We start from the raw sequence: 55,155 nt of genomic DNA on the forward strand, positions 1-55,155 counted from the left end.
GCTGCTGCTCGGCACCGAGCGGGCCGTCACCAGCGACCGTTACCTCAAGCGCGCGCTGTGCGGGCTCGTGGAGCGCAAGCACGCGGCGCCCGGCCACGATCTGGCGTCCTGGCTGATCGCGCACCCGGCCGGCCTGTCGGAGGAGGAGGTCGGCCACCACCTGCGGCTGGTGCTCGTCGCGGCGAACGAGGCGACCACCAACCTCATCGTGAACACCCTGCGGGTCTTCGTCCACCCCGCCTTCCGCGGGCCGCTGCTCGGCGGGCGGATGACGCCGCACGCCGCGGTGGAACAGGTGCTGTGGGACGAGCCGCCGATCGCGGTGTGCCCCGGCGGCTTCGCCCTTCAGGACGTGGAGCTGGGCGGGCGGCACATCCGCCGGGGCGACCTCTTACTCCTCGGTCTGGCCGCGGCCAACGCGGACCCGGAGATCCGGCCCGCGCCCGGCGCCCCGATGCACGGCAACCGCTCGCACCTGGCGTTCACCAGCGGCCCCCACGAATGCCCGGGGCAGGAGATCGGCCGGGCCATCTGCGTGACGGCCGTCGAGGTGCTGCTCGCCCGGCTGCCCGGCCTCCGGCCCGCCGCCGGCCCCGAGGAGCTGACCTGGTCGGCATCGACCTGGTCGCGCCACCTGGACGCGCTGCCCGTCGCGTTCACCCCCCGCCGCCCGGCCGCGGCGGAGCCGGAACGGGCGGGCGGCCCGCCGCCGCGGCCGGTGCGCCAGCCCGCGTGGGGGCAGGCGGCCGGGCCCGCCGCCCCGGGGGCCGGTTCCGCCGCAGGCCCCGTCGCCGCGGGCGGCCGGGTCGGGCGACGGGCCCCGGCCGTCCGCGCGGTGCTGGCCCGGCTACGGGGCCGGTGAGCCGGTCCGGCGCGCCGCCTCGCCGCCCGGCAGGTCCGCGCCGCCGGACGCGTACCGCGAAGAGGCCGCGCCCCACCGCTGGTTGGCGGCCCTCCCAGGAACGCCCCCGGTCCCCCACCCCATAGCGTCAGTCGGACGATTAGACTCGGTGGCGTGCCTCAGCTACGTATCGCCCTCAACCAGATCGATTCCTCCGTCGGGGACCTGGCCGCGAACGCGGACGCCGTGCTGCGCTGGACCGGGCACGCCGTGGAGCGCGGCGCGCACCTGGTGGCGTTCCCCGAGATGATGCTGACCGGCTATCCGGTGGAGGACCTGGCGCTGCGCGCCTCGTTCGTGTCCGCGAGCCGGGAGGCGCTCGACGGGCTCGCCGTGCGGCTGGCCGAGGCCGGTCTGGGCGAGGTGCCGGTCGTGCTCGGCTACCTGGACCGCTCCGCCGAGGAGGTCAGGGTCAACGCGGGGCTGCCGGCCGGCGCCCCGCAGAACGCGGCGGCCGTGCTGCACCGCGGCGAGGTGGTGCTGACGTTCGCCAAGCACCACCTGCCGAACTACGGGGTGTTCGACGAGTTCCGGTACTTCGTGCCCGGCGCGACCCTGCCCGTGCTCCGGGTGCACGGCGTCGACGTGGCGCTGGCCATCTGCGAGGACCTGTGGCAGGACGGCGGCCGGGTGCCGGCCGCGCGCGCCGCGGGGGCCGGGCTGCTGCTCACGATCAACGCCTCCCCCTACGAGGTGCACAAGGACGACACGCGCCTCGGCCTGGTGCGCAGGCGGGCGCAGGAGGCCGGGTGCGCGCTGGCGTACCTGGCGATGGTCGGCGGGCAGGACGAGCTGGTCTTCGACGGCGACTCGATCGTCGTGGACCGGGACGGCTCGGTGCTGGCCCGCGGACCGCAGTTCGCCGAGGAGTGCCTCCTGCTCGACCTCGACCTGCCCGCCGCGGCGGCGGAGCCGCCGTCCGGGCCGGTCGCCGACGGGCTGCGCATCGACCACCTGACGCTGTCGTCCGAGTCCGAGCCCCTGGCGCCCGGCCAGGTGCGGTACCCGGGGGGCGAGGCGGAGCGCCTGGGTGACACGGAGGAGATGTACCAGGCGCTGGTCACCGGGGTGCGGGCCTATACACGGAAGAACGGCTTCCGTTCGGTGCTGATCGGCCTGTCAGGCGGCATCGACTCGGCGCTGTGCGCGGCCATCGCCTGCGACGCGCTGGGGCCCGCGAACGTGTACGGCCTGTCGATGCCCTCGCGGTACTCCTCGGAGCACTCGCGGGACGACGCGGTGGAGCTGGCCCGCCGCACCGGCCTCGACCTGCGGACCGTTCCGGTGGGGGCGATGTTCGACGCCTACATGTCGGCGGTGGAGCTGACGGGGCTCGCCGAGGAGAACCTCCAGTCGCGGCTGCGCGGCACCCTGCTGATGGCCGTGTCCAACCAGGAGGGGCACATCGTGCTGGCCCCCGGCAACAAGAGCGAGCTGGCGGTGGGCTACTCCACGCTGTACGGGGATTCGGTGGGCGCGTACGCGCCGATCAAGGACGTCTACAAGACGGGCGTCTACCAGCTGGCGCGGTGGCGGAACGAGGCCGCCGCGCGGCGCGGCGAGACGCCGCCCATCCCGGAGAGCTCGATCACCAAGCCGCCGAGCGCGGAGCTGCGGCCCGGCCAGGTCGACACGGACTCCCTGCCGGACTACGACCAGCTGGACCGGGTGCTCGAAAGTTACGTGGACCGGGACCTGGGGCGTGCGGAGATCATCGCGGCCGGCTTCCCCGAGGAGCTGGTCACGCGCGTGCTGCGGCTGGTGGACGCCGCCGAGTACAAGCGGCGGCAGTACCCGCCGGGCACGAAGATCTCACCGAAGGTCTTCGGGAAGGACCGCAGGCTGCCGATCACCAGCGGCTGGCGGGAGTAGCGGGGCGGCCGGGCCCGTTCACAGGCCGGGCGCGCCCCACACGGGGAACCAGCGGGTGAGGTCCTTCTCCACGCGCAGATCGTTCTCCAGCAGGGCGCGGATCTGGAGTTCCAGGCCGTTGTCGCGGCGCTCGGACTGGCCGGGCACGGGCGCGAACGGGTAGAACGTGCCGCGCTTGTACAGGTAGACCAGGGCAAGCGGGCGCTGCTGGCCGCGGTCGTCGGGTGCGGTGGTGAAGCCGGTGATCGAGCACAGCAGCTGAGGGCCGAAACCGGCGTCCTGAAGGCTGGTGTTGACGGCGTGCAGGTCGTTGACCAGGCCGCCGATGTCCTCCGGCGGGTGGCGGGCCAGCAGCCAGGTGTAGCCGTAGGAGTCCTGGCTGAACTCGACGGGGATACCGCCGGTGGCGGTGTCGGCGTCGAGCAGCTCCCGCACCTCCTGCCTGACGCGGGTGAACGCGCCGCCCTCGACGCTGGCGAAGCAGACGGAGCCGCGCCCGGTCGGGGTGAGCCCGGCGGCGGCCTGGAGGGTGACGGCGGCGGAGGGGATGGCGAAGAGCTGGTCGAGGTCGGGCCTGGCGGGCTTGCGGCGGCCGAGGATCATGTCGAGGAAGCCCATGGCCGCGTCACCCGCCGAGCTGGTTGGACAGCTTCGCCAGCCGGTCGAGGCGCTGTTCCAGGGTCGGGTGGGAGGAGAACAGCCGGCTCAGGGTCGCCCCGGGGGACAGCGCGGGGGCGAAGAAGAAAGCGTTGAACGGCTCGGCCTGGCGCAGGTCGCGGGTGGGGATGCGGGACATCTGTCCCGAGACCTTGGTGAGGGCCGAGGCCAGGGCGGAGGGGCGGCCGGTGAGCAGCGCGCCGGTGCGGTCCGCGGACAGCTCGCGGTAGCGGGAGAGCAGCCGGGTGAGCAGGAAGCTGATCACGTAGACCACGGCGCTGATCAGCGGGATCAGCAGGAGGAGCACGTTCTGGTTGTTGCGGCCGCCGCGGCCGAAGAGGCCCGTCCACAGGGCCATGCGGGTGATCAGCCCGGCCAGCACGCCGAGGAACGCGGCCACGGTCATCACGGCGACGTCGCGGTGGGCTACGTGCGACAGCTCGTGGGCGAGGACGCCCTCCAGCTCGTCGGGCTCCAGGCGGCGCAGCAGGCCCGTGGTGGCGCAGACCAGGGACTTCTTCTGGCTGCGGCCGGTGGCGAACGCGTTCGGCACGTCGGTGTCGGCGATGGCGACCTTGGGCTTGGGCATGTCGGCCAGCGCGCACAGCCGGTCCACGGCGCCGTGCAGCTCGGGGGCCTGCTCGGGGGTGACCTCGCGGGCGCCCATGCTGAAGGCGGCGATCCGGTCACTGAACCAGAACTGGGCGGCGAACAGTCCGCCGACCAGGATCACGACGAGCGGCCAGGCCTTGCCCAGTGCGGCGACCAGCACGCCCACGAAGATCACGTAGAGCAGCCCGATGAGGAACATGGTGAGCACCATGCGGCGGGTGAGCCCTCGGTCGGGTGCGTAGCGGGTGCGTGCCATGCCTGCCTTCCTCGCGGAGCCTTTCCTCCTCCTTCCTTCAAAAGTAGAGCAGGCCGGGCAAAAGGGAGAACGGGGGTCAGAAGTCGACGCGGGCGGCGACGGGCAGGTGGTCGCTGCCGGTGGCCGGGAGGGTCCAGGAGGAGACCGGCTCCAGGTCGCGGATCAGGATCTGGTCGATCCTGGCCATGGGGAACCCGGCGGGCCAGCTGAAGCCGAAGCCCGCGCCCGCCGCGCCCTGCGTGGAGCGCAGCTGCGAGGTCAGGGGGGCGAGCGCGCCGTCGTTCATCGTCCCGTTCAGGTCGCCCAGGAGGATCGCGCGGGCCACCGGCTCGTCGGCGATGGCCTGGCCGAGGAGATCGGCGGCGCCGTCCCGCTGCCCGGCGGTGAACCCGGCCCGGAACTGCACGCGCACCGACGGCAGGTGCGCCACGTAGGCGGCGATCTCGCCCTGCGGGCCGGCGACGGTGGTGCGCATGGCGCGCGTCCAGCCCATGCCGATGTCCACGGGGGCGGTGTCGCTGAGCGGGTAGCGGCTCCACAGGCCGACCGTGCCCTCCACGCTGTGGTGCGGGTAGGTCTCGGCCAGCCCCTCCTCGTAGGTCTCCCGCTCGTTCTGCGGCAGCTCCTGGAGGGCGATGAGGTCGGCGCCCGAGGCGGCCAGCTCGGCGGCTGTGGCGGCCGGGTCGGTGTTGTCCGCGTCCACGTTGTGGCTGACGACCATGAGCGCCCCGCCGCCGCCGGTCTTGTCGACGAGCAGCCCGCCGAAGAGGTTGAGCCAGACCAGGGACGGCACCAGCACGGCGATCACGGCCGTCGCGGAACGGCGCAGCGCCGCGCAGCCGGCCAGCAACGGAATCGCGAAGCCGAGCCAGGGCAGGAAGGTCTGGAGGAGACTCCCCAGGTTCCCGATCTGGTTGGGAATCCGGGAGTGCAGCATCATGATCAGGGCGAGCGCCAGGGCGAGGCCCGCGACGACCCAGCCGCGGCGCCACCGCCCGACGCGGTCCCGCCAGCGCGGCTTGTCGCCACCGCCGTCCCCGGCGGTGTGGGCGCCGTCCTCGTCGCCCTCGTCCGAACGGGTTGCCGGGGTGTCCACACGTGCCATCCGCTGCCCTCGCTGACCGTCGCGCTCCGCCCCGGCAACCATAGGCCCCACTTGCCCCGTGGCACCGGCCAGGAGGCCACTCCCGGATCGTGTGACGGATTCGTCCGCTCTCAAGACGGCCACGGCGGGGCGCGGGGTTCCGTTATATCAGCACCCCTTTCCGCGTGTGCCGCCTCGGTGCGACCATGGAAGGCGATCCGGGGACGCCGTGACGGCGCTTCGAGACGACGAACAGGAGCAGCGCGATGACCAGCGCGATGACAGAGCACAAGCCTGCCGGGACCGGGCTGTACGGCGGCCGGAGCAGCCGCAGGCTCACGGTCAGGGACATAGCGGCGGCCAAGCGGCGGGGCGAGAAGTGGCCGATGCTGACCGCGTACGACGCGGTGACCGCCTCGGTCTTCGACGAGGCGGGTATTCCGGTGATGCTGGTGGGCGACTCCATGGGGAACGCCCACCTCGGATACGAGAGCACCGTTCCGGTCACCCTCGACCAGATGACCATGCTGGCCGGTGCCGTGGTGCGCGGCACGAGCCGCGCGCTGATCGTGGGGGACCTGCCGTTCGGGTCCTACCAGGAGAGCGCGGTGCAGGCCCTGCGCAGCGCCACCCACCTGGTCAAGGAGGCCGGGGTCGGCGCGGTGAAGCTGGAGGGCGGCGAGCGTTCCGCCGACCAGATCCGGCTGCTGGTGGAGTCGGGGATTCCGGTGATGGCCCACGTCGGCCTGACCCCGCAGTCGGTGCACGCCTACGGCGGGCACCCGGTGCAGGGGCGCGGCGAGGAGGCGGCGCAGCAGCTGCTGCGGGACGCGAAGGCGGTGCAGAACGCGGGCGCGTTCGCCGTGGTGCTCGAACTGGTGACGGCCGAACTGGCCGCGGAGGTGACGCGCAGCCTGCACATTCCGACGATCGGCATCGGCTCGGGCGCGGAGTGCGACGCGCAGGTGCTGGTGTGGACCGACATGGCCGGGATGACGGAGTGGCCCGGCGGCCGCACGCCGCGGTTCGTCAAGCAGTACGGGCGGCTGCGGGAGGCGCTGGGCGACGCGGCGCGGGCGTTCGCCGAGGATGTCGTGGGCGGGGCCTACCCGGCCGAGGAGCACAGCTTCCACTGATCTCCGGGAGCGCCGCCCCGGCCGGCCGCCTTCAGGACAGGGTCTAGGCGGCCGGCCGGGTCCTGGACTTCTTGAAGTAGTACCAGGCCAGGTTCGACGAGAGGCCGGCCAGGAGGACCCAGATGATGCCGAGCCAGTTGCCCCGGGTGAACGACACGACCGCCGCGACGACGGTGAGCACGCACACGATCAGGGCGTAGAGGGCGAGCCGGCTGGGGTGGGCGGCCTGGGCGGCGGGGGGCATCTGGAGGGCTCCGTGGGTCTGGCGGGGTCTGGCGGGATCTGCTGGGGTCAGATGTCGGTGAGGCGGACGCCCGCGTGGGCTGAGTAGCGTCGGTTGACCGAGATGAGGTTGGCGACCAGCGCCTCCACCTGGTGGGCGTTCCGCAGCCGGCCGGCGAAGACGCCGCGCATGCCGGGGATGCGGCCGGCCAGCGCCTGCACGATCGCGCAGTCGGCGCGGCTCTCGCCGAGCACCATGACGTCGGTGTCGATCTTCTCGATCGCGGGGTCCTGGAGCAGCACGGCCGACAGGTGGTGGAACGCGGCGGTGACGCGCGCGTCGGGCAGGAGCGCGGCGGCCTGTTCGGCGGCGCTGCCCTCCTCGGGGACGAGGGCGTACGCGCCCTTCTTGTCGAAGCCGAGCGGGTTGACGCAGTCGACGACGAGCTTGCCCGCCAGCTCCTCGCGCAGCGCGGTGAGGGTGGCGGCGTGGCCCTCCCACGGGACGGCGACGATCACGACGTCGCTCTCCCGGGCGCAGCCCGCGTTGTCCATGCCCTCGGTGCCGTGGCCGAGTTCGTCCGCGGCGGCGCGGGCGCGGTCGGCGGCGCGCGAGCCGATGATCACCCGGTGGCCGGCGCGGGCGAGGCGGTAGGCGAGGCCGCGGCCCTGGTCGCCGGTTCCGCCGAGGACGCCGATGACGAGTCCTGAGACGTCGGGCAGGGCCCAGGGGTCCTTGGCGGCGGGCCTGGTGCCGCCGGCTTCTGTTGAGGTCATGTCCGCATCCTGCCACTCCCCCGCCGCGGCCAGTCGGCTCCCCCCGGGCCGCGGTCCTGCTGCGTCAGGTCGCCCGGCTCCCGGTCCCGCCGCCGTTCCCGTCCTCGTTCCCGTCCTCGTTCCCGTCCTCGCCGGGGTCCTCGTCGTTCCAGCGCGGGTCGTTGCGCCACGCCTCGTTGCGGTCGCGGGCGGTGTCCATCGCGTGCTCGGCCTCGGTGCGGGTCGGGTACGGGCCGAAGCGGTCCTGCGCGGGGCAGTCGGGGCCCTCCTCGACCGCGCGGTGTTTCAGGCAGTAGTACCACTCGCCGGACCGGCCGGTGGTCTTGCGTCGGAAGAGAGCAGCCATGCCCTCATCCTGCCCACCCGTAAACTCATTCGCATGTCTGGCCAGTCGCTCCTCGTTCCCGGCCGGCTCTCGCCGGCCCGCACCGTTCCCTCCGCGATCCCCCGCCCCGAGTACGTGGGCCGCAAGGCGCCCACGCCCTACCGCGGGCCCGACGTGCAGGACGCGGAGACCATCGAACGCATGCGGATCGCCGGGCGGATCGCCGCGCGGGCGCTGGCGGAGGCGGCGGCGCACATCGAGCCGGGGGTGACGACCGACCGGCTGGACGAGGTGGCGCACACGTTCCTGTGCGACCACGGTGCCTACCCGTCCACGCTCGGCTACCGGGGCTTCCCCAAATCGCTGTGCACCTCGGTGAACGAGGTGATCTGCCACGGCATCCCGGACTCGACGGTGCTGCACGCGGGCGACATCGTGAACCTCGACGTGACCGCGTTCACCGGCGGCGTGCACGGCGACACCAACGCGACGTACCTGGTGGGCGGCGAGGAGGCGGTGGACGAGGAGTCGCGCCTGCTGGTGGAGCGGACCGGCCAGGCGCTGAGCCGGGCGGTGCGGGCGGTCAGGCCCGGGCGCCGGATCAACGTGATCGGGCGCGTCATCGAGTCCTACGCGAAGCGCTTCGGCTACGGCGTGGTGCGGGACTTCACCGGTCACGGCATCAACAGCTCGTTCCACTCGGGCCTGATCATCCCGCACTACGACGACCCGAACGCGACGACGGTGCTCGAAGCGGGGATGACGTTCACGATCGAGCCGATGCTGACGCTCGGTACGCACGAGTGGGACATGTGGGCGGACAACTGGACGGTGGTCACCAAGGACCGCAGGCGCACGGCGCAGTTCGAGCACACGCTGCTGGTGACGGACGACGGGGCGGAGATCCTGACGCTGCCCTGACCCGGGGTTACCGACACGGCGTCGGCAAGTGCTTGACTTAGGTAAGCCTAAGTAGCGAGGATGGCGGGGCGCGGCGGCCTGCCGCGCCCCGCCGCCTCGTTCGGCCCTGGAGGTCCACCGTGACCGTGCTCGAAGCCACCCCTTTCTCGACGCTGATCCGCGACGCCTCGCACCAGCAGCACACCGAAGCCGAGAACTCGGCGTTCATGGGCGACCTGCTCGGCGGACGGCTCGGCGTCGGCGCGTTCCGCGGCTACACCGAGCAGCTGTGGTTCGTCTACCGGGCGCTGGAGGGGGTCGCGGACCGGCTGGCGGACGACCCGGTCGCGGGCCCGTTCATCCGCCCCGAGCTGTTCCGCACCACCGCGCTCGAACGCGATCTGGACCACCTGCACGACGGCGCGGACTGGCGCGCCGCGCTGCGCCCGCTGCCCGCGACCGAGGCGTACGCGGCGCGCGTGATGGAGGTCGCGCGGGACTGGCCGGGCGGCTATGTCGCGCACCACTACACCCGCTACCTCGGCGACCTCTCCGGCGGTCAGATCATCCGCTCCACCGCGGAGCGGCGTTACGGCTTCGCGCGCAAGGGCGACGGGGTGCGGTTCTACGTCTTCGAGGGCATCGCCAACCCGGCCGCGTTCAAGCGTGAGTACCGGTCGCTGCTGGACGCGCTGCCCGCGCGGGAGCCGGAGCGGCTGCGGATCGTGGACGAGTGCAAGCGGGCGTTCGCGCTCAACACGGCGGTGTTCGGGGATCTGGAGAGCGCCGCGGCCTGAACGCGGCAGCCCTGAACGCAGGGGCCCTGAACGCAGGGGCCCTGAACGCAGGGGCCCTTTCCGGTGAATATTTCCGATAAGAGCGTTTTCGGCTTTGTGTAGGGGGACGGGCACGGAACGCTGAGGCCCATGTCCATCCGCAGAGCAGCCGCGCTCTGCGCCGTCCCCGTTCTGCTGGCCGCTGCCGCATGCGGCTCCGGCGTCGGTTCCGCAACGGTCGATCCGCGGGACGTGGGGCCGGCGTCCGGCGCCATCACCTGGTACGCAATCAACTTCGGCCCCGAGGGCCTGCCACAGAAGCTCATCGACGCCTTCGAGAAGAAGCACCCCGAGATCTCCGTCACCTACCAGGCGGCGCCGAACAACACCGACACGATGCGCGCCACGCTGACCACCGAGATCTCCGGCGGCTCCGGCAGCATCGACGTCTTCAACGGCGACCTCATCTGGCCCGCCCAGTTCGGCAGGTCGGAGCTGGCCATGCCGCTGGACGAGCACCTGCCGGACGACTTCTGGGACCGCTACCCCGAGCAGCGCTCCGAGCTGACCGAGTACCGCGGCGACCACGTGGCGGCGCCGCTGTACGCCGACGCCGGCTTCCTCTACTACCGCAAGGACCTGCTGGAGAAGCACGACCTGCCGGTCCCCCGCACCTGGGAGGAGCTGGCGAAGACCGCCCGCACCATCCAGGACGCGGGCGACGCGGAGTACGGCTACGTCGGCCAGTGGGCCAACTACGAGGGCCTGAGCGTCAACTGGACCGAGATGACGGCGGCGGCCGGCGGCCGGAGCGTCTCCGGGGACCACGAGAGCTGCACGATGGAGACCCCGGAGAACCGGCGCGTCCTGGACTTCATGCGCGGCATGCTGGACGACGGGGTGGCGCCCTCGGCGATCACCAGCTTCCAGGAGCCGCAGTCGCTCCAGACCTTCGTGGAGGGCGACGCCGTCTTCCACCGCAACTGGGCGCACGGCTTCGGTGAGTCGAACGACCCGGAGATCTCCGCCGTGGCGGGCAAGGTCGGCATCGCGCCGCTGCCCACCTTCGAGGGCGAGGACCACCCGGGCCCCTCCGCCATGGGCGGCTGGAACCTCATGGTCAACCCGCACAGCGAGTCGATCGGCGCCGTGCTGACGTTCATCAGGTGGATGACCGGCGACGAGGCGCAGCGCATGCTCGCCGAGAACGCCGTACTGCCCACCGTCTCCGACGTGCTGAACGACAAGGAACTCCAGCGCGACGACCCGGTGCTCGCCGCCGCGGCCGAGGTGCCGATGGTCGCCAGACCCGCCCTCGTCCCCCGGTACGCGCAGGTCAGCCACGGCTTGTTCACCAACATCAACGGGTCGCTGGCCGGCACCACGCCGCCGGGCGCGGCGCTGCGCGCGGCGTGCGACGACATCGAGCGGGCTTTGGAGGGCAACGCCCTGTGAGCTACTCCCCCGGCCTCCGGCCAGCAGGCGACGGACCGGCAGGCATCCCCCGCGCGGCGGCCGGGCCCCGCGCGACCATCCCCACCGCCGCACGCAGCCGCGCGGGCGGAGAAGCGAACCCGAGGTTGCCGTGAGCGACACTCCCCCGGAGGGCACCCCTTCGGCGGCGGCCGGGCCGCCAGGTGAGGACGACGGCCACACGCTGGCGTACGGGCGTTCCAGGCGCCATCCGCCGCCCCGCGGCGGACCGGCCGAGGCCGGGCCGCGGCCCGCGGAGGCCGGCGGGAAGCCGCCCGGCGGCCCCGGCGGGCGCTCCCGGCTGCGCCCGCCACAGCGCTCCGTGCTCGAACGCCGGTTCGCCCGGCTGGGCTGGGCGTTCGCCCTGCCCGGGCTGTTCGTGGTGCTGGCCGTCACGCTGTTCCCCATCGTCTTCTCGGTCGCGATGAGCCTGAGCGACGTCGACGTGTCCGCCGGCGGATTCAGCCTCTCCGGCTTCACCACCGGCCACTACGGGCTGCTGCTCGGCTCGGAACGCTGGCGGCACGCCCTGGTGTTCACCGTGCTGTACACCATCGGCACGGTGCTGGCCGAACTGATCCTCGGCACGCTGATCGCGCTCGTGCTCGAACGGCTCGGCGGCGTCGGGCGGAGCTGGATGATGGCGCTGCTCCTGCTGCCCTGGGCGATGATCACCGTTGTCTCGGCCCAGCTGTGGGCGTACATGTACAACGGCGTCTACGGCATCCTGACGGCCGCGTCGGAGAACGTGACGGGCGAGCCCGTGCAGTTCCTCGGCACCCGCTTCCCGGCGATCATCTCGATGGCGGTGGCCGACGTGTGGAAGACCACCCCGTTCGTCGCGATCATCGTGCTGGCCGGGCTGATGATGCTGCCCACCGACGTCACCGAGGCCGCCCGGGTGGACGGCGCCGGCGCGTGGACCGCCTTCTGGCGGGTGCGGCTGCCGCTGCTGCGGCCCGCGCTGACCATCGCCGTCCTCTTCCGCATCCTCCAGGCCTTCGGGATCTTCGACCTGCCGTTCGTGCTGACCGGCGGCGGCCCAGGCGACGCCACGGAATCACTCGCCCTGCTGGGCTGGCATGTGATGTTCACCAACCTCGACTTCGGCCCGGGCGCGGCCGTGGCGGCGAGCACCGCCGCCCTGGTGCTGGTCGGCTGCCTGCTGTTTCTGCGCGCGTTCCGGTCCCAGGTCGGCGAAGAGGAGGCCGGGACATGAGAATCGGCAGAGTCCGACTGACCTGGACGCATCTCGCGGCGCTGCTGATCGCCGCCTTCGTGGCCGCGCCGCTGTACTGGATGGCCGCGTCCTCGCTCAAGGGCCCGGAGGAGATCGGCGCCAATCCGCCCGACCTGTGGCCCCCGAACGCCACCTTCGAGAACTACCGGCAGGCGTTCGTCGACAACAACTTCGGCACCTACCTGGTGAACTCCGTGCTGGTGTCCGTCGTGGCCACGACGCTGGTGCTGTCCCTGAGCGCGTTCGCCGGGTACGCCCTGGCGCGGCTGCCGCTGCACGGCAAGGCGCCGATCATGGTGGCGCTGCTGATGATCTCCCTCTTCCCCACCATCGCGCTCGCCGCCCCCCTCTTCCTGCTGATGCGCGATATCGGTTGGCTCAACAGCTACCAAGGGCTGATCCTCGTGTATACGGCGCTGAACGTGCCGTTCGCGGTCTGGATTCTGCGGAACTTCTTTCTCGGGATTCCGAAGGAGATGGAGGAAGTCGCGTGGGTGGACGGTGCCTCCCCGGTACGCACCGTCCTGTCGGTGATCCTGCCGCAGGCCAGACCCGGCATGTTCACCGCGGCGATCTTCACGTTCACCGCCTGCTGGACCGAGTTCCTGATCGCGCTCACCCTGAACACGGCCGACCGGTTCCGGACGATGCCGGTCGGCCTGGCGCTCTTCGGCAGCCAGTTCACCGTCCCTTACGGCACGATCTTCGCCGCCGCGACGGTCTCGGTGCTGCCCATCGCGCTGCTCGTCCTGGTCTTCCGCCGCGCCGTGGTGTCCGGCCTGACCGCCGGCGCGGTCAAGGGCTGAACCGCCCTTCCCCAGTGCCCCGTGTGACCCGAAAGGTGCGCCGCCCCCATGCCGTCCTTCCGCCCCGCCCCCGCCTGGCTCCCCGACGCCGTCCTCTACCAGATCTACCCGCAGAGCTTCGCCGACGGAAACGGCGACGGGATCGGTGACTTCGCGGGGGTCACCGAGCGGATCGACCACCTGGCGTGGCTCGGCGTGAACACGATCTGGCTGAACCCCTGCTTCGCCTCCCCGTTCAACGACGCGGGCTACGACGTCTCCGACTACCTGTCGGTCGCGCCCCGTTACGGCACCGCGGACGACCTGGCCCAGCTCGTCGACACCGCGGGGCGGCGCGGCATCCGCGTGCTGCTCGACCTGGTGGCCGGGCACACCTCCGACCAGCACCCCTGGTTCCGCGCCGCGATCGACGACCCGGCGGACCAGCGGTACATCTGGACGGAGTCCACCGACGGGCTGCCGGACAACTTCGTGGCCTCCCCCGGCAGCAGACCGGGCGGCTACCTGCCGAACTTCTTCGAGTCCCAGCCCGCTCTCAACTTCGGCTACGCCCGCAAGGACCCGGCCGAGCCGTGGCGGCTGCCCGTCGGCTCGGAGGGGCCGCGCGCCAACCGGGCGGCGCTGCGCGAGATCATGGACCACTGGCTGCGCCTCGGCCTGGCCGGGTTCCGCGTGGACATGGCGCACTCCCTGGTCAAGGACGACCCCGGACTGATCGAGACCGGCCAGCTGTGGACCGAACTGCGCACGTGGCTGGACAGCGCCCACCCGCACGCGGCGCTGCTGGCCGAGTGGGGCGACCCGGCCGTCTCGGTGCCCGCCGGCTTCCACTCCGACTTCTTCCTCCAGTTCGGCGGCCCCTCCGACGGCCTGCCGCTGCGCTCGCTGTGGAACAACAACCACGGCACCGTCGCCGAGCACTGGACGCAGCGGCACTGCTACTTCGACGCGGACGGCGGCGGCACCGCCGGTACGTTCGTCACCGCCTGGGAGTCGGTCAACGCCGTCATCGGCGACCAGGGGTTCATCACCCTGCCGTCCGCCAACCACGACTTCTCCCGCCTGTGCTGCGGCCCGCGCACCGCCGAGCAGCTGCCCGCGGCGTTCGCCTTCCAGCTGACCTGGCCGACACTGCCCGCCATCTACTACGGCGACGAGATCGGCATGCGCTACCTCCCGGGGCTGCCCGACCACGAGGGCAGCGTGCTCGGCCCCCGCTACAACAGGGCCGGGTCGAGGACCCCGATGCAGTGGGACGACTCCCCGAACGCCGGCTTCTCCACCGCGCCAGCCGACCGGCTCTACCTGCCCGTCGACCCCGACCCGGGCCGCCCCACGGTCGCCGGGCAGCGCGCGGACCCGGACTCCCTGCTGCATCTGGTGCGCCGCCTGATCGCGCTGCGCAAGTCCGTTCCCGAGCTGGGCAGCCGCTCATCCGTCAACGTCCTGCACACCGGCTACCCCCTGGTGTACACGCGGGGAGACTGCTACCTCATCGCCGTCAACCCGCGCCGCGAGCCCGCCTCCTACACCCTGGCCGCCCCGGGCCCGGGCGAGGCCAGGCCGGTGGAGACGAACGGCGCGACGCTCAGCGGCCAGGAGGTCACCGTGCCGGGCTTCGGCTTCGGCATCTTCGCCTACTGACCCCGCCGACCCCGCCGACCCCGCCGACCCACCGGCCCGGCGGGAGGGACAGGGCAGGGCCTAGGCTCGTGGTATGGCGAGATATTTCGACGTGCACCCCAAGAACCCACAGCCCCGCGTCATCGGCCAGGTGGCGGAGATCGTCCGGGCCGGGGGGCTCGTCGTCTACCCGACGGACTCCTGCTTCGCGCTCGGCTGCCGGCTGGGCAACGGCGAGGGCCTGGACCGTATCCGGGCCATCCGGAAGCTGGACGACCGCCACCACTTCACCCTGGTCTGCGCGGACTTCGTGCAGCTGGGGCAGTTCGCCCGGGTGGACAACACCGTCTTCCGCGCCGTCCGGGCGGCCACGCCCGGCAAGTACACCTTCATCCTGCCCGCCACCAAGGAGGCGCCGCGCCGGCTGATGCACCCCAAGCGCCGGACCATCGGCGTGCGCATCCCCGACAACACCGTCGTGCGGGCCCTGCTGGCGGAGCTGGGCGAGCCGCTGATGTCGAGCACCCTGCTCCTTCCCGGCGAGGAGGACGCGCTGACCCAGGGCTGGGAGATCAAGGAACGGCTCGACCACGTGGTGGACGCCGTACTCGACGCCGGGGACTGCGGCGTCGTCCCCACCACGGTCGTGGACTTCTCCGGGGATGAGCCGGAGGTGGTGCGCGAGGGAGCGGGCGACCCGGGCATCTTCACCTGACGCACGCCCGGACGGTCCGGGCGGGGCCGCGCGGTCACCGCCCGGACCGGGAACGGGCTGAGGTGCCGGGGAGCCGGGTCACCCCGGCCTGGTACAGGTCGTCCAGCCACTGCTTGACGAACCGCCCCTGGTGTTCACCACCGAGCAGGTTCCAGTCGTGGTCGTACATCTGCGGCTTCCAGTAGTTGTCGAACGCCCAGGCCGTCCAGCTGATGTGCGGCCGGGCGTCACCGTGTCGGACCACGGACCCGGCGGTTCCAGCCGAACTCCGAGCCGTAGACCGGGATCTGTTCGGCCGCGTCGCCGAACTTCTGGTCCAGGTACTCCGCCGCCGCCCTGCCCCGTCGGGGCATTCCCCCGCCTCTGTCATGATGTTGACCTTCGCGCGATCAGCTCACGGGGGGCTCACGTGTTCGGAATAATCAGGCCATGCCGTCATCGGCTGCCGGGGGGCCTCGCGGACGACTGGGTGGCGCACCTGTGCGGCCTCTGCCTGGCGCTGCGCGGCACCCACGGACAGGCCGCCCGGGTGGCCACCAACTACGACGGCCTGCTCATCTCCGTGCTGCACGAGGCGCAGGCACCGAAGGCCCCGGCGGCCAGGCGCACCGCCGGGCCCTGCCCGCTGCGCGGGATGCGCACCGCCAGCGTCGCGCGCGGCGAGGGCGCGGCCCTGGCCGCCGCCGTGTCGCTGGTGCTCGCGTCCGCGAAGATCCGCGACCACGTCGCCGACCGCGACGGCCTGCTGGCCCGCCGCGGCGTCGCCGCCGCCGCGCGGCGCTTCGCGACCGGCTGGGACGCGGCGGGCAGCCGCGGCGGCGCGCGGATCGGCTTCGACACGGCCGTGCTCACCGACGCGGTCGACCGTCAGCAGGAGGTCGAGGCCGCGGCCGGGCCGGGCACCCCGGTCCTCGCGGTGACCGAGCCCACGGAGACCGCGACGGCCGCCGCATTCGCACACACCGCACACCTGGCGGGTCGGCCTGACAACGCCACGCCGCTGGCGGAGGCGGGCCGCCTCTTCGGCCGCATCGCCCATCTCCTCGACGCCGTCGAGGACTTGGCGGCGGACGAACGGAACGGGGCGTGGAACCCGGTCGCCGCCACCGGCACGCCGCTGCCCGAGGTCCGCCGCCTGTGCGACGACGCGGCCCTCGGCATCCGCCTCGCCCTCGCCGAGGCGCACTTCGACGACGACCGGCTGCTGCACCTGCTGCTCGACCACGAGCTGCGCCGGGCCGTGGACCGCACGTTCGACACGAGCTGCGCGCACCTGCCGCCCGGCGGCGCCCCGCCGCCCACGCGGCGGCGGGGCCTTCTCGTCGGCTGCGCCGTGTGGACCGGACTGTTCTGCACCGGTCAGGTCTGCTGCTCCGACCCGTACCGCGATCCGTGGACCGGCAGGAAACGCACCGGCTGGTGCCGTCGGGGCAACTGCTGCGAGGCCTGCTCCGAAGGCTGTCAGTGCTGCAACTGCGGCGGCGACGGCGCGAACCGCGGCGGGCGCGGCAACGACTCCGGTGCCGGAGGCGGCGACGCCGGCGGCGGCAGCAGCGGGGGCGGCGGCGGCCGGGGTGGTGGGGGCGACGCCAGCAGCGGCGGCGATGGGTGCGGCTGCTGCTGCGACTGCTGAGGCGGGACCGCGCCGCCCCGGGTCAGGCGGCCACCGCGCTACAGGCGCGGATCTCGCTCTCGCTGGCGTTGCCGCCGGTGCACATCACCGCGACGCGCTGCCCCGCGAACCGTTCGGGATACGCGAGCAGCGCGGCGAGGGCCGCCGCGCCCGCGCCCTCGGCGAGGGTGTGGGCGTCGCGCATCAGCGTCCACTGGGCCCCGGCGATGGCGTCGTCGTCCACCAGGAGGAAGTCCGCGAGGTGGTCGCGCAGGATGCGCTGGGTCAGCTCGAACCCGCTGCCGGTGGCCAGCCCTTCGACCCGGGTGCGGTTGGGGCGGCGCAGCTGTGCCCCGCCGGACCGCCACGAGTCGTGGGCGGCGGGCGAGGCCGCCGACTGGACGGCGACGACGCGGCAGCCGGGGGCGAGCGCCGCGGCTGCCAGGCAGGCCGCGGCGGCGCCGCTGCCGCCGCCGACCGGAACGATCACCGCGTCGAGCGCGGGCTCACGGTCGAAGACCTCCAGGTAGGCGGTCGCCACCCCGGCGATCAGCTCCGGCTCGTCGGCCGCGCTGACCAGCCGCATGCCGCGTTCGGCGGCGATACGCCCGGCGTGAACGGCGGCCTCGCCGAGGTCGGCGCCCGCCTCGATCAGCTCGGCGCCCAGCGCCCGGACGGCGTGTGCCTTGGCCGGGTTGGGGCCAGTGGGCATGACGATGACGCAGGGCGCGTCGAAGCGGGCGGCGGCGTAGGCGAGGGACTGGGCGTGGTTGCCGGTGGAGTAGCCCACCACGCCGCGGGCGCGCCCGGCGGCGTCGAGCCCGGCCATCAGCGTCAGGCCACCGCGCACCTTGAACGCGCCGGTGGGCTGCGCGTTCTCGTGCTTCAGCAGCACGGTCGCGCCGGTTGTGGCGTTGAGCGCGGGATAGGACCACATGGGTGTGGGCGGCAGGTGGCCGGCCAGGAGGCGGCGGGCGCGCAGGGCGTCGGTGATGGTCGGCGTTCGCGGCGTGCCAGACATGCCAGCACCGTCCCATACCTGGCCGTATAGATCCAATGCCGGTTTTCTCTGGTTCCATCGACCTCGTCTATGCTTCCGGGCATGCTGGACCTCACCCGGCTCCGGGTCCTGGTCGCGGTGGCCCGCGAGGGCTCGGTCACCGCGGCCGCCGAGTCGTTGCACTACGCGCAGCCCTCGGTGAGCCACCACCTGGCGAAGCTGGAGGCGGAGGTGGGCGTCGTCCTGGTGCGGCGCGTGGGCCGCGGGGTGCTCCTGACCGACGCGGGGCGGCTGCTGGTGACGCGGGCGGAGGAGATCCTCGGCCAGGTGGAGGCGGCGCAGGCCGAGCTGGCGGCGCACGCGGGTCTTGGCACCGGGCGGGTGCGGCTCGCGGCGTTCCCCTCGGCGCTGGCGACGCTGGTACCGACCGCGGCGGCGCGCCTGGCGGCCGAGCACCCGGGCGTCGAGCTGGCGCTGAGCGAGGCGGAGCCGCCGGAGGCACTGACGGCGCTGCGCAACGGGAACGTCGACGCGGCGCTGATATTCGACCACGACGATCCGCTGCCTGGCGACCGGCGGAACACGACGACGACGCCCCTGCTCCAGGAGGCGATGTACGTGGTGACGCCCGCGGACGCCACGTGGCCGGGCCCGCGCGCGGAGCTGTCGACCTACGCCGGGGAGAACTGGATCGCCGGGTGCGAACGGTGCCGCACGCACCTGGCGTCGATCTGCGCGCGGGCCGGGTTCGCGCCGCGCATCACGTTCGAGACCGACGACTACGTCGCCGTGCAGGCGCTCGTCGCCGCGGGCCTCGGGGTCGGCGTGCTGCCGGGGCTGGCGCTGCGCGCCCACCGCCACCCGGGCGTGCGCACCGACCGGCTGCCCGGGGAACGCAGGCGCGTCTCGCTCGCCGTGTACGGCAGGCCGCCCGCGGCCCTGCCGGTACAGGCGTTCACCACGGCACTGACCACGGCGGCCACCGAGCCGCAGGGCTGCTGAGCCCGGGGCCCTCCGGCCGGCCGGCCGTGACCGTTGCCGTGACCGAAAGGACCGTTCCGGCATAGCGGCCTGCCAGTTGCCTCGCGCGTGACCCTGAAAACAGCCTCGGTCGTATCGGTCGTCAGAGTGATGCGGCCGAGGGCTTCGTTGGTCCTCCCGCCGTAGTGGATGTCCGACAAGCAGATCGCTGCTCGGCTGCGGCTGTCGGTCCATACGGTAGGAACCCATGTGCGCAGCAGCTTCTCCAAACTGAACGTGACGAACCGGGTGGGATTGGCGCGCAAGATCATTTACAAGGCCCGGGCGGGCGTGGCTCAAGATGCCGGTTCGGGTGCGGGTGCCGGTGTGGGTGTGGGTTCCGGTGTGGTGGTGGGGTAGCGGTGGATGGAGGCGGCCATCAGGGTGAACGCGGCCAGGCCGATCACCGCGGAGGCGACAGCCACTCCGGTACCGTCCCAGGCCGCGACCGCGGCCCCGCCCACCCCGCCGGCCACCGCGATCCCCACATACAGACCACTGGTGTTCAACGCCACCGCCTCGGTCCCCGCATCACCCGCCAACTGCAACGCCCGAGTATTCATCGGCGGATTGAACCCCCACCCGGCAAACCCCCACCCCGCCAGCGTCACCGCCACCAGCCACACCGGCGCATCACCACCGCCGACACCACCGATCACCGCCAGCACCCCGGTAGCCGCCAGCACCCCCCCGAACGTCACCAGCAACACCCGGTCCGCCCCCCATCGGTCCGTCAGCCGCCCGCACACGAACGTCCCCACCGCACCAGCCACCCCCACCACCCCAATGAACAACGCCAGCACCGCACCGCTCCGCCCCGCCAGATCCTCGGTGACCGGCGCAATGTAGGTATAGATCATCAGCCCGCTGCTCGCCCCGAACACCGTCCCGGCCACACACAGCATCACCGCAGGCCGCGCCAGAATCCGCACCTGCTGACGCACCCCGATCTCCGGCGCACCCGGCAGCCGCGGCAGGAAATACCCACTGGCCACCGCCACCGACAAAGTCAGCAGACCCACCGCAACGAACGTCGAACGCCACCCGAACACATCACCCAGCAGCGTGCCCACCGGCACCCCGACGAACAGCGACACCGTCAGCCCCGCCGCCACCACCCCCATCGCCCGGCCCACCCGCTCCGGCTCGGCCATCCGCCCGGCAATCGCGAACGCCGCCGGCGTAATCGTCGCCGCGACCAACGCCGTCACCACCCGCATCACCATCAGCAGCGCATACCCCGGCGCCAGCGCGGTCAGCAGATTGACCACCGCGAACACCGACAGCCCACCCACCAGCAGCGCCTTCCGCGGCAACCGCGCCGTCACCACCGCCAACGGCGGCGCCGCCAGCGCATACGTCACCGAGAACACCGTCACCAGCTGACCCGCCGCCGCCTCACTGACCTCAAGATCATCCGCAATGGCCGGCAGCACCCCCGCAATCACGAAGTCATCCGTCCCGATCACGAACGTCGCCAGCAACAGACACACCAGCCACCCGGAACCACGCGGCCCCGGCACGCCACTCACATCAGAAACCATGCGGGGACCGTAGGCGGTTGACACTAGTGTCAAGGGCAACCCCTGGCCTGCTGCGGCCCTGCGGGCCAGAACCACGCCTTCATGCGATCCACGAGTTCCGGTTCCTCGCCTAACGTCTACGAAGACGGCTGCGGATGCACGCGGACCGGCTCGCCCCTCGGGTCGGAACACTGGCGTCGAACGGCGTGGACGCCGTCGTCCCGCACAAGGGACGGGTGCCCTTCGTCGATCCCCGCCGCTTCGCCGGGCTGGGCCTCATCCTTCATCTCAGCGCCAGCACCGTGCACGCTCCCGACCCCGACGCCAAGTGCCTCGTGGCCAGCGTGGAAAGCGCCGTGCGGCTGGCCGCGGAAGCGGTCAGCGTCCATGTGAACCTCGGATCGGACGACGAACGGCGGCAGATCGCCGACCTGGCCGCTGTAGCCGACGCCTGCACCGAGTGGGGCCTCCCCCTGCTGGCCATGATGTACCCACGTGGCCCCCGCATCACCAACCAGCGCGACCCTGCCCTGCGAGCACCCCGACGGGATCGCGCTCGGCTGGTCCGCCGGCTCGGGCACCCGACCCCGGTGGAATGGCCCGCCGCGTGGCCGAGGTGATCCATCCGTCCCTCGTCACAGAGGACTTGACCGCTGCGGACACTCGCAGCCCTGCCGCCTGGGCCAGCAGTCTCGGCGACATCAACCGCGCGCCGGGTCGAGTGCGACTCCGATCGACGCTTCCAAAGTGGCGCTGTGCTCGGCCAGACGATCCCTGAGCTTCTGGAGATGGGCGAGCCGTTCATCCAGGCCGGCCAGCCGCCTGCGCACCGTATCCAGCTCCCCGGTGCACGGGGGCGACTCGGCGAGCGGGCGTTCGAGACAGCCCTCGGCCATGTAGTGGAACACATCCTGCGTGGTCAACCCGACATCCAGCAGATCTTTGATGTTGCGTGCCCGGACGAGGGCGAGCTCGTCGTACTCCCGGTGCCCGTTGGCGTCCCGGGACGGCGACAGCAACCCCTGCTGCTCGTAGTAGCGCAGGGAGCGCGGACTGGCGCCGATGCGTTGCGCAAGGTCTCCGATTCGCATGTACCTCTCCGTGAGCGTGCCGGGCACCCGCCGGGGGTGACACCTGCTGTGAAAAGGCCGGGGCGTGTTCTGCACGCACTCCCACCGAGAACGCGCTCGATGAGGCCCCGCCGCAACTCCCATTCTTCTACGTCGACGCGCGTGAGAACACCACTCAACTTGAACGCGTGGTTTCACAGGGCCTGCGTTCCCCGCCCACCGGGGACACCGCGATCTCCACGAGGTCGGGCGGTGTTGCTCCCTTGCCCTCGACATCGACAACCAGCAGCCGGGCCCATGACTCATAGTTCACGGTGTGTGGGTCTCCTCGCCCGGGATGGCCGGGGTTGAGAAGATCCAACAGGGACGGGCGGGTTCTTCCCTCCACAGCGTGTGTTCGCCACAGGAGTCCACGGTCAGGCCGTAGGCGCCAGGGCCGGGCCGGCCGGCCCGGAACCAAGGAGTGAGGAGTTCGAGGCGTTCGGCCCACAGATCGCGCGGGCCGGCCGTGCCGTCCCCGGCGATGATCTCGGGTTCGTACCCGATGCGTCGGAGCTTTCCGCGACAGCGGCAGCCGCCCTCCACAGGGCCGCCTGGTTCACCTCCAGCTACAGCAACGACCAGGGCGGCAACTGCGTCCAGGGGGCCCGGCTGGGCGGCGAGGCCATGGCGGTGCGGGACTCCAAGGACACCAGCGGTCCCACGTTCATCTTCTCGCGAGCCGCCTGGTCCGCCTTCCTCGACGCAGCCGGGTCCGGAGCGCTCGATCAGCCGACCCGCGGCTGATCCTCTTCCGCACAGCAGGCCGGCCCGCGCCTCTGACGCTCCATCGGGACTGGTGTGACCACCCCGTCTCTCACCAGCTACGGGCCACTCCCGCTACGCCATGTCGCCATCAGTCTCCGGAGCTTCGGCGATCCGCTGGTTCGCCGTGATGGCCACAGCGGCGTTCAACCATCGTGTGATGCACACCCGCCAGTAGGTCGGACTGCCGAGCCTGGGCCTCTCCGGCCGGGCCGGAGAGGCCCAGGGGGTCAGCCCTGGAGGCGGGCGCGGCGGCGTGTGGTCAGGACGACGGCCGCGCCGGTTGCCGCCAGGGCCGCCGCCGCACCCGCGAGCAGCGGGGCGGAGGTGTCGCCGCCGGTCGCGGCCAGGGCTCCGCCCGTGGCACCCGACTGGGGCGAGATGCCGCCGGGTCCGCCGGTGCCGCCGCCCTGGGACCCGCCCCCGGACGTGCCGAGGTCGGCGCCCTCGGTGAGGGCGAGGGTGGCGGTGACCGGGTCGAGGGCCTCGCCGGAGCCGTAGAAGCCGGCGAACGCCTCGGCGCCCTCGGCGGTGAGGGTGGCGGGAACGGCGTCGAGGGTGATGACGTCGTTGACCGGGGTCAGGGCGTCGGCGGGGAGGTCGAGGTCCGCGACGGGGATGGCGTCGTACGCGTCGACCTCGCCGGTCTCGCGGTCCTTCGAGGTGACGTCGGCGACCAGCACCGCCTCGCCGCCGTCCACGTCGAGGGCCAGTTCGGAGAACGACAGGTCGAGCGTGCCGTCGTGGCCGGTGAAGCGGACGGCGCCGTCGAAGGCGGCGTCCAGGGTGCCGGCGTCGCCTTCGGCGGTGCCCCGCGCGTGGGGGAAGCGGTAGCCGTCCGCGATCTCGCTCGCGCCGCCGGTGAGTTCGACGCTGCCGTTCGCGATGGGGCCGGTCACGTAGCCGCGGAACGACTCCTTCACGCCCCAGTCGAGCCGGCCGTCGTGGATGTCGCCGGCGGCCGGGGCGGGCGTGCCGGGCCCCTCAGGTGTCCCCGGCTCCTCAGGTGTCCCCGGCTCCTCGGGCGTTCCCGGCTCCTCGGGCGTTCCCGGTTCCTCGGGGGTTCCGGGCCCCTCGGGGGTGACGGTCAGGGTGGCCGGGTCAAGTTCGGTGCCCTCCTGGTACATCGGGGTGCCGTTGTACTCGAACGCCTCGGCGCCGCCGGAGGTCAGGGTGGCGGGGATGTCCGCGAAGACCAGCGCCCCGCCCTCCCCCTGACCCGGCGCCACCGCGGAGAGGTCGAGCGTGGCGAACTCGACGTCCTCCGTGGTGGTGCCCGCGACCGTGACGTCCGCCACGATCGCGCCGCTCTCCCCCTCGGTGACCACGCGGAACTCGGAGAGTTTCAAGTCGAGTTCGCCGTGGTGGCCCTCGAAGTGGACGCTCCCGTCGAACGCGGTGTCCACCGCGTGGACCACCGGGTCGTAGGTGCCGGTGCCGCCGGTGAAGCGGTAGCTGCCGTCCTCGTTGGTCTGGGCGCCGTCGGCGGTCGTCGCGCTGCCGCCCGCGATCGGCCCGGTGAGGTAGCGGCGGAAGGACTCCTTCACGCCCCAGTCGAGCGTGCCGTCGGTCAGGCCGATCGGCGCGGCGGGCGCGGTGTCGTCGGCCAGCGCGGGGCCGGCGAACGAGGTCACGCCGAGCACGGTCGCGGTGGCAGCGGCGAGCAGCAGCCCGCCGCGACGGACGGGGCGGGGTCTGGTGAGGGTCATGACGGGTCTGTCTCCTTGGGGGTTCCGTTGTGCTGGGCACGGCGGGTGCGGCGCAGGAGGACGTACGCGGCGGCGGCGAGGGCGAGCAGGACGCCGGTGCCGGTCGCGATGAGGGTGGTCGGGGTGCCGTCGTCGTCGGTGGGCTTCGCCGCGGCGGGCTCGGCGGTGGGGTCCTCCGGCTCCGGCTCCGGCTCCTCGGCTGCGGCGGGCTCGCTGCCCAGGTCGGGCAGCGGCGGGAGTTCGGCGTCGCCGTCGAGGGCGAAGGCGAGGGTGACGGGGTCCATGGCGGTGCCGGGCGGGTACAGGCCGCCGAACGCGGCGGCGCCCTCCTCCGTCAGCTCCGCGGGCGCCTCGTTCAGCAGGATCAGCCCGTCGCGCGGCGCGAGTCCCGTGGCCTCGAAGGTGATCAGCGGCCGGTCCGCGGCGGGCTCGCCGCCGTCCGTGGTCACGTCGGCGGCGAGCGTCCCCTCGCCGTCGGCCACGGTGACGGTGAAGCCGCCGAGCGTCAGGTCGAGGCCGCTGCCGGTGAACCGCACCGTGCCGGTGAACTCGGCTTCCACGGTGCCGCGTTCGGGGTCGGCGGTGCCGGAGGCGGCGGGGAAGCGGAAGAGCGCGCCGCCGTCCTGCGCTCCGTCGGCCACCTGCCACGAGCCGTCGGCGATGGGTCCTGTGACGTACTCGCGGAAGGTGCGGCGCACGCCCCAGTCGACGGCGCCGTCCGCGATCGCGCCGTCCGCCGCGTCACCGTCCGCCGCGGCGTCGGAAGGCTCAGGTTCCGGCTCAGGTTCCGGTTCCGGTTCGGCGGGGGCTTCGGTGTCGGCGGTCAGGGTCACCGGGTCCAGCGCGTCGCCCGCCCGGTAGTACCCGGCGAACGCGGTCGCCCCCTCGGCGGTGAGGGTGGCCGGGATGCCGGTGACCGCGATGACGGTGCCGCCGCGCAGATCGACGCCGGTCAGGTCGAGGTCGGCCAGCGGCACCTGGGCGGTCTCGGTGACGACGCCGGTGCCGCGTTCCTTGCTGCGCATGTCGGCGTGGAGCGTGCCGGAGTCGCCGGCGATCCGGACGGTGGGATTGCTGATGGTCAGGTCGAGTTCGTGACTGCCGTCGTCCTTCTGGTGTCCGGTGAAGTGGACACCGCCGCCGTATCCGGCCTCGAACGCGCCGGTGTCCGGGTCGTAGCCGCCGCTGGCGGAGTGGAAGCGGAACTGGTTCTCGCCGACGGTGGCCGCGCCGCCGGTCAGTTGGTAGGCGCCGTTCGCGATGGGTCCTGTGACGTACGTCTGGAAGGACGTCTTGATGCCCCAGTCCAGGCGGCCGCCGGCCACGGTGCGCTCGGCCGCCTGCGCGGGGTGGCCGGGCAGCAGCACGAGCGGCAGTGCGAGCGACAGCAGCGCGAACAGGGCGCGCAGGGCGCGCACATGGCGCCGTGGACTTCTGGGCAGCATCGAAGGGCCCTTTCGGCCGGACCGGAGCGAGTGACTAAGGTTAGGCTAACCTAAGCCATAGTCGGCAAGTCCGTAACCCCCGAAAGGCGGACGAATCAGTGGATAACGGCCCGGGACGCACGCGTCTTCTCCGAACTCTCGCCCTCCTGCCGGTCCTTGCCCTCGTGCTCGCCGGCTGCGGCGGCTCCGCCGACGCGGGTGGCGCGGACGGCGCGGCGCAGCAGGAGGCCGCGCCCGCCGCCGACCGGGTCGAGCCGCTGGAAGGACCGGCGCCGGTGCCCGCGTTGCCGGTGACCGTGCCCTCCGCGGACGGCACCGAGGTCACCGTGGAGTCCGCGGACCGGATCGTTCCGCTGTCGGGCTCCCTCGCCGAGCTGGTCTGGACGCTGGGCCTCGGCGACCGCGTCGTGGCCCGCGACGTGACCGCCACGTTCGAACAGGCCGCCGATCTCCCGGTGGTGACGCGCGGCCACGACGTGTCCGCCGAGGGCGTCCTGTCGCTGCGCCCCGACATCGTGCTTGCCGAATCCACCACAGGTCCTGACGAGGCCGTGGCCCAGATCCGGGCCGCGGGTGTGCCGATCGTGGTGTTCGACGCCGCACTCGGCCTGGACGACATCGCGCCGCGCACCGGGGCGGTCGCCGCGGCGCTCGGGGTGCCGTCGGCGGGCGAGGAGCTGACCGCGCGCACGGCCGACCGCATCGAGGCCGCGCGCGCCGACGTGCCCAGCGGGGGCGACCGGCCGCGCGTCGCGTTCCTGTACCTGCGCGGCTCCGCCTCGGTGTATCTGCTGGGCGGCGCCGAGTCCGGCGCGGGTTCCCTGATCGACGCGGCCGGCGGCGTGGACGCCGGCGCGGAATCCGGCCTGGAACGGGACTTCACGCCGATCACCAGCGAGGCGCTGGCCGCCGCGGCGCCCGACGTGATCCTCGTGATGACCAAGGGACTGGAATCCGTGGGCGGCATCGACGGCCTGCTGGAGATCCCCGGCATCGCGCAGACCCCGGCCGGGATGGACCGGCGGGTCGCCCACATCGACGACGGCGTGCTGCTGAACTACGGGCCGCGCACCGACGAGGTCCTGGCCTCGCTGGCCGAGCAGATCCACGCGAACGGCGCCTCGTGAGCCGGTCGGCGCTGCGCGAGGAGCACAGGGAACGGCAGCCCCCCTCCCTCGCCGGGCCCGCCGCGCCCGCGGCGCCGCGCCGCGGCCGGACGGTGTGGCTGACCGCGGCGCTCGGCGCCGCGCTGGTGGTGCTCGCGCTGGTCTCGGCCGCGACCGGCGCGTTCCGCATACCGCTGGGCGACGTGCTCGGCTCCGTGCAGCACCGGCTGCACCTCGGCGGGCAGGAGCTCGACCGGGTCGCGGAGAGCGTGCTGTGGAACGTGCGGCTGCCCCGGGTGGTGCTCGCGCTGCTCGTCGGCGCCTCGCTCGGCTGCGCGGGGGCGCTGATGCAGGGCGTGTTCGGCAACCCGCTGGCCGAGCCGGGGGTCATCGGCATCTCCTCGGGCGCGGCCGTCGGCGCGGTCGGGGCCATCGCGTTCGGTCTTGAGTTCCTCGGCACCTGGACGGTGACCGTCTTCGCCTTCGTCTCCGGGCTGCTGACCGTGCTGCTGGTGTACGCGCTGTCGCGCTCGGGCGGGCGGACCGAGGTGGTGACGCTCATCCTCACCGGCATCGCGGTCAACGCGTTCGCGGGTGCCCTGATCGGCCTGTTCATCTTCTTCGCCGACAACGCGCAGGTCACCCAGATCACCTTCTGGCAGCTCGGCTCGCTCTCGCAGGCCACCTGGAGCAAGGTGCTCGCCGTACTGCCGTGGGCGGCGGCCGGGCTGCTGATCGCGCCCGCCTACGCGCGCCGGCTCGACCTGCTCGCGCTGGGCGAACGGCCCGCCCGCCACCTGGGCGTCGACGTCGAACGGCTGCGCATCGTCCTCGTCCTCGTCGTCGCGCTGCTGACGGCCGCCGCGGTCGCCGTGGCGGGCGTCATCACGTTCGTCGGGCTGCTCGTTCCGCACCTGCTGCGGATGGCCGCGGGGCCCGGGCACCGGTTCCTGGTGCCCGCGTCCGCGCTCGGCGGCGCGCTGGTGCTGCTGGCCGCCGACCTGGCCGCCCGCACCGCCGCCGAGCCCGCAGAACTGCCGCTCGGCGTGCTGACGGCGCTCATCGGCAGCCCGTTCTTCTTCTGGCTGCTGCGCAGGACGCGGCGCGGGCAGGGAGGCTGGGCATGAGGCGCACGGGACAAGCACCGAGCGCGAACGGCTTGAACGGCGTGAACGGCGCGCTCGCGCGGCTGTTCGGTGGCCGCGCGCCTGCGGCGCCCGCGCCCCCCGAGCCGGGCGGCACGGCGGCCGAGGCCCGCGGTCTCACCGTCCGGCTCGGCGGCGCGGCCGTGCTGGACGGGGTCGACCTGACGGTGGCCGCGGGCGAGGTGCTGGCGCTGGTCGGCCCGAACGGCGCGGGCAAGTCCACACTGCTGGCCGCGCTCGCGGGCGACATCGCCCCGGACGCGGGCGAGGTGACCGTCGCAGGCAGGGCCGCGCACGCCTGGAGCGCGCCGGAGCTGGCCCTGCGCCGGGCGGTGCTGCCGCAGGCCGCGGCGCTGTCCTTCCCGTTCCGCGTGGCCGACGTGGTGCGGATGGGCCGCGCGCCGTGGCACGGAACGGCGCACGAGGACGAGGACGAGGCGGCGGTGGCCGAGGCGATGGCGGCCACGGAGGTCGCCGCCTTCGCGGACCGCCCGTTCGCCGCGCTCTCCGGTGGCGAACGGGCGCGCGTCGCGCTGGCGCGGGTCCTGGCGCAGCGCACCGGGCTGCTGCTGCTCGACGAGCCGACCGCCGCCCTCGACCTGCGCCACCAGGAACTGGTGCTGCGCGTCTGCCGGGCCCGCGCCGCCGCCGGGCGGGCCGTCGTCGTGGTGCTGCACGACCTCGGACTCGCCGCCGCGCACGCCGACCGCACCGCGGTCCTGCACCGCGGCCGGATCGCCGCCGTCGGGCCCCCCGACCAGGTCTTCGCCCCCGCCCTCCTCGGCCGGGTCTACGACCACCCGGTCGAGGTGCTGCCGCACCCGGAGACCGGCATTCCACTTGTGTTCCCCCGCCGACCGGGAAAATCAAGCCAGTGAAACGGACCGTTTCGGAAAGTTACAACAAACGCGAGTCAAACGGTTGTTGGATGCCCTAATCTTTTGCAGCGGCAGGGCGCGCACTCACGGGGAGATGAAGGCGCGCCTTCTTTGTCGCGTTGCACCTTCACATCACCTACGCAGTGCTGCCGCATCCACCTTGGGGGGTTCATGCGTCATTCACCAGGTTCGCGTCACGGCACCGTTCGAAGACCAACCGTCGTCGGGCGCCGGTCCGTTCCCCGCCGCGACGCCGCCTCCTGGTATCCGCCCTTCGCCCTTTGCGCGGACGCGCTCGGCGTCTTCGGGCCCGTGCTCGCCGTCTACTCCGTCCGCTCCGAGACCGAGCCCCTCGCCGCCGCCACCGTCGCCACCCTGTGCTGGCTGGCCATCAGAGCCGGCCACCGACGCTACTTGGCCCGCACCCTCGGCGAAAGCCGCGGACTGATCGCCACGCTCCACGACTGGCTGATCCTCCTCGGCCTGCTGGCCGGTCTGCGCGCGCTGACCGGCGAACGTTCGGCCATCGCCTCCGCCCTCATCGGCCTGCTGCCGGCCCTGGCGGTCACCGGCACCACCTGCGTCCTGATCCACCGGCACCTGACCGGCCGCCGGCACCAGGCTCAGGCCCTGCGCCGCGTCCTGGTCGTCGGCGAGGCCGGGCCCGTCGACGTGGTGGCCGCCCAGCTCGCCGCGCGCACCGACCACGCCTACGTCGTCGTCGGCACCGTGCTGGCCGGCCCGGGGGAGCCGGCCTGCGGCATCCCGCAGCTCGGCCGCCTGGACGCGGCCGGACCCGCGTTCCCGCCCGCCGTTCCCGATCTGATACCCGAGGGCCTGGACGGGCCCACGGTGCTGGCCGCCGCCCGCGGCAAGGACGCCGACCTGGTGCTCGTCGTGCCCGGCTCACTGCTCACCGGAGAACGGCTGCGGCGCCTGACCTGGGCCGTTCAGGACGCCGGACTCTCCTTCGCCCTCGCCTCGGGACTCACCGAGGTCGCGCTGCGCCGCCTGTCCGTCTCCACCGCCGCCGGGCTCAACCTGCTGCACATCGCCCCGCCGCTGCGCCGCGGCGCGCAGCCGGCCGTGAAGTCCGTGCTCGACCGGGCCGTCGCGGGCCTGGCCCTGACCGTCTTGGCGCCGCTGCTCGTGCTGCTCGCCCTCGCGGTGCGCCTGGACTCGCCGGGCCCCGTGCTCTACCGGCAGACGAGGATCGGCCACCGCGGCGTGCCGTTCACGCTGTGGAAGTTCCGCACGATGGTGGCCGACGCCGAACTGCGCAGGCCCGACCTGGAGTCCGCCAACGAGCACGTCGCGGGCCCGCTGTTCAAGATGCGCCGCGATCCGCGCGTCACCCGCCTGGGCCGCCTGCTGCGGCGCACCTCGCTGGACGAGCTGCCGCAGCTTTTCAACGTCGTCCGCGGCCAGATGTCGCTCGTCGGCCCCCGGCCGCCGCTGCCCGAGGAAGTCGCCAGGTACGGCGCGGTCGAGCTGCGCAGGCTCGGCGTGAAACCCGGGCTGACCGGTCCGTGGCAGGTCAGCGGGCGCTCCGACCTCTCCTGGGACGAGGGCCTGGCCCTCGACCTGTTCTACACGGACAACTGGTCGGTCACCGGTGACCTCGACGTGCTGGCCCGCACCCTGCGGGCCGTCGTCGACGGCCGCGGCGCCTACTGAGGTCGCGCGTGCAGCCACCACTCGTAGGTCTCGCGGATGCCGCGTGCCAGCGGCGTCCGTGGGGCGAAGCCCAGTGCGCGCAGCCGCGCGATGTCGAGCAGCTTGCGCGGGGTGCCGTCCGGCTTGGTCCGGTCCCAGGCGGTGCGGCCGGTGAAGCCGACCGCACCGGCCACGGTCTCCGCGAGCGCGGCGATCGTCAGGTCCTCGCCGCAGCCGACGTTGACCGGCAGATCCTCGTCGTAGCCGCGCAGCAGCAGCAGGCAGGCGGCGGCCAGATCGGCGCTGTGCAGGAACTCGCGGCGCGGCGTGCCGCTGCCCCACAGCACCACCTCGTCGCGGCCCGCCGCCTTCGCGTCGTGGAAGCGGCGGATCAGCGCGGGCAGCACATGCGAGGTCTCGGGGTCGAAATTGTCGCCGGGACCGTACAGGTTGGTCGGCATGGCCGCGATGTACCGGCGCCCGAACTGCCGCCGGTACGCCTGCACCTGGCCGATCCCGGCGATCTTGGCGAGCGCGTACGCCTCGTTCGTCGGCTCCAGCGGGCCGGTCAGCAGCGCCTCCTCCTGGATCGGCTGCGGCGCGTGCTTGGGGTAGATGCACGAGGAGCCGAGGAACAGCAGCCGGTCGACGTCCGCGGCGTGCGCGCCGGCGATCACCGAGAGCTGGATGCGGAGGTTGTCCTCCAGGAACGTCACGGGGAACCGCTGGTTCGCCATGATGCCGCCCACCGTGGCGGCGGCCAGCACCACGGCGTCCGGGCGGGCCGCCCGCAGGAACGCCGCCGTGCCCTCCGCGTCGCGCAGGTCGAGACCGGCCCTGGTCCTCGTCAGCACCTCGTGTCCCGCATCCGCCAGCGCCCGGGCGATCGCGGACCCGGCGAGCCCGCGGTGCCCGGCGACGAAGACGCGGGCACCCGGCTTGAGCAGCGTCGTCATGTTCCGGAATTCTGCCAGCACTTCACCAGCGCTTCACCAGCACTCCACCGTTACCGCGGGCCCGGGCACCGGGCCCGCCCGCCGCGCCAACCGATTCGAGGGGGACCCGCTCATGGGCAAGACCGCGCTGATCACCGGCGTCACCGGGCAGGACGGCTCGTACCTGGCCGAGCTCCTGATCGCCAAGGAGTACACGGTGCACGGTCTCGTGCGCCGCTCCTCCTCGTTCAACACCGAGCGGATCGACCACATTTACCAGGACCCGCAGCAGCCGGGACGCACCATGATCCTGCACCACGCCGACCTGTCGGACGGGGTCGCCCTGGTCAACCTGCTCCGCGAGGTGCGCCCCGACGAGGTGTACAACCTCGGCGCGCAGTCCCACGTCCGGGTTTCGTTCGACTCCCCGATGTACACCGGGGACGTCACCGGGCTCGGCACGCTGCGGCTGCTTGAGGCGATCCGGGCCAGCGGCATCGACACGCGCATCTACCAGGCGTCGTCCTCGGAGATGTTCGGCGCGGCCCCGCCCCCGCAGAACGAGCGGACGCCGTTCCACCCGCGCAGCCCGTACGGGTGCGCGAAGGTCTACAGCTACTGGTCGACCGTCAACTACCGCGAGGCGTACGGGATGTTCGCCGTGAACGGCATCCTGTTCAACCACGAGTCGCCGCGGCGCGGCGAAACGTTCGTCACGCGGAAGATCACCCGCGCCGTCGCGCGGATCAGGGCGGGCCTCCAGGAGCGCCTCTACCTGGGCAATCTGGACGCGGTGCGCGACTGGGGCTACGCACCGGAGTACGTCGAGGCGATGTGGCGCATGCTGCAACGGGACGAGCCGGACGACTACGTCGTGGCCACGGGCGTGCCCGCGACCGTACGGGACTTCCTGCACGCCGCGTTCGCGTCCTGCGGGCTCGACTGGACGCGGCACGTCCTGTTCGACCCCAAGTACGAGCGGCCAAGCGAGGTCGACGCGCTGGTGGGCGACGCGAGCAAGGCCCGTGACCTGCTGGGCTGGCAGCCGGCGGTGCGGTGGCGGGAGCTGGCCGGGCTCATGGTGGAGGCCGACATCGCCGCGTTGGAAGAGGAGTTGAGCGGCGCACGGGTGCGCATCGACCGGTGACCGGACGTCCCGTGCGCCGCAGGCGCACAACCAGACGCCGGTCCCGGCAGTCCATAAGTGCGCCGAGGAATGGGGAACGGTGAGGCGATGAGCACCACGACGGGAAGTTCAACGCGCGTACGCGCCACGGGAGTCGGAGCGGTTCTCGCCCTGACCGGCGGCCTGCTGGCCGGAACGGGCGGCACCCTCGCGCCGCCCGCGCGGGCACTGACACCGCCGGTGACCATGACCGCGGAGGAGCTGCCGACCTGGCAGACCAACGGCATCGTGCACGCCCTCGCCGAGGCGAACGGCGTGGTGTTCGCCGGCGGCACCTTCTCCACGGTGCGTCCGCCGGGCGCCGCGCCCGGCACGCAGGAGCGACCCGCGGCCAACTTCGTGGCGCTGGACGCCGCCACCGGCGAGCCGGTGGACTGCGACCTGTCGTTCACCGTCGGCTCCGGCACCGCGACGATCCGGGCGCTGGCCGTCTCGCCCGACGGGCAAACGCTGTACGCGGGCGGCACCTTCGGCTCGGTGAACGGTTCCGGCGCCAGCAGCCTGGCCGCGTTCGACCTGCCGACATGCGCCCGCAAGCCGTTCCCCACCGCGGCCAACGGCATCGTGCGGGCCATCGCGGCCACCGACGACCGCGTGTACCTGGGTGGCGACTTCACCCAGCTCAGCGGCCAGCCGCGGGGGCGCTTCGGCGCGGTCGACACGGCGGGCGCGGTGCAGGGCTGGCGGGCGGACGCCGACGAGATCGGCAAGGCCATCGCGCTGACACCCGACGGCGAGGACGTGATCCTCGGCGGCAACTTCTTCGAGGTGAACGGCGCGAGTTCCCACGCCCTGGCCGTCGTCGACGCCGGCACCGGCGCCAACACCCGCACCTACGGGCTTGGCTTCATCGAGGACAGCTCCACCGTGCAGGCGCTGGCCACCGACGCGACCGGCTTCTACACGGCGAACGAGGGCACCGGCGGCTTCGACGGCCGCATCGCGCTCGACTTCGGCACCTTCGACCAGCGGTGGCGCGACACCTGCCTGGGCGCCACGCAGGCCGTGGCCGTGCACCAGGAGGTGCTGTACAGCGGGCACCACGCGCACGACTGCTCCAGCATGGGCGAGTTCCCCAACCAGGAGCGCTACCACCTGTTCGCCCAGTCGGTGCACGACCCGAAGCTGCTGGGCTGGTTCCCCAACACCAACGACGGCCTCGGCGAGCAGCTCGGCCCGCGGGTGATGGCCGCGGCCACCGGACACCCGTCGGACGACCGGGACTTCATGTGGGTCGGCGGCGGCTTCACGACCGTCAACGGGGTGGCGCAGTGGGGCCTGACCCGGTTCGCCACCGCGCCCGACACCGGCGACCCGTCCACCCCGGAGACGCACGCCGCGAGCCACGGCGGCGGGCGGATCGAGGTGACGTGGCGCTCCAGCCTGGACCTGGACGACCACCTGCTGACCTACCGCGTCTACCGCGACGGCGGCAGCACGCCGGTGCACACCACGACGGGCGAGTCCGTGCCGTGGCGCCGCCCGCAGCTGAGCTGGACCGATCCCGAAGCGGCGGCGGGCGAGACGCACAGCTACCGCGTCACCGCCACCGACGGCGCGGGCAACACCAGCCCGCTGTCCGCCCCCGTCACCGTCACCGCGGTCGGCGACGGGCGGGCGTACACCGACGAGGTGCTGGCCGACGACCCGCTGCTGTACTGGCCGTACGACGAGCCGGCCCACAACTTCGCCTCCGACGCCTCCGGCAACAACGGCAACGGGGTGCACCGCGGCGGCCCCGAGCGCGGGGTGACGCCGCCCGCCGTGCCGGGCACCGACGCCGCCGGCATCGGGTACGACGGCACGGACAGCTACACCTACAGCGACCGCACCTACGCGGGGCTGACCCGGTACACGCTGGAGACCTGGTTCAGGACGACGACCACCCGCGGCGGGAAGCTGATCGGGATGGGCAACCGCATCCTCCAGCCCAGCTCGTCCCGCGACCACAACCTGTACATGCGCGACGACGGCCGGCTGACGTTCGGCGTCTATACCAACACCCACCGCACGATCACCAGCGGGGACGCCTGGAACGACGGCGAGTGGCACCACGTCGCCGCCTCGGTCGGGGCGAACGGGATGCGGCTGTACGTCGACGGCGAGCAGGTCGCGAGCAGCCCGCTGACCACCTCGGCGCGCAGCGTCACCGGGTACTGGCGTACCGGGGGCGACAGCCTCCAGGGCTGGCCGGGCCGCCCGTCGAGCGACTGGTTCGCCGGGCAGCTCGACGAGACGGCCGTCTACCCGGCGCAGCTGTCCGCCGGGCGCGTCGAGGCGCACCACGAGGCGGCCTCCGTGCCCGTGGACACCGTCACCCAGGTGGCGTCGGCCGCCGACACCTACGTCAACGCGGCTGCGCAGAACGCTGGTTACGGCACGCACCAGCAGCTCGCGGTACGCGGCAGCGCGGCCTACGAGAGCTACCTGGCGTTCGAGGTCCCGCAGGCGCCGCCCGGGCAGGTACTGAAGGCCGCCGCGCTGCGGGTACGGGTCAGCGGCGACGCCGCGGCGGGCTCCGCCGACGACTTCGCGGTGGTGCCCGTCACCGGCAGCTGGTCGGAGACGGACACCACCTACGCCACCCGCCCCGCGGTGGACCGCGCCACGGTGCTCGGCACGCTCAGTTCCCCCGACACCCTCGGCGGCGTCCACACCGTGCCGCTGGACACTGGGGCGGTCGGCGAGGCGCTGGGCGGCACGTTCGACGTGGCCCTGACCGGCGAGGGCACGGACAGCCTGTGGCTGTGGGCGCGCGAGGCCACGACAAGTGCCTACCGGCCGCAGCTGCTGCTGACGTTCGGGGCGCCGTGAGGGGCCGCGCGCCGGCCGCGGCGGCGGCCCTCCTCGCGCTCGCGCTCACGGCCTGCGGGGGTGGCGGTGGCGGGGAGGAGGACGGCGGCCCTTCGACGGAGCCGTCGCAGACCGCGGTGGGCTCCGGAGGGCTGGCGGAGGACGCCGACCCGGCGCCGCCCGGCGACGGGCTGCCGGACGAGATGGTGCCGCCGGAGGAACTGACCCCGTCCGGCGGCGAGTTCACCGAGGAACAACAGGAGTACCTGACCGAACGGGTGCCGCGGGGCGTGGACCCGGCGGCCATCCTGGAGCTGGGCACGGAGACCTGCGACCGCATCGGCTACCTGGACCGCCACGACCCCGAGGCCGCCGCCGAAGCCCTGCGCAGCGGGGAACTGCCCGACGCGGAGGCCGCCATCGAGCACCTGTGCCCCGAGTACGCGGACCTGCTGGCCGAGGCGGCCGGCGGGGCAGCCGGAGGAGAAGAGTGACCGTATTGCCCATCGTGGTGGCCATCCCCACGAAGAACGAGGCCGCCAACATCGCGGGCACCGTGCGGTCGGTCGCCGGCCACTTCCGCGCGGTGGTCGTGGTCGACTCGGACAGCACCGACGACACGCGCGCCCTCGCCGAGGCCGAGGGCGCGCAGGTCGTGCCGTACACGTGGAACGGCCGCTACCCGAAGAAGAAACAATGGTGCCTGGACCACGTGCGCACCGACATCCCGTGGCTGCTGTTCCTCGACGGCGACGAGACGCCGAGCCCCGAACTGCTGACGGAGCTGCGCCGCATCTTCCTCGACGGCCGCCCGGTGCGCCCGGCCGCGTTCGACATCCCGCTGGGCTACTGGTTCGGCGGGCGGCGGCTGCGGCACGGGCACACCATCGTGAAGCGGGCGCTGCTCGACCGCACCCGCGCCAGGTTCCCCGAGCCCGGCGACCTGGCCGCGCCGGGCATGGGCGAGCAGGAGGGCCACTACCAGCCGCTGGCCGACCCGGTGCACCGGCTGCGCACGCCGATCGAGCACATGGACCTCGATCCGGTGCGGACCTGGTTCGAGCGGCACAACCGCTACTCGGACTGGGAGGCGTGGCTGGAGGCGCACCCGGACGTGCGCGAGGAGATCCGCACCGCGAAGACGCGGCAGGGGCAGGTCTTCCACCGGGCCCCGTTCAAGCCGCTGCTGTCGTTCGCCTACGCGTATGTGTACCGGCGCGGCTTCCTCGACGGGCGGGCCGGTCTCGACTACGCGCTGGCGATGAGCTTCTACCGCTGGCAGATCGCCCTGAAGGCGCGGGAGGCCAGGGGCGGCCCACCCGGCTGAGGGGCCGGTGCGCCGGGCTGCCGCGTCTCAGTCCCCGCTGCGCGGCCACCACCGGCGGCGGGCCGGGGACCGGGCCACGCCGGTCAGCCGCGCGACCCGCTCCACCGCGGCCTCGTACTCGTCATCGTCGCCGTCTTCGCCGGCCGGGTCCTCGGAGCCGTACAGCCAGATGTGCTTCCTCGGCGGCAGCAGGGAACCGCCCGCGATCCGGTTGAGTTCGCCGACCGCCGCGCGCCACCCGGCCGGGTCCGCGGGGTGGGTCCCGCCGCCGCCGACGGACAGGTACGGGCTCCCCCGGGCGCCGCACCGCAGCTCGAAGTACGTTCCCCCGCCGTAGTGATCGCGCACCGCGAAGTGGTAGACGCAGCCGCCGTCCTCCCGTTCGGGCTCCGGCAGGTCGGACGGCAGGTCCTGGCGCAGCCACGCCTCCACGTCGAACGGCATCGTTCCCATGAAACGCCGCAGCCCCAGCGCGCGCCCGGCGGCACGCAGGCGGTCGGCGGACTCGTCGGTCATCACAGCAGTATGCGCCGGTTCCGCGCGCAGCGGCCGGGCCGCCGCGGCGGCGGTCAGCGCGGGGTGACCCGGGCGTACACGTCCTGGAGGGCGTCCAGCACGCGGTCGATCGTGAAGCTCTCCCTGACCAGGGCGAACGCCGCGATCGACGCCGCCTCGTTCGCCGCGGGTCCCAGCAGGTCGAGCACCGCGGGCCCGATGGCCGCCCCGTCCGGCACGACCCGCCCGGCGCCCGCCCGTTCGACATCGGCGGCCAGCCCGGTCGTCGCCGTGACGACGACGGGCGTGCCCACGGACATCGCCTCAAGCACGGACACCGAGAACGCGTCCTGCACCGACGGCAGCACGAACACGTCCGCCGCGCGCAGCCGCGCCATCACCTGCGCGCGCCCGTCCACCGGGCCGACGGAGTCCAGCGCGTGCCGCACGCCCAGCCGCTCGGCGTGCGCCAGCGTGGCCGCGAGCGCCCCCGTGTCGGGCCCGGCCAGCACGAACCGCGCATCGGGGTGGCGCGCCAGCACGGCAGGCATGGCGGCCACGAAGTCCTCCGGGCGCTTGCCCGCCTGCACCCGCGCCAGGTACAGCACGGTCGGCGGGCCCGCGGTGCGCCGCCGTTCCGCCTGCGGCGCCACCCCGTTCACCAGCCGGTACTGCGGGCCGATCGGCTCCGGCGCGACCACCTCGGCCGTCTCGCGCCGCTCGCGCTCCGTCAGGTACAGCACCGCGTCGGCCCGCCGCAGCACCCGCCGTACGCCGAGCGCGTCGACCAGCCGGGCCACCGGCTTGTCCGTCGGGTCCACCATGCCGTGCGTCTGGAGCACCAGCGGCGTGCCCGCCTGCGCGGCCAGCAGCGCGAACGGCAGCGTGACCAGATCCCGCATCAGGTGTACGTGAACGAGGTCGGCCGACCTGACGAGGCCCCAGGCCCGCGCCAGCATCCGCGGCGAGGTGATGCCGCTGACCTCGAAGCGCGGCAGCACGTGCCGGGCCCGGAACAGCCGGACCGGCACGCCCTCCACCTCCCGCGGCAGCGGCCCGGGGCCGAACTCGTCCCCGAGCGCCAGCAGAACGGCCCGCTGCCCGCGCCGCCGCAGCCCGCGGACCTGGCTGAGCGCGACCCGCGTCGGCCCTCCGAACGCGTGCGTCGGCGTATGCAGCGTCACCACGTGCAGCACCTTCACGGCAACCCCCCTCGGCCCGGTGAGGCCGCGATTCTCCCACGGTCAGGGCTCGGCCCTGGCCGTGACGAGCAGCGCATCGCCGACGGCCAGCGCGCCGCCGTCCGGCACGGAGAACTTCACGCCGAACGTCACCCCGCCCTCCCCGGTGCGGCGGTAGCCGGCCAGGGTGCGCAGCGGCTCGGGCCCTGCGCGCGCGCCGTCACGCTGGTCGACGAGCGTGACGGCGCAGCGCACCGCGGGCTTGGCGTAGGCCAGCCGGGCCGCACCGGCCGCGACGCGGCGGGCGGCGTCCTCCCCGTACGGCCCGCCGAGGTCGTCGACCACGATGTTGGGCCGGAAGCGCGTCATGGGCACCGGGGCGCGGCCCGCGGCGGCGATGCGCGCGTTCAGGTCGGCCAGGGACGACTCGGTCGTCAGGTGGACGGCGCTGCTGTCCGCGTACCCGGAGGTGCCCGGCGTCTCGCCGTCGGTGACCCGGCCGTGGTCGCGCGGCACGTGGACGAGGCGGCTCGGCGAGCCGAGCACGGCGGTCAGCCACGCCGCGACCGCCTCGCCCTGGTCGATGCCGCGGAACGGGCGGCCGAACAGGCGGACCGGCCGCGGCTCGCCGTCCAGGTCCACCGGCACCTCGACCGGCCCCTCGCCGCCGTGCAGCGTCAGCACCTCGCCCGCGGCGTCCACGACGGGGCGTATGGCGGCGAGCAGCGGATCGGCGCGCTGGCTGCGGAACGTTCCCGCGGCGTCGGTCACCATGAAGACCCGGTCGTGCGGGAGCCCGGCCGGGCCCACGCGGGCCGCCGTCAGCGGCATGCCCGCGCAGCCCTTGACGGGATAGGTCCACAGCGCCGTGACGCGGGCCGCGCCCGCGGCGTGCCCGGCCGTCGCGGCATCCGCCACCTGAGTCATGATCACCGGCCGTTCCGTGTCGGTAAGTCGGTAAGTCGGTAAGGAGCGCCGTCAAGTCCTGAGGTATGAGGCGCCGTTGACGTCGAGGACGGCGCCGGATGACCAGCCGGCCGCCGGGGAGGCGAGGTACAGGACAGCGGCGGCGATCTCCTCGGCGGAAGCGACCCGGCCGAACGGGCTCTGCGCGTGGATGTCCGCCCCGCCCGGCCCGGACAACCGGTCCTCGACGCGTTCGGTGGCGACGAACCCGGGTGCCACGGACGTGACGGCGATCCCGTGCGGCGCCAGCGAGACCGCGAGCGACTGGCCGAGCGCGTGCAGCGCCGCCTTCGTCGCGCCGTACGCCGGATGGTCCGGCTCGCCGCGGAACGCGCCCCGCGAGCCGACGTTGACGATGCGCCCCGCGGCGCCGCGCCCGATCATGTGGCGGGCCGCGCAGTAGCTGACGTTCGCCGCGCCGAACAGGTTCACCGCGGCGGTCTCGCGCCACGCGGCCTGCCATGCGGCGTACCCGGTCGTCGGCAACGGATGCGGCGTCATCACCGCGGCGTTGTTGACCAGCACGTCGATCCCGCCGAGCCCGTCGGCGGCCTCCTCGACGAGGGCCTCGACCCGGTCGGGGTCGGCGAGGTCGCCGCGGACCAGCACATGCCCGCCGCCCGGCAGGCCGGCCAGCGTCTCCGCCGCGTCGGCGCGCCGCGTCGCCCAGTGCACGGCGACCCGGTCACCCGCTTGTGCGAAGGCGCCCGCGACGGCCCGCCCGATGCCCCGTGAGGCGCCGGTCACCAGCACTCCCCTGCCCCGGCCCGCCGTCGCGTCCATCGCCGCCGTCCCCTTCTCTCTTCGTACCCTGGACGATACGGCGCACGGGCTCGTGCACGACAGGAGGTTCCCCGGATGACGTCCCTGTTCGACGAACGCAGACGCCTGCCGCGGGCGCTCGACGCGCTCCAGTCCCTCTTCCTCGCCGCCTGCGTGGCCGGCGTCCCGTTCCTGTGGCCGCGCACGGACGACGTGGTGGCGCGGGTGATGATCGCGGTCTGCCTCGGCGCGGTGCCCGCCCTGATACTGGCCTTCCACAGCCGGGTCACCGTCGACACCAGGTCCGTCCGGCTGTCCCTCTTCCCCGTGTGGCGCAAGACGATCCGCCGTTCGGACATCGCCGGCTCCCGCCCCCGGCAGATCGGCGCCCGCGACCTGCACGGCCTCGGCCTGCGCCCCACCACCGACGGCGCGCTCGGCCTGGTGATGCGCGGCAGCGACGCGGTGGAGATCGAGCTGAAGAACGGCAAACGCTACGTGATCGGCACCGGCCACCCAGCAGCCCTGCACCACGCCCTGTCCCCCACCCACGACGGCCAGGACGCTCCCACCACCCCCGCCTAGGTTTCCGGCTCAGCGGCGGTCCGTGGCACGGGGGTGCCCCGTACCGGCGAAGGTGACCCAGCAGGTGCTGTGAGCCGTGTCCTGGAGGTACCAGACGCGCCCGCCGCCGGTCACCTCGATTTGAAGGGAACTTCGAAACTCTCTCCTTCGCCATGCCACGCCGCCGCCGTCACTCGGAAGAGAGGACCGGACGGCAGCCGGAACGGGCTCTAGACTGGGCGGGTGACGGTTGAGGTGCCCGGGAGGGCCGTGCTGTCCCGGCCGTTGTCCGTGCCGCTGATCGGCGGCATCGTGGGCATGCTGCCGCTCGCGGTGGCCGCGCAGCCAGGGGAGGGGCTGCGGGACACGACCTTCTGGCTCCAGCTCGTCGTGGCCTGCTATGCGGGCGTCCGGCTGTGCGCGATGGTGCTGTCCGGGCGGCGGCGGCTGATCCAGGGTGCGTTCTGGCTGTTCAGCTATCTGGCGATGGGCATCGCGCCGCTCGCGCAGAGCGTGCTCGGCCGCGACCCGACGCCCGTGCTGGGGGCGCGCGGTGACACGGAGACCGCGACGGTGCTCGTGCTGTGCGGCATGGCCGCGTTCGACGTGGGCGCGCTGCTGGCGCGGCACCGGCCGTCCGTGGTCCGCAGGCGCCGCCCGGCGGCGACGGTGCACCGGCAGCGGCTCTACCTGCTGGTGGCCCTGGCGTACGTGGCGAGCGCACTGCTCATCGTGCGGCTCGGCGGCCCGGCCGTGTTCTTCACCAGCCGCCAGGAGATCAGCACCACGCTGAACGAGGCGACGGGCGCGCAGGCGGGCGAAGCCGGGGGCGAGGCGGGCAACGCGCTGCTGCGCGGCTTCGGGACGGTACCGGCGATGCTGGCGCTGCTGTTCCTCACCCGCTGGCTGGTGACGTCGCGCTCGGCTCGCCGGCGCCCGGGTGTGCTGGTGCCGTGGGCCGGTCTCCTGGTGATCAACACCATCGTCAACAACCCGATCTCCAACCCGCGTTACTGGTTCCTGACGGTGCTGTTCGCGCTGCTGTTCACCGTTTTCCCGCGCAGTCCCGTGATGTACCGGGCGGCGCTGGCGCTCGGGGTGGTGATCGCGCTGCTGGTCTTCCCGTTCACCGACCGGTTCCGCTACGACGAGAACGGGCACCGGCCGGTGGAGACCGACGCCCTGCTCGAACCGCTGGTCGTCAAGGACTACGACCAGGTCAACATGTTCGCCAACACCCTCACGTTCGCCGCCGACGGCAACGGCCACACCTACGGGCAGCAAGTGGCGGGCGCCGCGCTGTTCTTCGTGCCGCGCAGCATGTGGGAGGGCAAGCCGCAGGACACGGGTTTCCTGGTCGGCGGCTGGATGGGCACGAACAGCGCCAACCTGTCCTCCCCGCTGTGGGCCGAGCTGTGGCTGGACTTCGGGCCGCTCGGCATGACGGCCGGGTTCCTCGGCGTCGGCTATCTCGCGGCGCGCACCGACCGCAGGTACGTGGTGCGCACGCTGGACGACCCCTCCCCGGGGAACGTACTGGCGGTGGTGGTGCCGGTGCTGGCCGGCTACAGCTTCATCCTGCTGCGCGGCTCACTGCTCCAGGCGTCCGGCCGCATCGGCATCGCGGTGCTGTGCCTCCTGCTGGTGACCACACTCCGCGACAACCGGCGCGCCCAACTGCACTGACGCGCCGGGCGCCGCCGCGTCAGCCGCATCAGCCGCGTGTGCGGCGCCATTTGCGGAGGCTGACCAGTTCGCGGGGCGGGGTCAGTTTGCTGCCGACCTCCACGTAGGAGACCTCCGCGGCGTACACGCTGCCCTCGGAGTCCACGGCCACACTGTGCAGCCAGTTGAAGCGGTCCGGCTCCTCGCCCGGCAGGTCCGCGCCGATCGCGGTGACCTCCCGGCCGCCGCGGTCGAAGATCCGTATCTTGTGCCCGAGGCCCGGCACGCCGTGCTGGACCGGCGGCGGGCCCTGCTCCGCGACGTACAGGTGGGTGTCCGCGCCGCGGCCCGCGCATACGGCGACGGCCTTGTGGGAGTGCCAGGTGGTGAGGAACTCGCCGTCCACGGAGAAGACCTGGACGCGGTGGTTCTCACGGTCGCAGACGATCACCGCCTCGTCGCCGAGCATCGCCACGTTGTGCGGCAGGCTGAACTGCCCGGGCCCGCTGCCAGGACTCCCCCACGAGGCCAGGTGGTTGCCCTGCGCGTCGTAGCGGTGGACCCGCGAGTTGCGGTAGCCGTCGGTGATGAAGATGTCGCCGGTCTTCGGCGAAACCGCCACGTCCGTCGGCCGGTTGAACGGCTCGCCGCTCTGGAACGCGCTCGGCCGGCCGGTGCCCAACGTCAGCAGTGTGGTGCCGTGCCGGTCGGTCTTGGTGACGGTGTTGCCGATGTCGTCCACCAGCCACAGGTGGTCCTCGTGGTCGGCCGTGATGGCGTGGGCGCGCCGGAACCGGCAGCCGCGCCAGCGCGGCATCATGTTGCCGTAGGGGTCCTCGAACTCCTCGGTCCCGGCGAACGGGGTCTCGTTGCCCCACATGTCGACGAGGTTGCCGTCCCGGTCGAAGACCAGGACGGGCATGTTGCCGCGGTTGAAGACGTAGACGCGGTCCGCGGAGTCCACGGCGACGGAGGTGGCCTCCTTCAGCCACAGGCCGTGCGGGATCTTCGCCCAGTAGGGCACCGGCTCGTACACGGTCTCGCCGCTTGCGGGTCCCACGGTCATCCGTTCCTCCCTGGGGGTGCGGGGCCGGTGCCCTGGCCGTGGCCCGGCTGCTGCTGCTGCCGGACCACCGTGCGCAGTTCGAGCGCGATGCGCAGCCAGACCGCGGCCGCCTTGGCCGCGGAGCCCAGGGCCAGACCCCAGGCGGCGCCGGTGATGCCGCCGAGCGCGTACCCGGCGAGCAGGCAGCATACGGACAGCGCGGAGAACACGATCTGAATGGGCAGCGTCGCGCGCGGGCTGAGCACCCGCAGCATCAGCAGCCCGCAGGTGCCGAGCGCCATCGCCGCGTACTGGCTGCCGGTGGCCGGGAGCAGGTCGGCCGCGGCCCGCCAGGTGTCGCCGAGCAGCGCCCGCCCGGCGCCGTCCGGCAGCAGGGTCAGGGCGAGGGCGAGAACGGCCGCGAGGGCCGCGAGCGCGCCGCCGGCGCTCGCCGCGGCGCGGGCCTGGGCGTGCGCGCCGGGGTAGCGGCGCAGCAGCGGCGGCCCGAAGCCGGTGGCCGCGTTGTAGAGGACGTTCATCGGGCCGAACAGGGTGGTGGCGCCGCGGAGTGCGCCGACGGCCAGGGCGTTGGCGAACAGGCCGAGGCCGACGACGGCGGTCTGCGAGGCCGCGTTGCCGACGCCGAACTCCACGGCGAAGCGCCGCCCGAGATGGCGCCGTTCCAGCAGGGCGAACGGCCGCGGCCCGCGGCTGCCGCGGGTCAGCCGGGCCAGCGACAGCGCGGCGAGCGCGAGCGCGGGCAGCGCCGCGGCCCCCCACACCAGCACCATGCGGCCGGGGCCCGTGCCGTGCGGCTGCGCGGCGAGCAGCGGCACGACGACGGCGCAGCGCAGCAGGTCGGACGCCAGGGCCAGGTGCGGGCGGCCAAGCACCGCGAAGGCGTAGCGCAGGGCGTCCTGGGTGAGGACCACCGGCAGCACCGCGCCCAGCGCCGCGAGCCCGGCGGCGGTGCCGCCCGGCAGGGCGAACGTGGCGGCGGCCAGCGCGGCGCCGAGCGCGGCCGAGGCGGCCAGGGTGAAGGCGGCGGAGTCCCGGCAGTGCGCGTGCAGTTCGGCGTCGGTGCCGTGGCGCAGGGTGAGCGCCTGGCCGACGTAGGCGCTGCCGAGGCCGAGCAGCAGGGTGAAGACGGTGTAGACGATGGCGAACGCCGCGAAGTCCTCCGCGGTGGACTGCCGCGCGGCGCACACGACGACGGCGATGTTGGTCAGCGCCGCCACGCCCTGGTCGGCTATGGAGGCCGCGGCGGCCGAGGTGGGTCTGCTCACTGCCGGGAGGAACCGTCTTCCATGTCGCTGGGATCGAGAACGCGCAGGCCGAGGGTTTCCGAGCCCACGTCGCGCTGCTCGGGCGGCAGGGCCCGCGCCCGCCGGTCCCGTTCCCGCTCGCGCACCCGGTCACTCGTGGTGCGGGCCCGGTGCTTGTCGCCCGCGGCCCCGGCGGGCCCGTCGTGCGGCACGGTGCCGCCCGCGGGCGGCACGTCGCCGCGGGCGGGCTCCTGGCCGCTGCCCCACGAGTGCAGCACCGCGCCGAGCAGCAACCCGCCCGCGCCGACGACCAGTTCCCTGACGCGGGCCAGGTCGTCGCGGCGCACCTGGCTGGGGTCGCAGACGACCAGGACGCCGTCCACACGGTCGACGAGCGCGATGGCGTCGGCGTAGGAGAGGACCGCGGGGGCGAGCACCACGACGACGGCGCCCTTGGCGTCGGCGTGGCCGATGAGCCGGGTCGCGGCCTGCGAGGTCAGCGCGCGCGGCACGTTGCGCACCCGGCGGCCTGGCACCAGGTCGAAGATGCCGGACTCCCCCGCGTCTATGGGGACGCGCACGCCCGCGGGCCAGCCGCCGTCCGCGCCGCCGGCCGCCCCGGCCCAGCCGGGGCGCACGCCGTCGGCGTGCCGCAGCTGGTCGGTGAGGGTCGGGGTGCGCAGGTCGGCCTCGACCAGCAGCGGGTCCATGCCCATCTCGGCGAAGGCGGCGCTCAGGTTGACCGAGGTGGCCAGCGGCGCCTCTATGCTGCCGCGCGGCGCGACGACCAGCAGCCTGCGGCGCTGCGCGAACGACTCGTCGTAGGCGAGCCGGAACGCCACCGACCGGTACTCCTCGCCGAGCCGCCCCTCGGCCAGCAGCTGGTCGGGGTGGTCGCGGCCGGTGCGGGGCAGGACGCCGAGCACGGGGGCGCGCAGCGCGCGGGTGACGTCGCCTGACGAGCGGACGGTGGGGTCGAACACCAGCCGCACCCAGGCGGCCAGCAGCCCGAGGCCGATGCCGACGATGTAGCCGAGGCCGAGCAGCAGCGGCAGTCCGGGGCCCGAGGGGCTGCCGGGGACACCGGCCTCGGTGATGACCCGGCCGCCGCTGGTGTCGAGGGCGCGCAGGCTGGAGACCTGCGCGTTGATCTCGGAGACCTGCCCGCTGATGGACGTCAGGTCGGCGACCGCGCTGTCGTAGGTGCCGCTGCCCTCGGCCAGGGCGTCCAGCTCGCCCTCCAGCTCTTCGCGCCGCTCCAGCAGCGGCTCGCGCTGGGCTTCGAGGGAGGCCACGTTGTGCGCGATGGTCTCCTCCGCGTCGGCCTGCCGGTTGCCGAGGTAGGCGGTGACGAACGCGTTGGCCCGCTCGGCGGCCACCCGCGGGTCACCGGCCGAGTAGGCGAAGCGCAGCACCTCGGTGTTGGGCGGGTTGGTCACGGACAGGCCGCGCCCGAGGCTCGGCGCGGACCCGGGCGCCATGCCAAGCTCGCGGGCGGCGCGCCGGGCGATGAGGTCGCTGACGGCGGTGCGGCGTTCCGAACCCATCGCGACCCGGTCCACGGAGCCGGTGGTGAACGGGTCGGCGGTCGGCATCCTGACGGTGACCTCGCTGGTGGCGATGTACGTCTCGTTGGCCGTCAGGCCGAGCCAGCCGCCGCCCGCGAGGCCGAGCACGATGCCGCAGATGATCAGCAGCCGGTAGCGCAGCAGCTGCCTGAACTGGTCGCGCAGCAGGTCGGGTTCGTCGTAGGGGTGGGCGCCGCCCGGGGCCGTGGTGCCGCCGCGGGCGTCCTCGCGCGGTGCGCTCATGCGGGCCTCTCCCCCTCGCCGGCCGGCCCGGCGGACCGCGCGGCCCGCGGCCGCCGGCCGAGGGCCAGCGCCTCGTCCAGAGTTGCGGTGATGCGCCGCAGCCCCGCGGCGCGCGACAGGTGCTCCGCGGCGTACGCGGCGCCGCGGGCGCCGGCCGCGTCGGCGGCGGCCGGGTCGGCGGCCAGGCGCCGGACGGCCGCGGCCAGGGCGGCCGGGTCCTCCGGCGGGACCAGCAGCCCCGCGCCGGAGCTGCGGATCTCGGCGGCGGTGCCGCCGCCCTCGGCGACGGAGGCGACGACGGGGCGCCCGGCGCGGAAGTAGGAGGTCAGCTTGGAGGGCACGCTCATGTCGAGGACGGCGGCCCGCTGCGTGACGGCGAGCACGTCGGCGGCGGCGAGCACGTCGGGGAAGTCCTCGGCGGCGGCGGGCGGCAGCAGTTCCACGTTCGGCACGTGGGCCGCCAGCTCGGCGAGCCGCGGGCGCTGGCTGCCCTCGCCCATGAGCACCACGCGCAGGTCGGGCGCCTGCCTGGCCGTGTCGATCAGCACGTCGAGGCCCTGTTTGAGGCCCATGTTCCCGGTGTGCAGCAGGACGGTGGTGTCCTGTGGCCAGCCGAGCCGCCGCCGCGTCCGCGCGCGGGGGGCCGAAGGCTCCGGAACGTGCGACCAGTTGGGCACGAGGCGGATGCGGTCGTCCGGCACGCCGAGGGCCCGTAAGCGGGCGCGGAAACTGTCGTGGATGACGCCGACGAGGGTGGCGTCCGCCAGCATGCGCCGCTCGGCCGCCGCGGCGGCCCGGGCGGCCCGGCCGCCGCCCGCGATGCCGCTCTGCGCGGCGGCCGCGCCCATCAGGTCCTGCACGATGGGCACGTAGGGGGCGCGGTGCCGGCGCGCGATACGGGCGGCGAGCAGCCCGCCGGCGAGGCTGGGCACCTGCGCGAGCACGGCGTCCAGGGGCCCGGTGCGCGGCGGCGCGAGCAGGCCGTGGGCGAGGATCGACGCCTCGTACAGCGCGCGCCGCGCGGCGGTCTGCCGCGGCGGAACGGTGTGCCTGCGGCGGTGGACGCACACGCCGGAGAGCCGCTCCGTGCTCCGCCACGTCCGCCGGTACGCCGGATCGACGCGCCAGGCGGGGTAGTGCGGCACACCGGCGAGCACGTGGACCTCCGCGCCGCGCCCGGAGCTGAGGTGCTCGGCGAGTTGCGTGGCGTACGGGCCGATACCGGCCTGCTCGGGCGCGTAGTTGGTGGACACGAGCAGCAGCCGTTCGCCCACTGTCAGACCCCTCTCCCCCCGGCAGTGCCTCCCCATGACGGGGGTAAGTATCCAGCGTAGTCGCAGAAATGCGCGCGGTGTGACGCTATGGTCTTGGGGACGGCCAACGTGAAGAGTACGTGAAGTCATGGGAACCGGTGGGGGGTTCGGGCGAATGCCGCAGCGAGTGGGCTATGCACCGGGGGTCTACGACCTCTTCCATGTGGGGCACCTCAATATTCTCCGGCACGCGCGGAGCCGCTGCGACTATCTGGTCGCGGGGGTGGTCTCGGACGAGATGGCGCTCCTCGCCAAGGGCAGGGCTCCGGTGATACCGCTGGTGGAGCGGCTGGAGATCGTACGCAGCATCCGGTACGTGGACGCGGCGTTCGTGGAGACGGTGCCCGACAAGGTGGAGACCTGGCAGCAGGTGCGGTTCGACGTGCTGTTCAAGGGCGACGACTGGCGCGGCACCGCCAAGGGCGACCGGCTGGAGCGCGACTTCGCCGCGGTCGGCGTGGACATCGTGTACTTCCCGTACACGGTGCACACATCCAGCACTCAACTGCGGGGCGTGCTGGACACCTTGAGCGCCGACAGCTCGCGGAACCACTTCACGGAGAACGCCGCGCAGAACAGCACGTAGACCGCGCACAGCACCGCGTAGCCGGTGCGGAAGGCCCGTTCGTCGCCCAGCAGCAGGAACAGCGCGCACAGCACGCCGTAGTCGGCGGGCAGCAGCGCGAGCGCCCGCCGCCGGGAGGGCGGCGCCGCGGGCGCCGCGGCGGGGGCGGCGGGCGCGGGGTGGGCGTGTTTGAGCTTGTCGGTGAGCAGCCCGCCGAAGAAGATCAGCACGGCGGCGAGCTGGAAGACCAGCGGCACCAGCAGCCAGCCCTCCCCCGGCAGCGCGAAGAAGCGGTGGAACGAGATCAGCACCGCGGCGTGCAGCGCGGTGATCTTGGCGCAGTCCACGGCGTGGTCGAGCCACTCCCCCGCCGGATTGGACTCCCCGCGCAGCCGGGCGAGTTGGCCGTCCGCGGAATCCAGCGCGAAACCGAGGAAGAGACCGGCCCAGACGGCGAGCGCCAGCCACGCCGAGGGGGCGGCCAGCGCCACGGCCGCGATGGCGGCGCCGCTGGTCAGGGCGCTGAGCGCGGTGACCTGGTTGGGGCCGAGCCCGGCCCGGTACGCGGCGGCGGCCAGCAGGCGGCCGACCGGGCGGTTGACGTAACGGGAGTACAGCGACACCCCCTTGGCGGTCTTCTGCGCGCCCCGCAGCCGCCGCAGCGCCGCGCCGTACGTCATGGTCCCCCCGGTCCCGGCCATGCGAGGCATCATCCCATGCGCGGAGCGCGCCGGGGCATGGATACGATGCGGGGGCCGAAGCGAGCAGGACAACGGGGAGGGCCCACGATGCGGGTGCGAGCACGACTGACGACGGCCACGGCGGGGCTGGCCGCGGCCCTGGCGATGGTCACGTCCCTGTCGGGCTGCATGACGGTGCACGGCGAGACCGCCGTGGTGCCTGCGGCCTCGGAGGAGGAGGCGCAGAGCGCCCTCGACCGGTACATCGAGACCAGCAACGAGGCGATGGGCGGCCTCGACCCCGAGCTGAACGACACGGTGGAGACCGGTCCGCTCGGTGCGATCCGGCACGCGCAGCTGGCCGCGCAGCGGTCGGTCACCCCGGGCGGCCCGGAGGCGTTCACGCCGCTGGAGCTGTCCGACCCGCAGTTCCACATTCCGCAGCAGGCGGGCTGGCCCAAGTTCTTCGTCGCCGACGTCCAGCCGAGCCAGACGCCGGACAACCGCTGGCTGCTGGTGTTCATGCGCAACAGCATCGACGAGGAGTGGAACGTCTCGTACCTCAGCGTGCTGCCTCCCGAGGGCGGCCCGGAGCTGGCCGAGGACGAGGACGGCTACCTCGACGACCTGCCGGTCGTCGACCCCGCCGACCAGGGCCCCGACGACCCGGGCTCCGGCCTGGTGATGGAGCCGGGCGCGCTCGGCACCTCGTTCGTGGACTACCTCCAGGGCGGCGAGGCCCCGTTCGCCGGTGGCCCGTACACCTCGGACGAGCTGGCGAAGCGCGAGGAGGCCAACAGCAATCCGGCCTTCGTCACGGAGTACCAGGACCAGGCCGCGGAGAGCGAGGAGTACGCGCCGGTCGCGATGCGCACCGCGGACGGCGGCGCACTGATGATGTTCACGTCGCTGCACCACGAGAAGCAGACGATGGCCGAGGGCGAGACCCCGGTCGTGGACCCGCTCGTCGCGGCGCTGATGCAGGGCGAGGCCGAGCGGGCGGTCACCCTGGAGTGGGTCGCGATGCACTCGGCGGTGATCCCGGAGGTCGACGGCGGGCAGATCGAGCTGTTCCACCGCACGCGGGGCGTGATCAGCGCCACCGGCGAGTGACGCCGGCGGGCCCGCTCCCGGGCCCGCCTCGCGCTGATGCCAAGGAACGGCCGCGGCCGACGTACATGTGTACGTCGGCCGCGGCCGTTCGGCGCTCCTGCCGGGGATGCGTGCGTCCCCGGTGGCCCCGGCGGGGCCGGGTCATTCGAGGGTGCACCTGGCGTCGGCGGGTGGGGAGTCCAGGTTGACGAGGTAGTCGGCGACGATGTCGTCGACGCACGCGTTGCCGGCGACCAGGGCGGCGCCGTGCTGCTCGCCCTCGACGGTGAGCAGGCTGCCGTCCAGCGCTTCGGCCAGGCGGGTGCCGTCCTCGTACGGGGCCACGGGGTCGCCGGTGACGGCGACGGTCAGCGTGTCGGCCAGTCCCTCGATGTCAGTGGCGTACGGGTAGCCCAGGGTCGGCTCCACCGGCCAGGACTCGCACTTGTTCCTCGTCTCGCCCAGCGGCCGGCCGGGGTCGGCGAAGGGGGCGGCGGCGATGACCGTGCGCTGGAGCGCCGTCTCCTGTTCCGGGGTGTGCCGCACCTCGTCCAGGCAGTTGATGGCCTCGGTGGCTTCGAGGGCGTTGCTGTAGCTGCCGTCGGCACTCCGCTGGTAGTAGCCGTCGTGCAGCCCCATCAGGGTCTCGCCGCGTCCGTCCCTGACCTCGCGGATTCCCTCGATGATCGTGGGCCAACTCGCTTCCGAGTACAGCCCGGAGACGACCCCGTCGGTCGCGTCGAAGTAGGTGAGGACCCGGCCGTCGCCGGCCGGGACCGGCTCGTCGAGCAGGGGTTGGACGATCTCCTGGAACCGTTCGGTCACCGCGTCGGGATCGGAGCCAAGCGGGCAGTCGGGCAGTTCCGTGCAGGAGGCGCCCATCAGCTCGAACGAGCGCTGCAGGCCGGCGTACTGCGATTCGCGCCGTTCGGCGGTGGCGGCGTACGGGTTCATCGCCCCGTCGAGCACGAGCGCCCGGACATTGTCCGGGAACATATCGGCGTAGACCGCTCCAAGCCGCGAGCCGTAGCTCGTGCCGAGGTAGCTCAGCTCCTCGTCGCCCAGCACCGCCCGCAGCACGTCCATGTCACGCGCGGCGTCCCGCGTGCCCACGTGGGAGAGGAACTCCTCGCTGCCGGTGCGCTCGGCGCACTGCCGCATCCACTGCCGTGTCTGTTCCTCGGTCACGTTGAACTTCGCCGACAGCGCGTCGTTCTCGCGTTCGGCGTCGGTGTAGCAGTCCAGCGCGGGGGTGGACGCGCCGACGCCGCGCGGATCGACGCCGATCAGGTCGAACCGCTCCACGACCGGGTTCTCGGGGGCCAGCGCGGAGATGATCGCGGGGAAGCTCAGGCCCGAGTATCCGGGGCCGCCCGGATTGGTCAGCAGTGATCCGATCGGCTCTCCCTTCGCCGGCAACCGCAGCAGCGCGATCGACACGGTCTCGCCGCCGGGGTCGTCATAGTCCATCGGCGCCTCCATGCGGGCGCACTCGAACTGCTCGTTCGCGAAGATCTGCGCGTCGGCCTCGGTGGTCGCGTAGGGCTCGCAGGGCTCGAAGGCCAGGTCCTGCTCGTAGAAACGCCGCAGCTCCTCCGACGACTCTTGCGACGACTCGTCCGGAGACTCCTCCGGGGACTCCTCAGCGCTCGATGACGTGCAGGCACCGAGCATTCCCACCAGCAGCAGCGTTGCGCCGAACGCTGCCGTTCGATGGAGGCGGGCACGGGTGGACATGGTTCTCCTTACGGACGCCGACGTGAGCCGGCCGGCCGTGGGACGGGACGGCGCGTGCGTGAGGACGGCATCCGCTCAGCTGCCGGCCCTGCCCGAGCCGTCGCTGCCGCGGCGTGATGGAGGGGTAGGTGGAATCCATGATCCGCGTGCGCCGGGACCGCGACGAGTGCGGTCCGTCACCAGTACCGATGACGGATGTAACGAACGAACGGTGACACGGCGCACTGCCGCCGCGCGCGTTCCGGTGTTACCGCCGGTGGGCCGTGGTCGGGGCGAGTCAGGCGCCCTGGACCGGACCGGCCTGAGCGCGCCAGGGGCGGAACGAGCTGTGCGGCGCCTCGCTGCCGTGCGGCTGCTGCCGCTCGGCGGCCAGGCCGCCGCAGGCGTCGGTGAGGGCTTCGAGCAGCATGAGTGGCTCCGGCAGCGGATGTTCAGGGCCGCGCAGCCAGCGCACGCCGCCCTCGACGGCCGCGGGGACGCGGGAGGGCGGCACCAGGACGTAGCTGCCGCGGCAGTGCCAGCGCAGCCCCGGATGCTCGTCGACGCTCTCGGGGTGGCAGTCGAGGGCGCAGGGCCACCACTCGTCCTCGTCGTCCGGGGTGCCGCGGGTGGCGGTGAAGAACAGGACCCGGTCGGGGTCGGCGACCGCGACGGGCCCGATGTCCACGTTCTCCCCGGCCAGGCGTTCCAGGGCCGTGTAGCCCGCGACGGCGGGCAGGTCGAGCACGTCGTGGGTGCGGCCGGTGGCGGTGATGAAATTGCACTCGGGGTCGGCGCGCAGCCACCGCAGGATCTGGTCGCGGTCGGTGGTGGCCTGGGTCTGCCAGGCGAGCGACACCGGGTGGCGGCCCGGGGTGGGACAGCCGATGCGCTCGCAGGAACAGCCGTAGCCCTGCGGGTGCGCGGCCGGCGCGAGCGGCAGGCCCGCGTCGGCGACGGCGAGCAGCAGGTTCTCGCGGGCCTTCGCGGCGGCGGCGCCTGCGGCGGCGCCACGTGCTCCGCGGCGCAGCCAGCGGGGGAATCTGCTCTCGCGTTCCATGAGCCTCCTGCCGCCTCACTTCTTTGCCGACGCGCCGTGGAGCGTATCCGGCCGTCCTTTTATTCCGCTGTAACGCGCGTGTCGCGCGTATCGGGCACATCCTGCCCTGTGTCGGTCTCGGATGGGTAATCGGGAGAAAGAGGGGAAAGGGGCGGCCAGGGCGCGCCCCAGTCGCCGGAACGGGCCGCGCGGTAGTCCTCGCGGTGGCGCTTGGAGACGGTTTCGCGGCGCAGCTCGCCGTCGGCCGTGCACAGATCGAGCAGCACCTGCCCCTTCCGCAGCAGGGGCCTGCGCACGATGCGGCCGGGCGCGGGACGGCCGGCGACGGAGTCCCGCGCGGCGGCGACGTAGGCGAACTTCTCGTCCTCGTACGGCAGTACACCGCCTTTCACCCGTCGGTGGAGTGCCGAGCGGCTGACGCGGGCCGCGAAGTGGCACCAGTCGTCGCCGGTGACGGGGCAGGTGCCGCCGTGCGGGCAGGGCGCGAGGACGCGCAGCCCGGCGGCGATCAGCCGGTCCCTGGCGGCCCTGATGCGGCGGTAGCCGCCGGGCGTGCCGGGCTCGACGAGCACGACGGCGGTCCCGGCCGCGGCGGCGGCGTCGGTCAGCGCGTCGCGGTCGGCCGCCGGCAGCTCGCCGAGCACGTACGAGGCGGTGACCAGGTCGGCCGCGGGCAGCGCGGTGCCCTGGGCGCCGAGGCGGGCCTGGCGCCACTCGACGCCGTCGAGCCGGCCGCCGGCCAGCTCGCGGCCGAGGTCGAGCGCGGGCCCCGCGCGGTCGAGGACCACGGTGGGGCGGCCGGCGGCCGGCCACACCTCGGCCGCGGCCCAGGCGGCGGCGCCGGTGCCGCCGCCGAGGTCGAGGTGGCCGGCCGGGGCCCAGCCGGGGGTGAGGTCGGCGAAGCGGCCCAGGGCCGCGGCGACGGCCTCGAAGGTCGCGGGCATGCGGTAGGCCGCGTACGCGACGGCGGCGGCCCGGTCGGCGAGGACGGGCGGGGCCGCGCCGCGTCCTTCGTCCCGGTAGCCGGCCATGAGCTGCTCGACCGCGCCGGCCGCCCGGCGGGGCGGCAGGCCGTCCAGCAGCTGGTCCAGCGCGGTACGCAGGCGCTCGGAGGTGCTGGTCACCGGGCCAGGATAGGGCTGGTCCTGCGGCGGCGCGGGCGGCAGAGGGTGAAGAAGCAGCCCACGGCGAGCACGGCGAACGTGAGTTGCACCACAGCCATCGGGACCGCGGTCTCCTCGCCCGCGATGCCGACGAGCGGGGAGGCGATGGCGCCGACGAAGAACGCGGACGCGCCCAGCAGCGCGGAGGCGGAGCCCGCGGCGTGCCCGGCCCGGTCCAGGCCCTCCGCGTTCGCGTTGGGCATGACCAGCGGCATGGCCCCCATCAGCACGAAGAGGCCGACCGATACGGGCAGGAGCCCGGGCTCGCCGAACACGCCCGTGGTCATCAGCAGCAGCGCGGCGGCGGCCAGGGTGATGACGGTCAGGCCCGCGGCCATGATGCGCAGGGTGGGCACGCGGCCGATGAGAATCTTGCCGTTGACCTGGCCCATGGCGACCAGGGAGATCGAGTTGAGCATGAAGAGCATGCTGAACGTCTGCGGCGAGGCGCCGTAAATTTCCTGGATCACGAACGGGGAGGCGGCCACGTAAGCGAACAGCGAGGCGAAGACGAGGCTGCCGACGAGCAGGTGGCCGGTGAAGACGCGGTCGGTGAACAGCCCGCCCATGGCGCGCAGGGCGGCAGGGACGCCGCCGGAGTTGCGGCGTTCCCTCGGCAGGGTTTCGGGCAGCCAGCGGTAGACGACGAGGACGAGCACAAGACCGGCGGCGGCGAGCACCACGAAGATGCCGCGCCAGTCGGTGACGCGCATCAACTGGCCGCCGAAGACGGGCGCCAGGATGGGCGCCACGCCGGAGACGAGCATGAGGGAGGAGAAGAACCGGGCCATGGCGACGCCGCGGAACAGGTCGCGGACGACGGCGCGGGCGATGACGATGCCCGCCGCGCCGGCCAGGCCCTGGAGGAGCCTGAAGAGGGTCAGCGTCTCCACGTTGGGCGCCAGCGCGCAGGCCACGGAGGCCACCACGTAGGCGAGCATGCCGACCATCAGCGGCACGCGGCGGCCGAGCTGGTCGCTCATCGGCCCGACGACGAGCTGGCCGAGGCCGAGGCCGAGGAGGCAGGCCGTCAGGGTCAGCTGTACCGTGGCGGCGCCGGTACCCAGGGCGTCGCCGATCTCCGGGAGGGCCGGGAGGTACATGTCCAGGGACAGCGGCGGCACGGCGGAGAGGCCGCCGAGGATGAGGGTGAGCAGCAGTCCGGCCCGCTGCGTGCGACTGATGTCGGCGCGGGCCGGGCTCGGGGAGGATATGCGGCTGGGGGACG

The 55,155-nt window shown here is 73.5% G+C and carries 54 protein-coding genes (2 of these 54 only partly in view); 27 read left to right on the forward strand and 27 right to left on the reverse strand.

Annotation, left to right across the window (positions count from 1 at the left end):
• Window positions 1-862, forward strand: partial view of a cytochrome P450 family protein gene (locus RM779_RS16505; RefSeq protein ID WP_311618450.1) — the 3' portion only. Its footprint begins 602 nt before the window's first position; the window shows 862 of its 1,464 coding nt (coding positions 603-1,464); its start codon lies off the left edge, out of view; its stop codon occupies window positions 860-862.
• A 153-nt stretch (window positions 863-1,015) separates the two neighbouring features.
• A complete protein-coding gene (locus RM779_RS16510) occupies window positions 1,016-2,773 on the forward strand; it encodes an NAD+ synthase (RefSeq protein WP_311618451.1) in 1,758 nt (585 codons plus the stop codon).
• A gap of 18 nt (window positions 2,774-2,791) precedes the next feature.
• Here the strand turns inward: RM779_RS16510 and pspAB are convergent, their stop codons facing one another.
• The 3 genes from pspAB to RM779_RS16525 form a co-directional block, all read right to left on the reverse strand.
• On the reverse strand, window positions 2,792-3,391 hold the full coding sequence (pspAB, locus tag RM779_RS16515; protein ID WP_311618452.1) for a PspA-associated protein PspAB: 600 nt from the start codon (window positions 3,389-3,391) through the stop codon (window positions 2,792-2,794).
• Between the two features lie 7 nt (window positions 3,392-3,398).
• Window positions 3,399-4,298: a zinc metalloprotease HtpX gene (htpX, locus tag RM779_RS16520; RefSeq protein WP_311618453.1), complete on the reverse strand. Its 900-nt coding sequence runs from the start codon at window positions 4,296-4,298 to the stop codon at window positions 3,399-3,401.
• A gap of 76 nt (window positions 4,299-4,374) precedes the next feature.
• Entirely contained in the window at window positions 4,375-5,403 is a 1,029-nt protein-coding gene (locus RM779_RS16525; RefSeq protein ID WP_311618454.1) for an endonuclease/exonuclease/phosphatase family protein, read from the reverse strand.
• 245 nt (window positions 5,404-5,648) lie between these two features.
• Here RM779_RS16525 and panB point away from each other — a divergent pair, with 245 nt between their 5' ends.
• On the forward strand, window positions 5,649-6,518 hold the full coding sequence (gene panB / locus RM779_RS16530) for a 3-methyl-2-oxobutanoate hydroxymethyltransferase (protein ID WP_311618455.1): 870 nt from the start codon (window positions 5,649-5,651) through the stop codon (window positions 6,516-6,518).
• A 43-nt stretch (window positions 6,519-6,561) separates the two neighbouring features.
• Here panB and RM779_RS16535 read toward each other — a convergent pair whose 3' ends face one another.
• From RM779_RS16535 to RM779_RS16545, 3 genes are all read right to left on the reverse strand, one after another.
• A complete protein-coding gene (locus RM779_RS16535) occupies window positions 6,562-6,762 on the reverse strand; it encodes a hypothetical protein (protein ID WP_311618456.1) in 201 nt (66 codons plus the stop codon).
• A gap of 47 nt (window positions 6,763-6,809) precedes the next feature.
• Window positions 6,810-7,517 carry an NADPH-dependent F420 reductase gene (npdG, locus tag RM779_RS16540; RefSeq protein ID WP_311618457.1) on the reverse strand — a complete coding sequence of 236 codons (708 nt, stop codon included), beginning with the start codon at window positions 7,515-7,517 and terminating at the stop codon, window positions 6,810-6,812.
• Between the two features lie 64 nt (window positions 7,518-7,581).
• Window positions 7,582-7,863 (reverse strand): hypothetical protein, encoded by a 282-nt coding sequence (locus RM779_RS16545; RefSeq protein ID WP_311618458.1) that lies wholly within the window; start codon window positions 7,861-7,863, stop codon window positions 7,582-7,584.
• Window positions 7,864-7,896: 33 nt separating this feature from the next.
• On the opposite strand from RM779_RS16545, the gene map reads away from it, so the two are divergent.
• From map to RM779_RS16580, 7 genes are all read left to right on the forward strand, one after another.
• Entirely contained in the window at window positions 7,897-8,763 is an 867-nt protein-coding gene (gene map, locus RM779_RS16550) for a type I methionyl aminopeptidase (RefSeq protein WP_311618459.1), read from the forward strand.
• Window positions 8,764-8,882: 119 nt separating this feature from the next.
• Window positions 8,883-9,539 (forward strand): biliverdin-producing heme oxygenase, encoded by a 657-nt coding sequence (locus tag RM779_RS16555; protein WP_311618460.1) that lies wholly within the window; start codon window positions 8,883-8,885, stop codon window positions 9,537-9,539.
• Between the two features lie 129 nt (window positions 9,540-9,668).
• Window positions 9,669-10,973 (forward strand): ABC transporter substrate-binding protein, encoded by a 1,305-nt coding sequence (locus RM779_RS16560; RefSeq protein WP_311618461.1) that lies wholly within the window; start codon window positions 9,669-9,671, stop codon window positions 10,971-10,973.
• A gap of 130 nt (window positions 10,974-11,103) precedes the next feature.
• Window positions 11,104-12,210: a carbohydrate ABC transporter permease gene (locus tag RM779_RS16565; protein ID WP_311618462.1), complete on the forward strand. Its 1,107-nt coding sequence runs from the start codon at window positions 11,104-11,106 to the stop codon at window positions 12,208-12,210.
• On the forward strand, window positions 12,207-13,037 hold the full coding sequence (locus RM779_RS16570) for a carbohydrate ABC transporter permease (RefSeq protein WP_311618463.1): 831 nt from the start codon (window positions 12,207-12,209) through the stop codon (window positions 13,035-13,037). The genes RM779_RS16565 and RM779_RS16570 overlap by 4 nt, the downstream gene beginning before the upstream one ends.
• 48 nt (window positions 13,038-13,085) lie before the next feature.
• Complete coding sequence (locus RM779_RS16575) at window positions 13,086-14,681, forward strand: alpha-amylase family glycosyl hydrolase (protein ID WP_311618464.1); 1,596 nt, start codon at window positions 13,086-13,088, stop codon at window positions 14,679-14,681.
• A gap of 73 nt (window positions 14,682-14,754) precedes the next feature.
• Complete coding sequence (locus RM779_RS16580) at window positions 14,755-15,375, forward strand: L-threonylcarbamoyladenylate synthase (protein WP_311618465.1); 621 nt, start codon at window positions 14,755-14,757, stop codon at window positions 15,373-15,375.
• A gap of 34 nt (window positions 15,376-15,409) precedes the next feature.
• On the opposite strand, the gene RM779_RS16585 is transcribed toward RM779_RS16580, so the two are convergent.
• Entirely contained in the window at window positions 15,410-15,619 is a 210-nt protein-coding gene (locus RM779_RS16585; protein ID WP_311618466.1) for a hypothetical protein, read from the reverse strand.
• Window positions 15,603-15,728, reverse strand: a complete 126-nt coding sequence (locus tag RM779_RS16590) for a hypothetical protein (protein ID WP_311618467.1) — start codon at window positions 15,726-15,728, stop codon at window positions 15,603-15,605. Before RM779_RS16590 ends, RM779_RS16585 begins: the two co-directional genes overlap by 17 nt.
• Window positions 15,729-15,784: 56 nt before the next feature.
• Here RM779_RS16590 and RM779_RS16595 point away from each other — a divergent pair, with 56 nt between their 5' ends.
• Window positions 15,785-17,008 carry a DUF5685 family protein gene (locus tag RM779_RS16595; RefSeq protein WP_311618468.1) on the forward strand — a complete coding sequence of 408 codons (1,224 nt, stop codon included), beginning with the start codon at window positions 15,785-15,787 and terminating at the stop codon, window positions 17,006-17,008.
• A 22-nt stretch (window positions 17,009-17,030) separates the two neighbouring features.
• On the opposite strand, the gene RM779_RS16600 is transcribed toward RM779_RS16595, so the two are convergent.
• Window positions 17,031-18,008 (reverse strand): threonine ammonia-lyase, encoded by a 978-nt coding sequence (locus RM779_RS16600; protein WP_311618469.1) that lies wholly within the window; start codon window positions 18,006-18,008, stop codon window positions 17,031-17,033.
• An 81-nt stretch (window positions 18,009-18,089) separates the two neighbouring features.
• On the opposite strand from RM779_RS16600, the gene RM779_RS16605 reads away from it, so the two are divergent.
• Window positions 18,090-18,989, forward strand: coding sequence for a LysR family transcriptional regulator (locus RM779_RS16605; protein ID WP_311618470.1), 900 nt, complete (start codon window positions 18,090-18,092; stop codon window positions 18,987-18,989).
• A gap of 168 nt (window positions 18,990-19,157) precedes the next feature.
• Window positions 19,158-19,367 (forward strand): response regulator transcription factor, encoded by a 210-nt coding sequence (locus RM779_RS16610; RefSeq protein WP_311618471.1) that lies wholly within the window; start codon window positions 19,158-19,160, stop codon window positions 19,365-19,367.
• On the opposite strand, the gene RM779_RS16615 is transcribed toward RM779_RS16610, so the two are convergent.
• Entirely contained in the window at window positions 19,304-20,551 is a 1,248-nt protein-coding gene (locus RM779_RS16615; protein WP_311618472.1) for an MFS transporter, read from the reverse strand. The two genes, RM779_RS16610 and RM779_RS16615, sit on opposite strands and share 64 nt — an antisense overlap.
• A 134-nt stretch (window positions 20,552-20,685) precedes the next feature.
• Here RM779_RS16615 and RM779_RS16620 point away from each other — a divergent pair, with 134 nt between their 5' ends.
• Window positions 20,686-21,150, forward strand: a complete 465-nt coding sequence (locus RM779_RS16620; protein WP_311618473.1) for a beta/alpha barrel domain-containing protein — start codon at window positions 20,686-20,688, stop codon at window positions 21,148-21,150.
• 81 nt (window positions 21,151-21,231) lie between these two features.
• Here the strand turns inward: RM779_RS16620 and RM779_RS16625 are convergent, their stop codons facing one another.
• On the reverse strand, window positions 21,232-21,621 hold the full coding sequence (locus tag RM779_RS16625) for a MerR family transcriptional regulator (protein WP_311618474.1): 390 nt from the start codon (window positions 21,619-21,621) through the stop codon (window positions 21,232-21,234).
• A 372-nt stretch (window positions 21,622-21,993) separates the two neighbouring features.
• On the opposite strand from RM779_RS16625, the gene RM779_RS16630 reads away from it, so the two are divergent.
• Complete coding sequence (locus tag RM779_RS16630) at window positions 21,994-22,386, forward strand: DUF397 domain-containing protein (protein WP_311618475.1); 393 nt, start codon at window positions 21,994-21,996, stop codon at window positions 22,384-22,386.
• A 248-nt stretch (window positions 22,387-22,634) separates the two neighbouring features.
• On the opposite strand, the gene RM779_RS16635 is transcribed toward RM779_RS16630, so the two are convergent.
• Both RM779_RS16635 and RM779_RS16640 read right to left on the reverse strand, forming a co-directional pair.
• Window positions 22,635-24,113, reverse strand: coding sequence for an HtaA domain-containing protein (locus tag RM779_RS16635; RefSeq protein WP_311618476.1), 1,479 nt, complete (start codon window positions 24,111-24,113; stop codon window positions 22,635-22,637).
• Complete coding sequence (locus RM779_RS16640; RefSeq protein ID WP_311618477.1) at window positions 24,110-25,558, reverse strand: HtaA domain-containing protein; 1,449 nt, start codon at window positions 25,556-25,558, stop codon at window positions 24,110-24,112. The genes RM779_RS16635 and RM779_RS16640 overlap by 4 nt, the downstream gene beginning before the upstream one ends.
• A gap of 98 nt (window positions 25,559-25,656) precedes the next feature.
• On the opposite strand from RM779_RS16640, the gene RM779_RS16645 reads away from it, so the two are divergent.
• From RM779_RS16645 to RM779_RS16660, 4 genes are all read left to right on the forward strand, one after another.
• On the forward strand, window positions 25,657-26,685 hold the full coding sequence (locus RM779_RS16645) for a heme/hemin ABC transporter substrate-binding protein (protein ID WP_311618478.1): 1,029 nt from the start codon (window positions 25,657-25,659) through the stop codon (window positions 26,683-26,685).
• Window positions 26,686-26,696: 11 nt separating this feature from the next.
• The gene (locus RM779_RS16650; protein ID WP_311618575.1) at window positions 26,697-27,791 is read left to right on the forward strand and encodes a FecCD family ABC transporter permease; all 1,095 of its coding nucleotides are present in this window, start codon (window positions 26,697-26,699) and stop codon (window positions 27,789-27,791) included.
• A complete protein-coding gene (locus tag RM779_RS16655; protein WP_311618479.1) occupies window positions 27,788-28,687 on the forward strand; it encodes a heme ABC transporter ATP-binding protein in 900 nt (299 codons plus the stop codon). The genes RM779_RS16650 and RM779_RS16655 overlap by 4 nt, the downstream gene beginning before the upstream one ends.
• A gap of 171 nt (window positions 28,688-28,858) precedes the next feature.
• On the forward strand, window positions 28,859-30,364 hold the full coding sequence (locus RM779_RS16660; RefSeq protein WP_311618480.1) for an exopolysaccharide biosynthesis polyprenyl glycosylphosphotransferase: 1,506 nt from the start codon (window positions 28,859-28,861) through the stop codon (window positions 30,362-30,364).
• Here the strand turns inward: RM779_RS16660 and RM779_RS16665 are convergent.
• Window positions 30,358-31,299: a GDP-L-fucose synthase family protein gene (locus RM779_RS16665; protein WP_311618481.1), complete on the reverse strand. Its 942-nt coding sequence runs from the start codon at window positions 31,297-31,299 to the stop codon at window positions 30,358-30,360. The two genes, RM779_RS16660 and RM779_RS16665, sit on opposite strands and share 7 nt — an antisense overlap.
• A 112-nt stretch (window positions 31,300-31,411) precedes the next feature.
• Here RM779_RS16665 and gmd point away from each other — a divergent pair, with 112 nt between their 5' ends.
• The 4 genes from gmd to RM779_RS16685 all read left to right on the forward strand — a co-directional run bounded on the left by gmd (window position 31,412) and on the right by RM779_RS16685 (window position 36,584).
• A complete protein-coding gene (gmd, locus tag RM779_RS16670; RefSeq protein ID WP_311618482.1) occupies window positions 31,412-32,425 on the forward strand; it encodes a GDP-mannose 4,6-dehydratase in 1,014 nt (337 codons plus the stop codon).
• Between the two features lie 87 nt (window positions 32,426-32,512).
• The gene (locus tag RM779_RS16675; protein WP_311618483.1) at window positions 32,513-35,278 is read left to right on the forward strand and encodes a LamG-like jellyroll fold domain-containing protein; all 2,766 of its coding nucleotides are present in this window, start codon (window positions 32,513-32,515) and stop codon (window positions 35,276-35,278) included.
• Window positions 35,275-35,751: a hypothetical protein gene (locus RM779_RS16680; RefSeq protein WP_311618484.1), complete on the forward strand. Its 477-nt coding sequence runs from the start codon at window positions 35,275-35,277 to the stop codon at window positions 35,749-35,751. Before RM779_RS16675 ends, RM779_RS16680 begins: the two co-directional genes overlap by 4 nt.
• Window positions 35,748-36,584, forward strand: coding sequence for a glycosyltransferase family 2 protein (locus RM779_RS16685; protein WP_311618485.1), 837 nt, complete (start codon window positions 35,748-35,750; stop codon window positions 36,582-36,584). Before RM779_RS16680 ends, RM779_RS16685 begins: the two co-directional genes overlap by 4 nt.
• 27 nt (window positions 36,585-36,611) lie before the next feature.
• Here the strand turns inward: RM779_RS16685 and RM779_RS16690 are convergent, their stop codons facing one another.
• The 4 genes from RM779_RS16690 to RM779_RS16705 are packed head-to-tail and all read right to left on the reverse strand — an operon-like array spanning window position 36,612 to window position 40,009.
• Complete coding sequence (locus RM779_RS16690) at window positions 36,612-37,100, reverse strand: hypothetical protein (RefSeq protein WP_311618486.1); 489 nt, start codon at window positions 37,098-37,100, stop codon at window positions 36,612-36,614.
• 53 nt (window positions 37,101-37,153) lie between these two features.
• A complete protein-coding gene (locus tag RM779_RS16695; protein ID WP_311618487.1) occupies window positions 37,154-38,281 on the reverse strand; it encodes a glycosyltransferase in 1,128 nt (375 codons plus the stop codon).
• A gap of 42 nt (window positions 38,282-38,323) precedes the next feature.
• Complete coding sequence (locus RM779_RS16700) at window positions 38,324-39,187, reverse strand: MOSC domain-containing protein (protein WP_311618576.1); 864 nt, start codon at window positions 39,185-39,187, stop codon at window positions 38,324-38,326.
• 51 nt (window positions 39,188-39,238) lie between these two features.
• Window positions 39,239-40,009: an SDR family NAD(P)-dependent oxidoreductase gene (locus tag RM779_RS16705; RefSeq protein ID WP_311618488.1), complete on the reverse strand. Its 771-nt coding sequence runs from the start codon at window positions 40,007-40,009 to the stop codon at window positions 39,239-39,241.
• Window positions 40,010-40,084: 75 nt separating this feature from the next.
• Here RM779_RS16705 and RM779_RS16710 point away from each other — a divergent pair, with 75 nt between their 5' ends.
• Both RM779_RS16710 and RM779_RS16715 read left to right on the forward strand, forming a co-directional pair.
• Window positions 40,085-40,573: a hypothetical protein gene (locus RM779_RS16710; protein ID WP_311618489.1), complete on the forward strand. Its 489-nt coding sequence runs from the start codon at window positions 40,085-40,087 to the stop codon at window positions 40,571-40,573.
• 222 nt (window positions 40,574-40,795) lie between these two features.
• Complete coding sequence (locus tag RM779_RS16715; RefSeq protein WP_311618490.1) at window positions 40,796-42,238, forward strand: hypothetical protein; 1,443 nt, start codon at window positions 40,796-40,798, stop codon at window positions 42,236-42,238.
• Between the two features lie 28 nt (window positions 42,239-42,266).
• On the opposite strand, the gene RM779_RS16720 is transcribed toward RM779_RS16715, so the two are convergent.
• From RM779_RS16720 to RM779_RS16735, 4 genes are read right to left on the reverse strand one after another with little or no spacing between them, the layout of a single operon-like run.
• Window positions 42,267-43,283 (reverse strand): peptidyl-alpha-hydroxyglycine alpha-amidating lyase family protein, encoded by a 1,017-nt coding sequence (locus RM779_RS16720; protein ID WP_311618491.1) that lies wholly within the window; start codon window positions 43,281-43,283, stop codon window positions 42,267-42,269.
• Window positions 43,280-44,548, reverse strand: a complete 1,269-nt coding sequence (locus tag RM779_RS16725; RefSeq protein ID WP_311618492.1) for an MATE family efflux transporter — start codon at window positions 44,546-44,548, stop codon at window positions 43,280-43,282. The genes RM779_RS16720 and RM779_RS16725 overlap by 4 nt, the downstream gene beginning before the upstream one ends.
• The gene (locus RM779_RS16730) at window positions 44,545-46,338 is read right to left on the reverse strand and encodes a lipopolysaccharide biosynthesis protein (protein ID WP_311618493.1); all 1,794 of its coding nucleotides are present in this window, start codon (window positions 46,336-46,338) and stop codon (window positions 44,545-44,547) included. The genes RM779_RS16725 and RM779_RS16730 overlap by 4 nt, the downstream gene beginning before the upstream one ends.
• On the reverse strand, window positions 46,335-47,612 hold the full coding sequence (locus RM779_RS16735) for a glycosyltransferase family 4 protein (protein WP_311618494.1): 1,278 nt from the start codon (window positions 47,610-47,612) through the stop codon (window positions 46,335-46,337). Before RM779_RS16735 ends, RM779_RS16730 begins: the two co-directional genes overlap by 4 nt.
• Before the next feature lie 154 nt (window positions 47,613-47,766).
• Here RM779_RS16735 and RM779_RS16740 point away from each other — a divergent pair, with 154 nt between their 5' ends.
• Window positions 47,767-48,237, forward strand: coding sequence for an adenylyltransferase/cytidyltransferase family protein (locus tag RM779_RS16740; protein WP_311618495.1), 471 nt, complete (start codon window positions 47,767-47,769; stop codon window positions 48,235-48,237).
• Here RM779_RS16740 and RM779_RS16745 read toward each other — a convergent pair.
• Window positions 48,153-48,917 (reverse strand): CDP-alcohol phosphatidyltransferase family protein, encoded by a 765-nt coding sequence (locus tag RM779_RS16745; protein WP_311618496.1) that lies wholly within the window; start codon window positions 48,915-48,917, stop codon window positions 48,153-48,155. The two genes, RM779_RS16740 and RM779_RS16745, sit on opposite strands and share 85 nt — an antisense overlap.
• Before the next feature lie 87 nt (window positions 48,918-49,004).
• On the opposite strand from RM779_RS16745, the gene RM779_RS16750 reads away from it, so the two are divergent.
• Complete coding sequence (locus RM779_RS16750; protein ID WP_311618497.1) at window positions 49,005-50,009, forward strand: hypothetical protein; 1,005 nt, start codon at window positions 49,005-49,007, stop codon at window positions 50,007-50,009.
• Between the two features lie 141 nt (window positions 50,010-50,150).
• Here the strand turns inward: RM779_RS16750 and RM779_RS16755 are convergent, their stop codons facing one another.
• The 4 genes from RM779_RS16755 to RM779_RS16770 form a co-directional block, all read right to left on the reverse strand.
• Window positions 50,151-51,725 (reverse strand): alpha/beta hydrolase, encoded by a 1,575-nt coding sequence (locus tag RM779_RS16755; RefSeq protein WP_311618498.1) that lies wholly within the window; start codon window positions 51,723-51,725, stop codon window positions 50,151-50,153.
• A gap of 277 nt (window positions 51,726-52,002) precedes the next feature.
• Window positions 52,003-52,764: a bifunctional DNA primase/polymerase gene (locus RM779_RS16760; RefSeq protein WP_311618499.1), complete on the reverse strand. Its 762-nt coding sequence runs from the start codon at window positions 52,762-52,764 to the stop codon at window positions 52,003-52,005.
• A 59-nt stretch (window positions 52,765-52,823) separates the two neighbouring features.
• Window positions 52,824-53,888, reverse strand: coding sequence for a small ribosomal subunit Rsm22 family protein (locus RM779_RS16765; RefSeq protein ID WP_311618500.1), 1,065 nt, complete (start codon window positions 53,886-53,888; stop codon window positions 52,824-52,826).
• Window positions 53,885-55,155, reverse strand: partial view of a multidrug effflux MFS transporter gene (locus tag RM779_RS16770; protein ID WP_311618501.1) — the 3' portion only. 49 nt of this gene lie beyond the right edge of the window; only the last 1,271 of its 1,320 coding nucleotides appear in the window; its start codon lies off the right edge, out of view; it ends in the stop codon at window positions 53,885-53,887. Before RM779_RS16770 ends, RM779_RS16765 begins: the two co-directional genes overlap by 4 nt.

The sequence above is a fragment of the Streptomyces johnsoniae genome (assembly GCF_031845565.1).
Lineage (GTDB): Bacteria > Actinomycetota > Actinomycetes > Streptomycetales > Streptomycetaceae > Streptomyces > Streptomyces johnsoniae.

Excerpts from the sequence above, each read along its gene's own strand:
- pspAB (WP_311618452.1), bottom strand. The coding sequence starts at position 3,391 with ATGGGCTTCCTCGACATGATCCTCGGCCGCCGCAAGCCCGCCAGGCCC.
- htpX (WP_311618453.1), bottom strand. The coding sequence starts at position 4,298 with ATGGCACGCACCCGCTACGCACCCGACCGAGGGCTCACCCGCCGCATG.
- RM779_RS16525 (WP_311618454.1), bottom strand. The coding sequence starts at position 5,403 with ATGGCACGTGTGGACACCCCGGCAACCCGTTCGGACGAGGGCGACGAG.
- panB (WP_311618455.1), top strand. The coding sequence starts at position 5,649 with ATGACCAGCGCGATGACAGAGCACAAGCCTGCCGGGACCGGGCTGTAC.
- RM779_RS16535 (WP_311618456.1), bottom strand. The coding sequence starts at position 6,762 with ATGCCCCCCGCCGCCCAGGCCGCCCACCCCAGCCGGCTCGCCCTCTAC.
- npdG (WP_311618457.1), bottom strand. The coding sequence starts at position 7,517 with ATGACCTCAACAGAAGCCGGCGGCACCAGGCCCGCCGCCAAGGACCCC.
- RM779_RS16545 (WP_311618458.1), bottom strand. The coding sequence starts at position 7,863 with ATGGCTGCTCTCTTCCGACGCAAGACCACCGGCCGGTCCGGCGAGTGG.
- map (WP_311618459.1), top strand. The coding sequence starts at position 7,897 with ATGTCTGGCCAGTCGCTCCTCGTTCCCGGCCGGCTCTCGCCGGCCCGC.
- RM779_RS16560 (WP_311618461.1), top strand. The coding sequence starts at position 9,669 with ATGTCCATCCGCAGAGCAGCCGCGCTCTGCGCCGTCCCCGTTCTGCTG.
- RM779_RS16570 (WP_311618463.1), top strand. The coding sequence starts at position 12,207 with ATGAGAATCGGCAGAGTCCGACTGACCTGGACGCATCTCGCGGCGCTG.
- RM779_RS16575 (WP_311618464.1), top strand. The coding sequence starts at position 13,086 with ATGCCGTCCTTCCGCCCCGCCCCCGCCTGGCTCCCCGACGCCGTCCTC.
- RM779_RS16580 (WP_311618465.1), top strand. The coding sequence starts at position 14,755 with ATGGCGAGATATTTCGACGTGCACCCCAAGAACCCACAGCCCCGCGTC.
- RM779_RS16590 (WP_311618467.1), bottom strand. The coding sequence starts at position 15,728 with ATGCCCCGACGGGGCAGGGCGGCGGCGGAGTACCTGGACCAGAAGTTC.
- RM779_RS16600 (WP_311618469.1), bottom strand. The coding sequence starts at position 18,008 with ATGTCTGGCACGCCGCGAACGCCGACCATCACCGACGCCCTGCGCGCC.
- RM779_RS16605 (WP_311618470.1), top strand. The coding sequence starts at position 18,090 with ATGCTGGACCTCACCCGGCTCCGGGTCCTGGTCGCGGTGGCCCGCGAG.
- RM779_RS16610 (WP_311618471.1), top strand. The coding sequence starts at position 19,158 with ATGTCCGACAAGCAGATCGCTGCTCGGCTGCGGCTGTCGGTCCATACG.
- RM779_RS16615 (WP_311618472.1), bottom strand. The coding sequence starts at position 20,551 with ATGGTTTCTGATGTGAGTGGCGTGCCGGGGCCGCGTGGTTCCGGGTGG.
- RM779_RS16620 (WP_311618473.1), top strand. The coding sequence starts at position 20,686 with ATGCACGCGGACCGGCTCGCCCCTCGGGTCGGAACACTGGCGTCGAAC.
- RM779_RS16625 (WP_311618474.1), bottom strand. The coding sequence starts at position 21,621 with ATGCGAATCGGAGACCTTGCGCAACGCATCGGCGCCAGTCCGCGCTCC.
- RM779_RS16635 (WP_311618476.1), bottom strand. The coding sequence starts at position 24,113 with ATGACCCTCACCAGACCCCGCCCCGTCCGTCGCGGCGGGCTGCTGCTC.
- RM779_RS16640 (WP_311618477.1), bottom strand. The coding sequence starts at position 25,558 with ATGCTGCCCAGAAGTCCACGGCGCCATGTGCGCGCCCTGCGCGCCCTG.
- RM779_RS16655 (WP_311618479.1), top strand. The coding sequence starts at position 27,788 with ATGAGGCGCACGGGACAAGCACCGAGCGCGAACGGCTTGAACGGCGTG.
- RM779_RS16660 (WP_311618480.1), top strand. The coding sequence starts at position 28,859 with ATGCGTCATTCACCAGGTTCGCGTCACGGCACCGTTCGAAGACCAACC.
- RM779_RS16665 (WP_311618481.1), bottom strand. The coding sequence starts at position 31,299 with ATGACGACGCTGCTCAAGCCGGGTGCCCGCGTCTTCGTCGCCGGGCAC.
- gmd (WP_311618482.1), top strand. The coding sequence starts at position 31,412 with ATGGGCAAGACCGCGCTGATCACCGGCGTCACCGGGCAGGACGGCTCG.
- RM779_RS16675 (WP_311618483.1), top strand. The coding sequence starts at position 32,513 with ATGAGCACCACGACGGGAAGTTCAACGCGCGTACGCGCCACGGGAGTC.
- RM779_RS16690 (WP_311618486.1), bottom strand. The coding sequence starts at position 37,100 with ATGACCGACGAGTCCGCCGACCGCCTGCGTGCCGCCGGGCGCGCGCTG.
- RM779_RS16700 (WP_311618576.1), bottom strand. The coding sequence starts at position 39,187 with ATGACTCAGGTGGCGGATGCCGCGACGGCCGGGCACGCCGCGGGCGCG.
- RM779_RS16705 (WP_311618488.1), bottom strand. The coding sequence starts at position 40,009 with ATGGACGCGACGGCGGGCCGGGGCAGGGGAGTGCTGGTGACCGGCGCC.
- RM779_RS16710 (WP_311618489.1), top strand. The coding sequence starts at position 40,085 with ATGACGTCCCTGTTCGACGAACGCAGACGCCTGCCGCGGGCGCTCGAC.
- RM779_RS16720 (WP_311618491.1), bottom strand. The coding sequence starts at position 43,283 with ATGACCGTGGGACCCGCAAGCGGCGAGACCGTGTACGAGCCGGTGCCC.
- RM779_RS16730 (WP_311618493.1), bottom strand. The coding sequence starts at position 46,338 with ATGAGCGCACCGCGCGAGGACGCCCGCGGCGGCACCACGGCCCCGGGC.
- RM779_RS16740 (WP_311618495.1), top strand. The coding sequence starts at position 47,767 with ATGCCGCAGCGAGTGGGCTATGCACCGGGGGTCTACGACCTCTTCCAT.
- RM779_RS16745 (WP_311618496.1), bottom strand. The coding sequence starts at position 48,917 with ATGGCCGGGACCGGGGGGACCATGACGTACGGCGCGGCGCTGCGGCGG.
- RM779_RS16750 (WP_311618497.1), top strand. The coding sequence starts at position 49,005 with ATGCGGGTGCGAGCACGACTGACGACGGCCACGGCGGGGCTGGCCGCG.
- RM779_RS16755 (WP_311618498.1), bottom strand. The coding sequence starts at position 51,725 with ATGTCCACCCGTGCCCGCCTCCATCGAACGGCAGCGTTCGGCGCAACG.
- RM779_RS16760 (WP_311618499.1), bottom strand. The coding sequence starts at position 52,764 with ATGGAACGCGAGAGCAGATTCCCCCGCTGGCTGCGCCGCGGAGCACGT.